This is a genomic window from Nostoc sp. NMS8, from assembly GCF_017115045.1.
GTDB lineage: Bacteria > Cyanobacteriota > Cyanobacteriia > Cyanobacteriales > Nostocaceae > Nostoc.
The window spans coordinates 57672-115342 of sequence record NZ_JABXKK010000066.1 but is presented as its reverse complement, the minus strand read 5'-3'; the positions used below and the strand labels follow the sequence as shown (position 1 = coordinate 115342).

Here is a 57671-nt window from a genome sequence, read left to right as displayed (position 1 = left end):
CTGTTAAATCTACAACGTTACCCAGAAGCAATTGAATCTTTTAATCAAGTAATTAAATCCAATCCCAGAAACTATCAAGCATGGTATAATTTGGGCTGGTCGCTGCATAAAAACCAACGTTATGAAGAAGCAATAAAATCTTACACTAAAGCAGCAACGATTAAGCAAAAGGACTATCAACTCTGGTATAATCTAGGAAATTCACAATACATTTTGCAGAAATACGAAGATGCGATCGCATCTTATAATAAGGCAGTTCGTTATAAACCAGATCATTCCGAAAGCTGGTATAGCAGAGGCAATGCTTTATTAAATTTGAAACGGTTTAAAGATGCGATCGCGTCTTACGATCAAGCAATAAAATACAAATCTAATTACCAACAAGCAATAGACGGCCGCAATCAAGCCCAAATTCAACTACAAGGCGAAATATCAAAGCCTAAGCCTGTAATTGTGCCAGTTCTGCCATTTCCTAATTCCACCAATCCACCGCAAGGGAATTAAAAATTAAAAATGAATATAGCGTAAGTGTTTTATTCATTTTAAATGGGTGGTCTATTTACGCTGTACTATAACAATCCTAAATCATTCGTGAACAACGAAATCCCCGACTTCTACGAGAAGTCGGGATCTGAGTCTTGTGATTTTCACAAATCAAATAGGATTGCTATAGCAGCTTAACAATTCGTAATTAGAAGCAATAATTGGAATTTTAGTTTATTTGAAAGCATCTTTTGATATAAAAACTTATAATCGTGCCATTACTATAAATTTCTTCTTTATTTTACCAAAAGCTGTGAGCATCGGTAATTTCTGGGGAAATATAAAGATAACCTAGAATTTTTTCTTACCGAACTATGTGGTTAAGGAGCTAACCTTTGATACAACAAAACTCCAGCCTATTGGCATCTGACAAAAAAAATCATCCATCGCGAAATTTACTGATTCGATTTATTCTTAGTGGTACTACTCTTATAGTCAGTATTTCTGCTTATTTCAGCTATCAAGCTGCTAGAAATCTGACGCTCAAAGATTTGAGACAGAGCGCTTTTTTAGAGGTACAGAGAGGAAGCGCTGAAATTGAAGAGTGGTTACATGTTCGCCAAGTAGAGGTAGAAACCTTGGCTAATACTTCAACTGTACGCTCCTTAAATTGGTCTGTGGCAGAACCCTATTTAAAAGCAGAAGCAAAGCGGATAAATGAATTTTTCTTGTTCCAAATAGCTACACCAGATGGTTCATATTCCAATACAAAAGTTGGTCGATCAAATAAAAATATTCAAGATCGAGATTACTTTCAAAAAGCAATTGCGGGAAAGAGCAACATTTCCGATCCCTTCATTAGCCGTTCTACAGGAATTTCTTTAATTGCCATTTCCACCCCGATTTGGTCAAATTCTGCTAGCAGTAGTTCACCAATAGGAACTTTCCACGGTAATGTGAGAGTCGATCACATTGCAGAGGTTGTCAACTCGCTGCAATACGGCACGAACAGCTATGCTTTTGCTCTCAATTCCCAAGGACAGGCGATTGTCCATCCAAACTCGGCGTTAATGTCAACCGTAGAAAAACCTGCACCCAGCCTGCTGAAAATAAGCGATCGCAATTTAAATGCGATCGCCCAGCAGATGGTAAACAAACAACAGGGAATTGAGTTGATGGAAATTGACGGCACTCAAAAGTATGTAGCTTATCTGCCGTTGACACAAGCTAATTGGTCTGTGGCTTTGGTGATTCCCCGCCAAAATATCGAATCTCGATTGCAATTCCTCGATTTAATCGCCTTAATTGTGGGTGGACTAACTGTCACAATGATTACCGTCTTGTGGCAGGTGCAAGCATTTGAACAAGGTGAACTGAAAAAGTCTAAAACTGCGGCTGATACAGCCAACCATGCTAAAAGCGAATTTTTGGCCAACATGAGTCATGAACTGCGAACGCCTTTGAATGGCATTCTCGGTTGTGCCCAAATTTTACTGCGTTCTTCAGCTTTACCTAAGCAAGAGCAATATCACGTCAATATTATTGAACAATGCGGCTCTCATTTGCTGACTTTAATTAATGACATTTTGGATCTCTCTAAAATTGAAGCAAAAAAATTAGAACTGCATCCTTATGATGTGCATTTCCCCTCCTTTCTTCAAGGAATTGTGGAAATATCCCACATTCGCGCCAAACAAAAGGGCATTTCCTTTGTTTATAAACCTGCGATCAACTTGCCTACAGGAATTCATGTCGATGTCAAAAGATTACGTCAGATACTATTGAATCTGTTGGGAAATGCCATCAAATTTACAGATCAAGGTCAGGTTACTTTCAGTATTGAAGTTATCGATCAACCTCCCAATGATGACCAGACAGTGAAACATCGCCTTTGCTGTACCGTAGAAGACACGGGAATTGGTATAACTCCCGCAGAATTGAGCAAAATTTTCTTGCCATTTGAACAAGTAGGTGAGAAAAAGCGCCAAGCTGAAGGCACTGGGCTGGGTTTAGCTATTACTCGGCAGTTGATACAGATGATGGGTAGCGATATCCATGTTCAGAGTCAGATCGGCCAGGGGAGTAAATTCTGGTTTGAGTTAGAGATTCCCGAAGCGACTGACTGGGTACAATCTGCGATGACTGCATCAGAGAAACAAATCATTGGCTTTGAGGGTAGCCCCTACACTATCTTGATGGTTGACGATCACTGGGAGAATCGCACAGTAATTACAAACTTACTGCAACCGCTGGGTTTTAACGTAGTTGAAGCCAGCAATGGTAAAGAAGGTTTAGAAATAGCGATCGCTCTCAAACCAGACTTAATCATCACAGATTTGCTGATGCCAGAAATGGATGGGTTTGAATTAATTAAAAATCTGCGTCATACTCCAGAAATTCAAAATGTTAAGATTATCGTCTCTTCTGCTAGTGTCTTTGAAGCAGACAAACATCGCAGTTTGCAAGCTGGAGGTAACGCCTTTTTAACTAAACCTATACAGGTAGATGAATTATTGCATCAACTAGAACAATATTTAAATTTGGTATGGATTTACAAGCAATCTCAGCCTGATAAAGAAAAATCTCAAGAAGCAATAACAACAAATAGCCAATCTGCTCAATTAACTTCTCCTTCACCCCAAATATTACAGGAACTAGTTATCTTAGCCAGTAAAGGGAACTTTAATGCCATTCTCAAGTGGGCCGATCAACTTGAGGAAACAGACACAACCTTTGCACCATTTGCTAATGAACTACGGCAACTAGCAAGGCAATTTGATGAAGATTTAATCATAAGTTTTTTGACTAAATATGCGGTGGAAACAGTATGAAAACTATTATTGAAAACCAAAATAATCCTATCAATTATTCTCCTTCCAGAGGAATTGTTTTAATCGTTGACGATAACCCTGCCAATTTACAAGTTTTATCCAGCTTTCTGGATCAGTCTAGCTTTGAAGTTTGGGCAGCACGGAGCGGTGAGAAAGCCCTTCAGCGATTAGAAAATAATGATTTACCTGATTTAATCTTGCTGGATGTAATGATGCCAGGTATAGATGGTTTTGAAACCTGTAAACAGCTAAAAAGCAATCCTCGTGTCCAAGATATTCCGGTTATTTTTATGACAGCACTATCAGAAACCGCTGATAAAGTTAAAGGTTTGCAATTGGGAGCCGTAGACTACATTACCAAACCTTTTCAGCATGAAGAAGTCTTAGTGCGGATCGAAAATCACCTGAAGCTGAGAAATTTGACGAAAACCTTAATTGCTAAAAACGCCGAATTGCAACAAACTCAAACTCAACTGATTCAAGCAGAAAAGGTAGCAGCTTTAGGACAACTGACAGCAGGAATTGCCCATGAAGTGAATAATCCGATGAATTTTATAGCTGGTAACTTAAATTTTGTGGAACAGTATGTACAAGAGGTAGTTAATTTACTACATCTCTATCAAAAATATCTGCCCGATCCACCAAAGGAAATTCAAACCGCAATCCAAAAAAGCGATCTTACCTTTTTGTTAGATGATTTATCTAAAATTATTCAATCTATGCGAGTTGGTACAAATCGCGTTACAGAAATTGTGTCATATCTAAATAACTTCTCGCGCCACAGAGAAGCTGGTAAGAAACTAGCTAATTTGCATGAAGGTTTAGAAAGTACATTACTTATTCTCGGACATCGCTTTAAACGAAATGCTCATCACCCAGCCATCCAATTAGTTAAACAATATGGAGATTTGCCACTTATTGAGTGTTTTCCTGGTGAAATAAATCAGGTTTTTATGAATTTAATTTGTAATGCGATCGATGCCATTGAAGAAAAAAATCAAAATAAAGACATTGATACAATTTATCAAAATCCTGGGATAATTAAAATTAAAACTGAGGCAATTGGAGAGGAAGTTATTTTAAGAGTTGCCGATAATGGTTCAGGTATAAACAATGCAGATTTCACAAAAATATTTGATGCTTTTTATACAACCAAACCTGTCGGTAAAGGAACCGGGCTTGGCCTATCTATTGCTTACCAAATTGTGGTTAATAATCATCATGGTAAACTCACATACGAGTCTAAACCAGGTGAAGGGATAGAGTTTATCATTGAGCTACCAATTCGATAAATTTAGAATTTTTAAACTCAATAAAACAAAACAGATGTATGTCACAAATCCATTTATCCAGAAATTGTTGTAACTAACGAATATTCACCTCTTGCAAGTAATTTACTCCCTGAAGATATTCAATTCTAGTAGATGAGTTTTTAGAGAAAGATGAATTTGTTCTTTTTGCAAAAGCTACCTTTTGATTGTCATCTGTCACCCGTTGTTTTTGAGTATACTCATTCAATTTGACTTGAGCTTGAGCATAAACTAGAGTATCTTGAGGAATCTTTTTGAGAAATTTTAGAGCCAGATCGAAATCACCAATAGATGCTTTTTTGTAAGCTTTCTGTAAAAAGTAAGCTGCTCTGATCTCCCGCTTTCGATCGTACTCAGCTAACTTTTCTTGAACTAAAGCGCCTGCATGACTTTCTTGAGGTATTTGACGCAGGTATTGTAATGCGCCAGAAAAATCTTTTATCTCGGCTTTTTCGTAAGCTTTTGCTAATAAATCTTGCGTCTGTACTTCAATATTGACAGCTGCTTTTTGAACTATTTTATCTGTTTTAGATTGCCAATATAAAATATTTGGAACTTTAGCCGCAGCATGAAGAGCATCTGACCATCTGCTCTCATGAAAGGCTATTTGTGCTATTTCATATTGCTGTGCAGCTACTTGCCATTGCTCTTGCCATTCTTCAATTGTGGCTTGCGCTTCTGGATAAACATTGCTATGGGAGGGAATTGATTTAGCGAGTGCGATCGCTTCTTCTAAATCCCCTGCTTGATATTCTTTTTTTGCTTTATATAAAGTATCTGTTTCTGAGTATGCAGGTGCAGTATTAACTAAAGAATATACACCAAATCCCATCAACAAAGAATTAGCTGCCAATCCTACTTTCATTCCTGTGAATAATAGTGATGACTTTACAGATGCAGGATTTTTTGCGGCTTCTAGAAGAAATTGAGAATCTGCTTCTAATATTTCTGATGGCTGAGTTTCGCATACTATTTGCTTAAGTACCCGCAGTACCTCACCCGCAGACTCAAAGCGGTCTTGGTAATTGTAGCGGATCATTTGGCTAAGAACAGCAGCTAGATAATCGTTAATTGGCGTGTTTGGAGAACGCCAAAAAATTTCATTAGTATAAGGATCAACTTTTAATTGTAGTGGTTCTAGCCCAGTTAAAGCCTGAATAGCAATCATACCCAAAGCATAAATATCACTGTTGGGCTGTGTTTGACCAATAAATTGCTCTGGTGGTATATATCCCAATGAAGTGACGGGAATTCGATAAATGGGCAATTCCGCACCGATACCAAAATCGATCGACTGGATTGAGCCAAAGTCAATCATAACTAACTTGCGTAGGGCTTTGCCCTCGCCGGAGGCATCGCTATTACGCCTGATCAAGTTTTCTGGTTTGATATCGCAATGAATCACGCCTTGAGAGTGAACAAATTCTAGAATACCTAAGGCATCTATCAAAAATTCTACAACTTCGCTTTCACTCCACAGACACCCAAAATATTGATCGACAGGCAATTCCGCAGTTAGCGCATGTCCTTCGATACACTCTTGCACTAAGTAAAATCGCTCGTTTTCTTCAAAGCAGGCGATGAATTCAGGAATTTGGTCATGGCTTCCCAGAAGCTTGAGGGTTTGGGTTTCAGTCAGAAACAGCAACCTCAGCATCTCCAAGTAGCCAGATTCCGAACTGTTAACTTTAATCTGTTTAACAACGCATTTGGGATTCTCTGGATAATCTACGTCTATAGCAATGTATGTTTCTCCAAACACCCCTGCACCCAGGTTTTGGACAATTTGGTAACGCCCTTGTAGTAATTTACCGATTATGTGGTGGGTCATGACCTGGTTACTCAGTAAGTTCTTTTATTTACTTTTTCTGACATTCCGTCCTATTTCCGGAATGCTTTAGAAATAAATAACCAGAGTTTTGATACCTTGAATACAAGTTTAATTTGCTAAGTATTCTTACGTAACAAAATATTATATTTTATTAAAATTCATATCTTTGATTTTATTTGAGAGCTACTATTTATTTAGTAATGAGAAAAATTAATTTTCATCGTGTTCAATTACTTCAGATTTATCTTGTAACGGCTTCACTACCCGCGCGATCGCTTCCTGAATAAAAGCTTTAATAAATTCATCTCTGCGATTAATTTGAAACTGTCGCTGTACAACTTCTGTCATTCCACCATCACCCCAATCTTGGTCATGACGAAAATATTCAATGAAACTTTTACCGGCGATTCGCGTTAAATAAGCTGCTGTGACGCCTTGAATTGCTCTACCAATAATAAAGGTGGCAACATTAAGTTGCAAAGCTGTAGATAATAATTGAATTGCTCCCTTAACAATGCCTAAACTAGCAATAGTTTTCGCTAAAGAAAGAGCTAACTCTCGTCCCCGTTCCATATTCAATTCACAGCCGTAGACTCTGCCAATTTCCACAACCATTTGAGCATTAACTGCGGCTGTCGCTAATAAATCTACAACTGGTATCGGCGTGACTGATACCACACCAGCGCCAATCCATTGAAACCGTTCTACGATTTTGTCCGCTTGACGGCGGCGCTGGCCATCGATGAGTTTTCGGGCCTCGTCTCCCAATCGCAGAGATTGTAAAAGAATATTATCCGCCACCAAATCTTCACCTTCGGCGCGTAAAACAGCAGCCGTGCGCCGTAGCAAAGGAACGATATCGGGTTCCGGCTCGAAGGTTTCGCCAGTTTCTAGTTGTGCAGGTTGGGGATTAGCAGCGATCGCTACTACATCATTAGTAGCAATAAATCCCCGTACCCGTTGACGTAATCTCGCGAGGATGGATTCTTTATCTTCATCTGTATATAAATCAGTTTTGTTGAGAACTAGGAGCGATCGCTTCCCAATTTCTGCCAACCCCCGTAGCGGCTCATATTCTGAGCGTCGTAAATCATTATCTACCACAAACAACAGTAAATCTGCTTCTGTTGCTAGTTCTCGTGCCATTTGTTCCCGTTCCGTTCCCGCCACACCCGCTTCTAAAATCCCCGGTGTATCTGTAATTAAAATCTTCCGTTCTAATCCTTTCAACCGCAGACAATAGGTTTCTCCAACCTGAGTTGTACCCATCGGTGCATCCACCTGGCCAACCATGCGTCCCATAATCGCATTAACTAGGGAAGTTTTGCCAGCACTCCCCGTACCAAATACCACTACTTGAATTTCACCCCGCGCTAGGTTGGCTTCAATCTCTCGCGATCGACTTAATAAAGCTTGGCGTGCTACTTCATCTTGAATTTGCCCTACCTGTTGCCGCACAGCCTGGAGAGTTGTAGAAGCAGCATCAGATTTAGCAGCCGGAATTTGTGCCGCAGTTACTCGCTTCGGGTTGCGCCGCGATCGCTTTTCTCCAGTTCTAATTACCAATACATAATAGACAAAAGCCGCAACCAAGGCTCCAATAAGGAGAATCAGCAGCAACAGCAGCAAATTGCCTAGCAACGGTGAATAGGATAATTGCCAATAGAGGCGTGATAGGGAATCAATTAGCCATAGGGCTAGCCCCAAAATGACGATTAGACCGACAATCAGCGTTACTATGCGTGACAGAGGCATGGCTGGGAAAGATTAGTAAGTATTCAGTAGGGAGATGCTCTAATCTTAATAGTTTCGGCATTTTTTACCAGAGTAGTAAGAAGCAGCTTTTGAGGTTCTGAAGGTAGAACTATTAAAAAATTGCAACAATGTCAGAATACAAGTATCCAGCAATATTTTAAAATGCAGACTATTACCAAAAAGTCAATAAATAATTCCTGGGCTGGGGCGATCGCAGAACCAGCAAAAGAATTTCCTCTTACCCAACTATCAATTATTTCTGGCAAAATCCCAGATGGCTTACGTGGCACACTTTACCGCAATGGCCCCGGACGGCTAGAACGTGGTGGCGAACGTGTGGGACACTGGTTTGATGGAGATGGGGCAATTCTCGGCGTTCATTTCACAGATGCAGGAGTCACCGGAATCTATCGCTATGTGCAAACAGCAGAATATCAGGCTGAAACTCAAGCGGATAGGTTTCTTTATGGTGTCTATGGGATGCATCCACCAGGCCCCATCTGGAAGCGCTGGGGTCAACATATCAAGAATGCAGCAAATACTTCAGTGTTGGCTTTACCTGATAAATTGTTAGCTTTATGGGAAGAAACCAATCCATACAGCCTTGATTTGCAAACCTTAGAAACCAAGGGATTGGATGATTTGGGTGCTTTGGATAACGGATTACCTTATTCTGCTCATTACAAGCGCGATTCCCAAACAGGCGAGATTTTGAACTTTGGAATCAGTATCGGTAGTTCTGTACAACTGAATCTCTACAAAAGTGATGCTACTGGCAAAATTATCCAAAAAACTGCTTTTAAGTTAGATCGCTACTCGATAATACATGATTTTGTTTTAACTCAAAGGTATCTGGTGTTTTTTATGCCACCGATGCGGATGAAAACACTGTCACTTCTCCTTGGTTTGACTACCTTCAGTGAATCTCTGTTGTGGGAACCTCAGTTAGGAACCCAGGTATTAATCTTCGACCGAGAAAACTTATCCTTAGTGAGTCGTAGTGAAACTGATCCTTGGTTTAATTGGCATTTTGGCAATGGCTATGAAAATGAAGACGGTTCTGTAATTCTGGATCTGGTGAGATATGCAGATTTTCACGAAACTAATGAATATCTCAGAGAATTTGCAACTGGTGAGACGCACACAGTAACTAAAGGAACATTATGGCAAGTGCGCCTCAATCCTCAAACTGCTAAAGTTACAACGATACAGGAAGTTGTCAACCGCAAGTGTGAATTTCCCGTAGTGCAGCGATCGCAAGTTGGACAACCTTGGCGCTATACTTATGTATCATTAATGCCCCAAAGAGGGAATACAGACAAAGAATCTTTTGGTGCGATCGCTCGCTTCGACTACAAAACCGAAACCCTCACCGAAGCAGACTTAGGAGAAAACCGCTATCCTTCAGAACCCATCCACGCCGAAGATGCCCACAACCCTGAGCAAGGTTGGGTGTTAACCGTTGTATACGATGGTAATACTCATAGTAGTGAAGTTTGGGTATTTGATAGCGATCGCCTAGATGCAGAACCCGTTTGCAAACTAGGATTACCTAGCGTTATTCCCCACAGCTTCCACGGCACTTGGAACCCAGGTTAAGAATTGGCTGGGGATTGGGGACTGTGAAATAATTTTTCTACTTTCCAATGCCTAATGCTCAATGCCCATAGTATCCTACATATTGGTATCTAAAGAGAAGTCCAAAATCATGAGGAGAAACCCCATAGTATTACTACTTAGCGGAGTGATTGTCAGTTTTGGACTATCATCATTGTTAGCTCAAGCACAACAAGTTTCTGATGCCCTAGTCGCAGCGATGGTAGAGGCGTTGCGACTTGCTGCACCGCAGACCGGCACCGCAAATGATGGACTTTATAGTGAGTGAATACGCAACTGGGGTTTCCATAGGAGTATGCAGCCGTGCAGCCGGACTTAATAGGCTTGGAAATTAGCAAGGGGGAACTGAGACGTTTAACTGGGTTCGATCCAGAAGACGTTTTTCGCCCCTCGGTTTTGCGAGATAGCAAAAAGCGATTAGGGTTTTTGATCAATGAAATGCTGGTGACGCTGGCGCTAACGCCAATAATTGTTGGGTTTATTTACGCGTTTATTATTCTGCCAACAATTGGTTCTTCAATTAAATTCGGAATTCTTTTACTAATTTTAGTGCCAATGCCGATATTAGTAGGGCGATGGCTGTGGCGACAATTAACCTGTTCTGAAGGACTGACAATACTTTTAGATGAAGTTGATAAATATCATGACTTAGTTGCTGCTATAGATATTAATGACCAATTGGCAGCATCAGGAAACGTAGAAAGCAGTATCCATGACCGAGATCAAGTCACCGCCGCCTTACAACTAATTAGAGAAGATTTAGTCCGCGCTTTGAAAACGGAACGAATTTTGCGAGATAATAAAAAATTGCTTGCTAATAATCAAGAATTATTTGTGAATAATTTAGCCAGTCTGCAAGCTTTGCAAGTTAGTAGTCAAGCAGGCGAATATGCTCAACTGCTAAATCAATCATTGCAAATTGCGATCGATGTGCAAGCAGAAATCAGAAAATTGCAGAAAGGCTAAGTAGAGATTACCTCTGTAGATGAATTTCCGAGAAAACAATCACCCGGTTGACTTAAATGAGCAACAAACCCAAAATCATTGTCCTGGATGATGACCCTACAGGTTCTCAAACAGTCCATAGCTGCTTGCTACTAATGCACTGGGATGTGGACACTTTACGTAGCGGGTTGCAGGATGATTCACCGATTTTCTTTGTGCTGACAAATACTAGATCGCTAACGCCAGAGTCAGCTGCATCTGTCACCAAAGAAGTTTGCCAGAACCTAAAAATCGCTTTGAATGCTGAAGGAATTGATGATTTTCTGATTGTCAGCCGTTCTGATTCTACTTTGCGGGGACATTATCCGATTGAAACTGATGCGATCGCACAAGAACTCGGCCCTTTTGATGCTCATTTTCTCGTCCCAGCATTTTTTGAGGGTGGACGCATCACCCGCGATAGCGTGCATTACTTGATTCTTGACGATGTAACCACCCCAGTCCATGAAACTGAATTTGCCCGTGATTCAGTCTTCAGCTACGATCACAGTTACTTACCCAAGTACGTCGAAGAAAAGACTCAAGGACGAATTAGTGCCGAAGCTGTAGAAAGGTTTCTCGTAGCTGATATTCGTGCTGGTAGTTTGGAACGATTGTTACAACTTCATGGTAATCAGTGCGCTGTTGTCGATGGTGAAACTCAAGCCGATCTCAACCGCTTTGCAGTAGATATATTAGCAGCCGCCAGTCAAGGTAAACGCTTTTTATTTCGTAGTGCAGCCAGTATTTTAACGGCTTTAGCTGCTTTACCACCCCAACCCATTACCGCCGAAAACATGGCTCAGTACGTGCGACAAGGCAAACCGGGTGCGGTGATTGTTGGTTCTCATGTGAATAAGACTACTCAGCAATTAGAGGTGCTGTTGCAAGTAGAAGGAACGGTGGGAATCGAAGTCAATGTAGCGCAATTACTTGATGATGCCAATCAATCTGCGGCATTGCTAACTGAAATTCAAGAAAGTACACGGGTAGCACACGAAGCTGGCAAAACACCAGTGGTTTATACTAGCCGTCAAGAACTGGATTTTAAAGATGTCAAGACACGATTGGAGTTTGGAGAAAAAGTTTCAGGTCTATTGATGGATATTGTGCGCGGTTTACCATCTAATATAGGATTCTTAATCAGCAAGGGTGGCATTACTTCAAACGATGTCTTGAGTACTGGACTAGCTTTAACTTCAGCCCGTTTACTCGGTCAAATTTTAGCTGGTTGTTCAATAGTGTTAACGTCATCCGATCATCCCCAATTTCCTGATTTACCTGTGGTGCTGTTTCCAGGTAATGTTGGTGATGCTGATGCGTTGGCGACAGTTTATCAGAGATTGACCTTGCCAATTTGAGATTTGAGATTTGAGATTAAATAATCTTTTGGTTCACACCAGACTAATATCTTGCTACGCAATACAAATCCAAAATCCAAGTTGCGCTGGAAGCGCACCAAAGGTGCGACCCAAAATTTAAAACCTGTGTATCCTTTGTCTTTTGGCTAGTACTCCATGACTTCTGATTCTGCGATTCCCAATCTCAAGTCAAATTCTGCACTTCCTAATGCAGAAGCAAACTCTATCCTTTCTGAGGCAGAGAGAAATCTTACCGTTTCTGACATAGAGTCAGATTCTATCCTCCCGGATGCTGAGTTAAAATCTGTCCTCCTTTATTTAAAATCAAATACTGTATCTGGGGATGTAGAGTCAAATCCTTCTCAACCAGATGTAGAGTCAAATCCTTCTCAACCAGATGTAGAGTCAAATCCTGATGCGGCATCAGATTTTATTCTTACTGATTTAAATCCCAATGAGTTAGCATTACCAGGGCATCGCGTAAATGATAATACTCAAGTCCAGTTAAAGAGTAAGGAGGGACGACTGTTATTAATTTTGCCCCCAGAATCTCAGGCATCTGCCTCAGAACTCACTTGGTCTGATATTTGGCAACAAATCAGGCAACGTCTCAGTGCAGGCGATCGCTTCCGTATATCTAATACACCTGTGCATTTAATGGCACAAGACCGTTTGGTAGATACCAGACAACTCCAAGAACTTGCCGAAGCTTTGAGTGAAGCCCAACTCCGACTCATATCTGTCTCGACGAGTCGGCGGCAAACTGCGATCGCTGCCGTGACATCTGGGTATTCTGTAGAACAATTACAGCCCGTAACTTCCCTGAGTTCAGAACCAGCAGCTACAGCCATCCCCCAAGAAGATGCCCTTTATCTAGAAATGACAGTCCGCTCTGGAGTAGAAATTCGTCATCCTGGGACAGTAATTATCTTGGGAGATTTAAACCCAGGTGGTATTGTAATTGCAGATGGAGATATTATTATCTGGGGTCGCCTACGTGGAATTGCTCATGCTGGGGCTGGAGGCAATCGTGAGTGTCTGATTATGGCCTTGCAAATGGAACCAACTCAACTGCGGATTGCAGATGCCGTAGCAAGGGCGCCAGAAAAACCACCAATGCAGTTTTCTCCAGAGGTGGCACATATTACGCCCCAAGGAATTCGCATCGCTAGGGCTACTGATTTTTCTAGAAACCAATTCACCAAAAGCAATCAAGATCCATAAATATTTACTTAAAGAATGAAGTATATAAGTAAGGATGAAATAAGACAAATATTCATGCCTCACCCTCATCAGGGAGAACAGATATTTCTTCATACTTGATACGATACTTCATACTTTATACTGCAATTTACTGTTTTATATTTCCTGAACCCTCATTGACCGCATTTCTATCATGACTCGCATTATTGTGATTACCTCCGGTAAAGGAGGAGTGGGTAAAACCACAGTTTCAGCAAATTTGGGCATGGCTTTAGCCAAAATGGGGCGTCAAGTTGCCTTGGTTGATGCAGATTTTGGTCTGAGAAATTTGGATTTGCTGCTAGGGCTGGAAAACCGCATTGTTTATACTGCGGTAGAAGTCTTAGCCAGAGAGTGCCGTCTCGAACAAGCCTTAGTGAAAGATAAGCGCCAACCCAATCTCGTACTCTTGCCGGCAGCCCAAAATCGCTCTAAAGATGCAGTCACACCCGAACAGATGAAGTTATTGGTGAATGCACTAGCACAAAAATATCAGTATGTGATTATTGATAGCCCTGCCGGTATTGAAAATGGATTTAAAAATGCGATCGGCCCGGCAAAAGAAGCGCTAGTTATCAGCACACCAGAAATTTCCTCAGTTCGTGATGCTGACCGGGTGGTGGGGTTACTAGAAGCACAAGGTATCAAACGTGTTCATTTAATAATTAACCGCATCAGACCCGCAATGGTGCAGGCAAATGATATGATGTCAGTGCAAGATGTTCAGGAACTTCTCGCCATTCCCCTGATCGGGGTAATCCCTGACGACGAGCGTGTTATTGTATCTACCAATCGCGGCGAACCCTTAGTGTTAGCGGAAAATCCATCTTTAGCTGCCACAGCCTTTGAGAACATTGCTCGTAGATTAGAAGGGGAAAGTGTCGAATTTCTGGAGATCGACTCGTCCCAAGACAGCATCTTCGCCCGTATACGAAGGTTGTTCAGGACAAAGATTGTTTAACTTACTTTTCCAATCTCCGCCCCAGACCTATTCGTAATGATTGAACTTCTAGAAAAACTTTTTTCTCGCGGCGCTGATAGCAGTCGAACTCAAGTTAAACGTCGCCTGCAATTGGTGATTGCTCACGATCGCGCTGACTTAGATCCTCAAACGTTGGAAAAAATGCGGAAAGAAATCCTAGATGTCGTCTGTCGCTATGTCGAAATTGAGACAGAGGGCTTGGAGTTCTCTTTAGAAAGCAACCAACGAACCACAGCTTTAATTGCCAATTTACCCATCCGTCGGGTGAAAGGTGCCGTACCTGAGTGGGAAAGAGGTGATAAATAAATCTTTATAGTTTTAATCGAGATTCGATAATTTTTATTGGAGTTTATAGTTAAGTTTCTGCAATATTATCTATTCAACAGCGTTCTCGTAGCGATCGTGGTGACAGAACGGCTTAGTCACCACGATTGCTCATTTGACCCTTTTATCCTGAAGTAGTTTTTGCAACAAAGTCATCCTTTCTACCCCTGAAATTTACTGAGTCTGATAGTGGGTAGGTCATAACGTGCGCGCTACACGATGGACAAGGCTTGAAGAAACATAGAGCAACATGAATCCAATCAGAGGATGGAGAATCTCTAGGTAAAGCGGACTCTTGAGATGAATGCTGGCAAATTGAAGTCCAAGCAGGACAGGTAAACTAACCGACAGAAATCGGATTTTGTCTGAGAATGGGGCGATGAACGACCCTCCCAGTAATAGAAACGATAGTCCACTGTACCCTCGCACCAGCCAAACATGAATAGTCCACCAGGCAGGATCGTTGAAGTAGGCAACCCCAACCGTTAATAACTGAGCAATTAAGCAGAGGTTAAAGACGATTGAAGTCGTATAAAAAGCGATTTGTATCCAACGAGTGGGAACACGCTCAATTTCCAAATTTGTGGTCATATTAGACTGCCTATACCTCTAAAGCAAATGTCGCCGCAGCATATGACATCGCTTTGTTGACTAATTCAGCCCCCGCTTTTTCGGGTGAACCGACATCGAATGGAGGGGCTGGATCGTACTCCATTAATAGTTGAGCGATCTTGGCGGCTTCCTGACCACAAAGCACTTCAGCAATTGTTAGACCAAAATCAATGCCTGCCGTAACCCCCCCACCAGTCATGCGATTTCGGTCAATCACGACTCGCTCCGTTCCGACCTCAACGCCCAACCTTGCGAGTTGTTCGCGTGCCATCCAGTGAGTAGCCGCTCGATAGCCTTGTAGCAGTCCTGCCTTCGCTAAAAACTCAGACCCCCCGCATACAGAGGTGATGAACTTTGCTATGCTCCCCTGTTTCTGGAAAAACTCAAGCACTTCTGGATCATCTACTACTGCACTCTGTCCTAAACCGCCACCGACACAGATCACGTCCAAGGACGGGCAATTCTCAAAGGTGGTATCAGGCAAAATGATCATTCCGTCATCGGTTTTGATCGGGTCTAACGCTTTCCAGATGCGGTGGATGTGGACACCAGGAAGTGAACTAAAAACTGTCTGGGGCCCCACAATATCAAGTGCGGTCATGCCAGGATAAAGTACCAAGCCAATAATGTGCTTTTGTAAGTTAGTCATGAATCAATCTCCTGATGACAGTTGCTACGAAATCTATCCTTATACTAGAAGTGGCAACCGACCTCGCCCAGTCCTCGAACGAGTACTCTTTTCGCCAGATGACGCTTTCCTTACAGCTTTTATTTGAAGGCATTAACCAGGTAAAACATGAACGCGAGTTGCGATCGCAACTCGTGCCAAAAATTGGTGAATATTTTGCAGCCAAGCGATCGGGGATTTTCTTCTTCGACCAACTGCCCTTAGCCAATCGCAATCTTCAGAAAATATTGAATGTTGCACTTTCGATCGAGCATAATCCAGTGGCGCGTTATGTAGCGGAGCGTCATACTCCGGTTCATGAAGGATTGGTAACATCACCAAAGGCTTGGGCAATCATTTGTCCTCGTCCCGATCATTGGCATGTGATGGCAGGGCCGATTATTGATCGTGGTCAATTAGTAGGTGTCGTGGGCTGTACTCGTGAAAAGTCGATGCCTGCCTTTAATACCCAAAATCTAGCTGATTTGAGCGCCATCTGCTTGCACTTATCAGTTTGGGCTACAACCATGCGATTAACGCAAAGCCCAACTCCAAAAGAAGCGGAGCAACCGTTTAAAATCAATCGTTTAACGTCTCGTGAGTTGCAAATTTCTGCGTTGGTTGCGTTGGGACGAACCAACGCAGAAATTGGGACTGAACTTTGGATTACTGAAAATTCTGTCAAGCAGGCTTTGAAGCGAATGTTCCGTAAGCTTGAAGTGTCATCTCGTGCAGCGATGGTGGCACAACTTTCTGCAACACATTATCATTTGCCAAGTCCAAAACTATCTTCATCTGACTTAGATGGGTATTGAGCCGAGATATGACCTAAAACCTGCAAAATGACCTGAAAAGGCTTGATTTTCCGTTGTAAATAACGGCTTTTTTGATTCTAATATAGCAATTTTTCCAATTCACACAGGATAGGGGTTAAGAGTCCATCTTGCCGGAAATTACATACATCTCGGCCAATGCCTACCCCACAAGAATCATCAATATTTTATGCAACGCCAAAAAATCCCGTTGTCAGCAGTGATAACAACGGGAGTATATAGGATTTTTTATAACCTATCGGTAGGCGACTTGTGGGCCTGCCCAAATTTCTGTCACCTTTTTACCAAAAGTAATCGGCTGATCGTTGTCTGTTGTTGTGACAGTCTTGCCATCATTAGTAACTTGCACTAATGGCCAGTTATCCTCACCCAACTCGCCTGCACGGAACAACACCTGATCTGGTTGACTTTTACTCCAGCCTAACAAGACAGCAACTTTATCATGCTGTTCTTCCTCATTGACAGGAGCAACTATATTAGCGTGATTTTTTTGCCGATCCCAAATCACTGCACTATCTGTAGAATCACCTGTGTTAAATATACCTTCAAACTTGCGTGCTAAGAAGCGATCGCCTTTTTCTGACCAGCTAACTGGAACTAATACCCCAATCTTACCGCTCGGATCAGTTTCTTCTAAAGATTCTGCCTTTACAGCTTTTACCCTTAATAAAGGATCGCTAACTGGAGTCGTTGAAGCCATCACCCACAATTTCTTAGTTTGCATATCTTGAACAAACAGAACACTGGTGACACGGCTGTTGTACATTTCTGGTTTTACCTCCAGTTGTACCCGGCTATAAACAGCATATTTACCATCTGGAGAAATCACAGGTACGCTGCGATAATGACGCACTCCAGAACCACCCTTAGAACCAATTGCCTCTTGAGTTGCTGTAATCCATTTCCAAGGAATCGGATGAGGACTACCGATAGGATCTATTTGTTCTGCTTGGGACTCATTAACTGGTTCTACTACAGGTATTTTTGTCGCTGTGGTTGATTGTGATTCTCTAATAGTTGGTGCTACTTGAGTTGCTGTCAAAGACTTTGTTCTAGAGGGAGAATTTTCTTGTCCTCTCAAAGACCTGACATTAACAGCTTTGAGTTTTCGTACTAAATTAAGTTGACTAACTGGAACATCTGTTGATGGTGCGAGTTCAACGGCTGCTAAAGAATTGGGAATAGTTACATCGCTGCTTGACACAGCACTATCTAATTGATCCAAAGACTCAATTTTATCTGCTAGTAATACTTGCGATTCGTGAACAGCAGTACTTTCTGTTGGTGCAGAGTCAAAGTCTTCTTCTATTAATGAGTCGATTTGATCTGTTTTTAATAATGTTTCAGCTATCTCAGATTCCCCAACTACAGCTATTTCCTTTAATACAGAGTCCGACTCTCCAGTTATCGAAGTTAGTTTAGCTACTTCGGATCTTACTGGGTTCGAGTGAGTCGATGCCCCTAGCAAGGGTGCAATCAATATTACAACGACAACGTAATTGAGAAATGGTTGGGCGCGGAACCATCCTGACAGCAAAAGGGGTTTAAGCATTTGTAGACTCTCTAGAGGGGGTGGTTGCTATGTGAGAAGCAATACCTATGCAGTAATGGGGCAGGCGGTAGTTATATGTATAACAAGAAACTAAAAACTTTGACTAGATAATTGCTTCAAAGTTTGTATAGTTTTACAAAAATTAAGTATCATTGTCTACACCTTTTCTTCCTAAGGTACTGAATGTTTTTTTGCCAAAATATGCGAGTATAGTATATATGCTGATTACTCAGTAATTACTACACGATATATAAGGTTGCTATACCCAACCACACCAAAAATAGGTATGGTTAAGGAACATTTCGGGTAGAGTTTGGAGAATGACGCTTGCAACTAAGAGTGAGATAACTTAGCATCTGGGGATCGTACTAGCGACCGCTAGTACACAGCAAATAAGCAAGTTACCCACTAAATATAACAGCGCAAACCCTCAAGATGGTAAACGTGAGGCGTTAATTAAAAACCTGGGAAAGAAGACGCATAATACATCATACTCAGAAGATATTGCTATCAGCAACCCAAAGTTATAAATTGCTATCTAAACTACAAAAATAGCTAGAAGACGCAATATTTTTTTGGAAACGCAACTGTATTTCAAGCCAATTTGGGGAAGACGACGGGGAACACAACAAAAGTTACACGGTAGATACTCTAGCGATTCGCAACGAAAAACCACTAAGTGATTAGATTCACTAGAGGCACATGCAGTTGATACTAGCTTTTACACTTGCAAACTTAACTTAATAGTTAAGTTTGCAGGCTTTTGTTTCATGAATACGAAAGTATTGTACCACCAAACAGCCAATATTATTTACAGAGAATTAACTGTGTTTTGCAACTGCTTTCCATAATACATTAGCCTGTTAGATGCTAGCTGAGTTATTTCTGTTTCAAAATACAACTTAAATGTTGTCAGTTGTGAGGGGCGCACTTACGATTAACTAATGACTAACAACTAATGTATTAATGAAAATTGTATTTTTTGGTACACCTCAGTTTGCTGTACCCACATTGGAAAAGTTATTGAATCATTCAGAATTTGAGGTGCTGGCAGTTGTTACCCAACCAGATAAACGTCGGGAACGCGGAAATAAACTGACGCCAACACCAGTGAAAGCGATCGCAACTGCTCACAATTTATCAGTATGGCAACCCCAACGAGTCAAAAAAGACACTGAAACTTTAACCAAACTCAAAGAATTAGATGCAGATGTGTTTGTTGTTGTCGCTTATGGACAGATTTTATCGGCAAAAATCTTGAAGATGCCAAAATTGGCCTGCATTAATGTGCATGGCTCAATTTTACCCAAATATCGTGGTGCAGCGCCGATTCAGTGGTGTTTGTATAACGGTGAGAGTGAAACGGGGATCACGACGATGTTAATGGATGTGGGGATGGATACTGGCGCAATGCTACAAATCGCCACTACACCCATTGGATTACTAGATAATGCCCAAGATTTAGCCGAAAGACTAGCGGCGATTGGTGGAGATTTATTGGTGGAAACTCTGTTGAAGTTGGAACGTCAAGAAATTCAACCAATTCCCCAAGATAATTTAGCTGCTACTTATGCGCCTCTGATTCAAAAACCAGACTATGCTTTAGATTGGTCAAAAAGTGCGATGCAATTACACAATCAAATTAGAGGCTTTTACCCTAACTGCACGGCTACCTTTCGTAACAACCTGTTGAAAATCACCGCTTCTGCTCCCCTTGCTTCTGTAGGCGATGTCTGGCGACAAGCCGCTCCGCGTCTACGCGATCTACCACCAGAACTACAAGAATTACTCCATAAATTGCCTGATTTGTCAAACACATTAGACAAACCAGGAGTTGTAGTAAGCATTGTCAAAGGAATTGGTGCGATCGTCCAAACTGGGGAAGGATTGTTGCTGTTGCGAGAAGTTCAGCTAGCCGGTAAACGTCCCCAGTCGGGATGGGATTTTGTTAATGGTACCCGCTTAACTGTGGGAGAAGTTTTTAGTGCCGGAAGCTGACGGGGATGGAAGAGATGAGGGAGAATAACTTTTAACTCTTAACTCCTAACTCCTAACTTCTAACTTTTCATAAAAGCGGCAAGATTCGCAAGGGCCATCTGGGTTGACTGCACAGCGAATGAGTTCTGAATGAGCATTGTAGCAGCAGGTGGCATCACCGATTACCCAACGTCCTGCTACCAAACTTTTCTCAGATGGTCGTTTAGCAGATTGGACATAAATGGCAATATTATGCAGGCGGTAGCGCCCAGCTTGAAGTTGGTATCGATGGCGGCGTTCTAAAACCGCGTAGGTTTTACCTTGAAAATCGAGATAGTTTCCGGGTTGGGGTGTCCAATCAAGTTGCACCTTACCGAGGGACTCACGCGGGTGAGTCAGAATTACCTCGGTTGGTAAAGAGTCTGGCTCCATAAGCTGATGTGATTTGATTTACATTATAAGGATAGTATCGCGATCGCTTTCTTTAGCTTACCGAATTTAGATTGCAATTGATGATTAACTAGATTTGCGAGAAATATACATACACCAGGGATGCAAATTACGGTAGCCAAAAGTCAGGTAGGATAGATTTGCCCAAGTCACGCAAAGTTTGGTTGAGCGATCGCGCCACTTGGATATGCGCTTCATCCTCTTCTACAGCTAAAATCTCAGATGGCTGACCTTCTCCCAAATAAGACACCACCAAATTGGCCGCCTCCAAACCAGTAACATAAGCCTTTTCCTGCGACCAGGAACCATGACGGTTCACAATCCAATCCCCACTCATAAACACATTCTCAAAACTGGTCTTAGCGGGCAACATATAACGATAGCTACCAGGTGCAAAGTGAGTCACCGCTTGAGGTAGCCGAATTACACTACTATCAATTATCTTTGCCTCTCGAAATGCGGGTACACAAGTTGCTAAATAACCCTGAACTATTGCTAAAATCTCCTCATCACTCAAACCTAGAAACTGATTAGCGTGATAGAAATCAGCTTCAATCACCGTTCCCGGTTCATCCCGATATTCATCATGTAGAGCATTCAAATCAAAAAACGTCCAACCTGTACTTGCGTCGAATCCAAAACAAGCATTAGAAGGACGAGGAATATTAATTTTGCGGTCAAACCATAGTCGCGTGGCTAAAACATCTATTGCCCCTAAATTGCTCAAATTACGGAATTCTTCACGGCTTTGTAAACTAGGACTAGTTGAGACAATTTTCTTCATCCCCGTGATTCCAACTGCGAAAATCACGGCATCTGCTTCAATTACTTCATCACCGCAAACTACAGCCTTAACCTGATTACTATCAACAATTAAATCTGTAACTCTACGCTTGGGTAACACTCGCGCACCAGCCTTTTCGATTCGTTCCACCCAAGGACGAAATATCTTTTCTCCGACAGTTCCCCGACACCAAACCACATCAAAATCGGCTTGATGAGCCAGAATAAAAAAGTAAAGCATCCCTAAAGTTGCGGCGGCTGAACACTGTTCACCAGGGGCAAACAAGCCGACTAATAACATCGGTTCAAAAGCCTCGCGGTAAAGTCGGAAAGAAACGTTAAAGTCTTTGAACAATTCACGGGCAGTTACAAAATCATAGCGCCGCCAAGCTGCATCAGAATTGTCAAAATCAACGACAGCATAAAGTAAAGGCAAGGCACTGAGACGGTCAATTAGTGGCAGCCGCTTAAACTGAGTGTAGAGAAAAGTTCCCAGTGGCGAGGGAAGTCGCGGTAAGTCTTGAAAAATTGGTGATTCAACTTCCAAACCTGCTGGCGAATATTGCGAAGAACGAGTCCAAGTAGTAAAAGGATTAATTTCTAATTCATTAATTAAAGAAAAAATATTTCTGTAAGGATACCAGAAGCCATGAATGCCAGCTTCAACAGATTTTCCGGCTGCCGTTTGCCAACCTGCCACCAATCCACCAGGATAGGGGCCTGCTTCGAGAAGTGTCACATCATAACCTTGTTTTGCCAAATGGTAGGTTGCTCCTAAACCAGCCCAACCAGCACCTACAACTACCACCCGTTTTGGTTGTAACCCTTCTACCATCGCAGCCTCCGATTGTTGCAGTCCATCAACTAATGTATACGAGCTTGTATTCTAATCAGGCGACCGGTTGTTATTATAGCGGTTTTCACTTGGATGCAATAGGCGCTTTAGTAGTACATTCCATCGAATTTAAAATAGTTATAGACTTTAAAAAAAGGTTTAGGGTAAGCAGTTCAGTAAAAATCCCTTGCGGTTAATGCTGAGTTGAGAGTATAACAGAAAACAGACTTAACTATTCATGAGGAATAATCATAATGAGTCAATTAGCAGATGTAAAATTTAGTCTGGATGACTTTGAATTACGAGATGGCATTTATTTTCCCAGCGACTATGAACAATTAAATAATACTCAACATAAAAAAACATGGGACGCAATTGGTAAAACATATTATGGTTCCCAAAAAATTGAAAAAATTACAGATGCCTCGCCAATTAAACAAGATTACACTCTGCTAACTGGTACGCCTGGAGGTACTTGGAACAAATTTCCGTTGAATAAATCTGTTGGTTCCATTCTGGAAATTGGTTCTGGCTATGGTCGCGCACCTTTACATCTCTCGAAAGCGAAAAATCTCAAATGTGAGAAATATTACGGCATTGATATTTCTGAACCTTTATTGCGGCGGTTAATCAAGGTTAAACAAGAATACAATTTTTTCCCAGAAGCGGAATTTAACTTGATTTGCACTTCTGCGGAAATATTGCCTTTAGAAGATAATTCTATAGATTTGGTGATTTCTAACTGCGTCTTTATGCATATACCAGATGCACAATTAAGAAAATTATTAGCTGATATCTCTCGTGTGCTAAAACCTGGTGGAATTTTTGTTTTTAATCATTCTTTTCACAACAAGTCTTGTCCTTCTCACATTATTCATAATTTTATCAGAAGGCTGAATCCATTTGTGAGAAATCCAGTTTATCTTAAGCAATATTCATCTGTTGAAATCAATGAAATGTTAGCGGCTTCTGGCATACAGACTAAGTGTCCACAATACATAGTTGAACCAACAGAAGAATACGCAATTTTGCCAGAAACCATTAAAGGAATTCCAGTACCGTTTGCTAATGCTATTAACAGAAGCCTTAAACCATCAGATGCTTTAAAAGAAACTTTGGCTTATGGTTTTAGTGCCTACAGCAGTCAACTAGATTAATTACAGCAAACCGCAGATCCCCGACTTCGGAAAATTTATCGGGGATCTTATTTCTCACGAAAGATTCAAGATTGCCATAGCATTTTTAAAATTAACTGAATACAAATAATTTCTAAAAGCACAACATTATAGAGGTTTTCAATTACTTGGAATACAAACAATTTTTATGGGCATCCATAGAAATTGTTTTTAAATAAATGCTCAAGAACCGCAATACTGCTCGGTTAACGCTAAAAAATAAAAATCTGTAGGTTGAGGAGCCACTGCGCCCTTGCGGTTTCCCGACTTGTCCCTTGCGCGTCTCCCCTTGGGAGAAGCAAGTGGCGTTTGAAGAACGAAACCCAACATTTCCAGGGCTTTGTTGGGTAACACTAAAGTTCAACCCAACCTACATATCTTCAAAACCTACGCAGTATTGTCAAGAACCGTATTTACAAAGCCAGATGAAAAATACGTTAATTAGGCAATAAAGTCTAAAACTGTAGATACGTTTGTAGTATCTTGCACAACAGCAATTAAGTCACTATTTCTGAAGATGAGGGTATCCAAGGCTGCGGTACCGCTAAAATTAGAGGTTTTTTGAAGAGTGTAACTATTGATACTACCACCAATCTTAATCTTGTCACCTTCCGATCGCTTGAAGTCTGTGATGATGGCATATCCACTGCCCAAATAATCAATGTTGGTAAAAGATTGGTTGTAACCAAGCCCGAATGTATCCGCCCCAGCACCGCCAGTATACCTGTCGATTTCGCCGCTACTACCGCCATAGCCACTGAAGAAATCATTACCTGCACCACCAACTAGTGTGTCATTTCCACGTCCCCCGTAGAGCAAATCGTTACCATCTTCACCACTCAAGTAGTCATTACCTACGGGAGTACCGCTACCAATTGTGATTTCGTCGCCGAAGAGGACATCACCACCAGTTCCGCCGTAAAGTAAATCATTACCAGCCCCACCAATGAGGTTGTCAATGCCATCACCACCGTAGATATAATCCTTCCCGCCTTTGCCTTCAAGGTAATCGTTTCCTCCCAAACCATTCAGATAGTTTGAGTAATCATTTCCTGTAATCTTATTGTTGAGGCTGTTACCGATGCCATAGTAAGCAGTATTCGCGTACAATAATGTCAAATTCTCCAGGTTTGCCCCTAGAGTGTAGCTTGCGTAGGATAAAATCGTATCAGTGCCCTGATTACTATATTCAGTAATGGTGTCAGCCGTATCCCCCGTTTGTGCAGAAATGAGGTAGGTATCATTGCCTGTTCCACCAAGTAAAATATCGGTGCCTGCTCCACCCCAGATAAAGTCATCGCCTGCTTCACCATAAATAACATCATTACCGTTATCTCCGTAGAGGTAATCTTTGCCTGCACGACCGAGGATAGTATCACCACCCTCACCACCGGAAACGTAGTCGTCTCCCTCTCCAGCATCAATTATGTCATTTCCGCCTTTGCCATTAATGTTATCGTTGCCTGCATAACCAAAAATGGAGATATCGGCGAATTCAGTACCGTTTAGATTGTCATTGCCAGAAGTGCCGTAGATAGTAGGCATAAATAATCTCCTCTTGCTATTTTTCTTAGGACTTACGCAAATATCATATTTTCTTGTCTAGGTTGTCCAGAGCGGAGTTTTTACTTTTGCTCTAAATTCCATAACAGAAATACATCTGCTAGCTGTGTGAGCGATAACATACTCTTTCTACAATAGGAATATTCTGTTTTTCAAATTTTCTTTATTGTTTGTAATCTAATTGACCAATTTTTACCAACTTTTTAAGATTAAAGTTGGTAAATTAGGGATTAGTTGAGCTAATTCTTCCCTACGCAACTATGCCATTGGATTTATCGCCTCTTTGGATATCACTTAAAACTTCATTACTTGCCACCTTTATCACCTTCTTCTTCGGTCTCGCTGCTGCTTACTGGATGCTGGGATATCGTGGCAAAGGTAAATCTTTGATTGAGGGTATCTTTATTGCGCCCTTAATTTTACCGCCTACGGTTGTTGGGTTCTTGTTGCTGCTATTTTTTGGCAAAAATGGCCCTGTAGGGAAATTCATGGCGGCTTTTGACTTCACCATCGTTTTTACTTGGTATGGTGCTGCGATCGCAGCCACGGTAGTTTCTTTCCCTTTAATGTATAAAACTGCACTGGGAGCCTTTGAACAAATAGATGGTAATCTGCTGCGAGTTGCTAGAACCCTTGGTGCAACTGAAACTACAATCTTTTGGCGGATTAGTTTACCCCTAGCACTACCCGGTATTGTCGCCGCTACAATGCTCGCTTTTGCCCGTGCTTTGGGAGAATTCGGCGCAACGTTGATGCTGGCTGGTAACATTCCAGGACAAACGCAGACAATCCCAATGGCGATTTATTTTGCTGTGGAAGCGGGAGCAATGAATGAGGCTTGGTTTTGGGCGATCGCAATTATGGTGATTTCTCTCTCTGGAATTATTGCAGTTAATTTCTGGCAAGAATTGAGGGAAAAGAGGAGGGGAGCGGGGAGCGGGGAGCAGGGGGCAGGGGGAGAAAATCTTTATACGTTGGACTCTAGTTTTGAATCTGGCAGATTGTTTGTCAACATTGAAAAACTCCTTCCTAGCTTTAATTTAAAAGTTGCTTTCACTACTGATGAGCAACCCTTGGGATTGTTAGGAGGTTCTGGAGCAGGTAAGAGCATGATTTTGCGCTGCCTGGCGGGGATAGAAACGCCCACAAACGGGCGCATAGTTTTAAATGACAGAGTTCTATTTGACTCAGAACAAGGAATTAATTTACCCAGCCGCGATCGCCGCATCGGTTTTTTAGTGCAGAATTATGCCCTCTTTCCGCACATGAGTGTGGCGCAAAATATCGCTTTCGGCTTGCCCAAAAAACTATCTGCTGGGAGTATTCGGGTGCAGGTTGAGGAGCAACTAATTGCGATGCAGTTGCAGGGATTAGGCGATCGCTATCCGCACCAACTTTCTGGGGGACAACAACAACGGGTAGCCTTGGCAAGAGCATTGGCAAGTCAACCGGAAGCATTACTTTTAGATGAGCCGTTTTCCGCACTTGATACCCATCTGCGTAGTCAATTAGAGCAGCAAATGACAGACACTCTAGCTATTTACCAAGGTGTGACTCTATTTGTCACCCATAATATGGAAGAAGCTTATCGGATTTGTCCGAATCTGTTGGTATTGGAGCATGGTAGAGCCGTTCATTATGGTAGCAAACATGATATTTTCCAGCATCCTGCTACTGTGAGTGTCGCCCAACTTACCGGATGTAAAAACTTCTCCCGCATTGTTCTCCAGTCATCACAACAGGTAGAGGCGACTGATTGGGGTTCTACTCTTCAAGTAATTGAACCAGTCACGAGCGAATTATCCCACGTCGGCATTCGTGCCCATCAGTTCATTTTTACCAACGACTCATCACAGGAAAATACCTTTCCCTGCTGGCTAGTGGGAACCAGTGAAACGCCCCATCGGATGACGTTGTTTCTCAAATTACATTCGGCTGGCAAGAATTCTCAAGATTACCATCTGCAAGCTGAAGTTTTTAAAGAAAAATGGGCGACGATGAAAGACCAACCTTTTCCTTGGTATGTACGTTTAGATCCTCTGCGGTTGATTTTGATGGCATAAACGCAGAGATGCACCGTACATAAAATGTCTGATAAAGAGATTTTGGTGATTTCATAGCCTGAAAGAATCTGTCCCTGAGAGCAGAAATAGTGTATTAATATGATGTTACTTTCAAATTCTTATACAACAAAGGAGTTTGTAATGAGTGTACTATTTCAGCAAAAAATGTCTCACTTAGTACGTGGATTCATAATTGTAGTGGCTCTGGTTGCTGTGCTTGTTATTGGAATCAGCACACCATCATACGCAGCTAATATAAGCGTAAACACACGATTCGCAGATATATCTATATCCGCAGATGGTGTAAAACCAAAAGGTCGAGTAAAAGGTCAAGTAAAGTGGTTTAATGAATCGAAAGGGTTTGGTTTCATAACGCCAGCAGATGGAAGTAAAGACGTTTTCGTACATTTTTCTGCCATACAAGGCAATGGCTTTAAGACCCTTGCCGAAGGTCAATCTGTCGAGTTCGAGATTCAAGACGGACAAAAAGGCCCAGCCGCCGTTAATGTTCAAGCAATCGAACCTTAATAAAAAGCAAGTCTTTACTTCAAGCGCCCAGACCGCAAAGAGTCTGAGCGCTTGAATATTAGGTTGCAGAGAAACTTCTGCTAGTTAGTGGAATTATGCGGGCATCATGTGCATACTTCTGCAAGACTCTGCACACTTACGGCAAGCGGCAGCACATTCCATCATTTTCGCGTCATCGCTCATCATCTCACACGCCATTGCAGTGCGATCGCACATTTCAGCACAAAGCATACAAGTGCGTTCCATGAATTCAGAACCGCTCATCATCATATTCATACACATCATGCACATTTCAGAGCAATCGCGCATCATACTCATCATGCTCATCATGTTCTTGTCCATGTGCTGACCACCTTTGCTCATGCAATGAGTCATGGTTTCCATACACATTTTATGACAGTCCATACAAACATCCATGCAAGCCTGCATTTCTGGAGTCATGGTTTCAGTCATCATCATCATCATCGGAAATACCTCCTGATATTTTTGATGTATAGATAGTGTCCTTTTAAGGACTACTCATCACATTAGTCCTATCCTTTTAAAGAGTCAATGGGGCTTTTAATCCAGAATTTTTAAGGCTACTATCCCGATATAATTACCGGAAATTCCAACGAATTCTACACTAGCTTGGTGTTGTTTTTATGGAGACTACTATACATTAAGGCTTGGAAACCCCCGTTGCAGAGTGGGGTTTAATTTGGTAAGTCAACTTTAAATTGGGTAGCGAAAGTTAGAGTTAAATCTAACTCGAAAATAATGTTATTTTTTTTAACAAATGAATGTCTAAATAAAGCATTTATTAACTTATATTAGCCATGCTTTATTAACTTATATTAACTTGAAGATGTATGTCCTGAAAAAACCGTAATTAACCTAAAAAAAGATTACTTTAAAAAAAGCCATTTTCACAACTCAATATAAGATATGAAAAGAAATATATTATAATATTGGCTGTAGATTTGATTGCAATTTTAGTAAGCGATCACTCGCTGTTTGTAACGTCTCAGGTCTTTTGCTGAAGCAAAATCTGATTAACGAATGTCCTTTTTCTGGTTGGCTGAAAAAGCTGGAACCAGGAACTACAGCAACACCAATATTTTTAATCAGATGGTAAGTGAATTCAACATCTGTTTTATAGCCAAATTTGGAAATATCTGCAAGCACATAATAGGCTCCTTTGGGAACAAAATAGGGAATTCCAACTTGGTCTAGAATTTGTAAAATGCTGTCTCGCTTCTGGTGATAAAGTTTGGCTAGTTCTTCATAATAGGATGGTGGCAGTTGCATAGCAGCAACACCGGCTCGTTGCAATGGTGCTGGTGCGCCAACGGTGAGAAAATCATGGACTTTGCGAATCGCCCCTGTCAATTCGGGGTTTGCCAAAATGTAGCCGACTCGCCATCCAGTCACACTATAAGTTTTAGATAGACCGTTAATAGTAACGGTGCGTTCTTCCATACCGGGAAGGGTCGCGAGGGCAATATGTTGAGTGCCGTCATAGAGAATATGTTCGTAGATTTCATCCGTGAACGCTAAGACATCCCACTTTTGACAAAGTTCAGCAATTAGGGTGAGTTCTTCACGAGTGAAGACTTTACCTGTGGGATTGTGGGGTGTGTTGATAATAATCGCTTTAGTATTGGCATTGAAAGCTTGACGCAACTCTGCTTCATCAAATGTCCAATGAGGGGGATGGAGTGTCACGTAACGGGGTATAGCACCAGCTAAAATCGCATCAGGGCCATAGTTTTCGTAATATGGCTCAAATACAATTACTTCGTCACCGGGATCAACTGTTGCTAGCATCACAGATGCCATTGCTTCTGTAGAACCACAGGTAACAGTGATTTGGGTTTCAGGATTGATATCTAAGCCGAGATACCAACGAACTTTGTTAGCGATCGCATGACGAAATGGGCGATCGCCCCAAGTAATGGCATACTGGTTCACATCCGCCTCTATTGCCTGATATGCTGCCTGTTTCAACTCCAAGGGACAAGAAAAATCAGGGAACCCCTGCGCCAGATTGACTGCATCGTGTTGCAGTGCAACCCTGGTCATTTCTCGAATCACCGACTCTCTAAACTGTTCTGCCTTCGCTGATATTTTTTGGCGCTTAATTTCACTCACCCCTATACCTCCGTTGATCTTTGTTGCGATTATGCGCGAATTTCTCTAAACCAGACAAAAATCATAATATTGATAGATTTATCGTAGTATACTCAAATTCCAGATCCAGGGGAGAAATCAATTCAAAATTCCAAATCAAAGAACTGTGCTGAGTAATAACCCCAGTCCCCAGTCCCTAGTCCCCAATGCCCTTATTTCTATATACTAAATTATTGAGATTAATAGTCAATTATTGAAGTACTGATCCAGAATCATCATGAAATCTTTGCACCGTCCCGATCTGTATAGCTGGTCTAGTTTCAATCCGGCAAGAAATATTGATTTCAATGGGATTGCCTGGATTCGGCCAGATGGCAACATCTTGATTGACCCAGTAGCCCTATCGAACCATGATTGGAATCATCTGAGATCCCTCGGCGGTGTGGTTTGGATTGTGCTGACGAATTCTGAGCATATCAGGGCAAGTAAAGAAATAGCCGATCAAACTTATGCTAAGATAGCTGGCCCCATAGCAGAAAAAGATACTTTTCCCCTACCTTGCGATCGCTGGCTATCTGATGGTGAAGAATTTGTCCCAGGACTAGAAGTGATTGAACTCAATGGTTCTAAAACTCCTGGTGAATTGGCTCTATTACTAGAGGAGACAACTTTAATTACAGGGGATTTAGTACGGGCACGTAAAGCCGGTAGCTTAACGATATTACCAGATGACAAGCTGCTGAATCGAGAAGAGGCTGTTGCTTCTGTTCGCCGGTTGGCTCAACTGAGTCGGGTAGAAGCAGTACTAGTGGGCGATGGTTGGCCAGTCTTTCGGGATGGACGCGATCGCTTGCAGGATCTTGTAGCGACGTTGTAAATAATTAGGGTAGCACAGTTGACTGTGTTACCCTAAAGGCGATTGTGCTTCAAATAGATCAAAAAGGTTGTCAAAAGAAAATCGAACAACACAGTATCATGGTAGTTAGTAGCATTTATATCTGATACTTTCTTTTTTGTTTTAAGAGAATATCAGATAAGCCACCTCCTGATTCCCTGATGGCAGAATGTTGAAGCTTTCACTGATTAACCTAATTGGAGAACACTGATGTCGAAAGAAAGAAAAAGTAACAAAGAAGTTAAAAAACCTAAAAAAGATCCCAAAGACAAAAAGCAAAAACAAGAACCAAGCAAATAGGATGATTTAGGTTAGTAAGTCCCATATCTAGGACAGTCTACGCCTAAGCAACTTATCAAGCAGGGGCAAACTTCAGCGAAACTCCGTTCATGCAGTAGCGCTTGCCAGTGGGTGCAGGGCCATCATCAAAAACATGACCTAGATGACCACCACAGCGACTACAGTGTACTTCAGTTCTGGTCATAAACAACGACCTATCTACAGTTACAGCGATCGCACCTTCAATCGGATTGAAAAAGCTAGGCCAGCCAGTACCACTGTTAAATTTGGTATCAGATGTAAACAGTGGTAGTTCACAAGCGGCGCAATAATAAGTGCCTTTGTCGTATTCCTTATCCAGTGAGCTGGTGTAAGGGCGTTCAGTTCCATGTTTACGCAATACATTAAACTGTTCTGGCGTTAAAATTGTGCGCCATTCTGATTCTGGTTTAGTAACTTCAAATCCACTCTGAGAAGTTGTCATCGCTTGTGACCCCCAATTGATATACCTTGATAAAAATGCTGTGCCGACTATGACTGCGCCAGCCTGTAAAAAATATCGTTTGTCCATATATCTATTATTTTCTATTTTCCGGTTCACTGGACAATGAACTCCAGTACGGAATTCCCTACATGAATAACTATAATTAGCGATGTCTGACGACAAGCCGCTTTGCGTCTACGCTCGGAATTAGCCCTGATAAACTGATTAAAATTAGCTAAGAAACAGCAAATAATTTTTCAAAGAAATACTAGGGCGTATCATCAGTAGAGTTTTCTATTGGAGCATAATGATAGTCAATCATCATCCTCATCAGAGGTGGTTGCTAGATCCTGAGTACTCCCCTGTTTACCCTGACTTGCCAGAAATGCAAATGCGCGATTAAGGCGTTTTACCCCACTTAGGGTAATTAGAGTCAGTAAGCCTCCCAATAATCCCATTTGCCACAAACCACAACCAATTGCAGCCCCCAACCCGGCCGCAGTCCAAACACAGGCGGCTGTAGTTAAGCCTTTTACTTTTGGCGTCGCAGATTTTCTCGGAGACTCTTGTAAAATCAATCCGGCTCCAAGAAATCCGATCCCAGTAGCGACACCTTGAATTGTACGGCTCAGTGCATTGGTAGCAGCATAGGGACTCTCGCCCTCAACCTGCAAAGGAATCATCACAAATAGTGCTGCTCCCATACTCACGAGCATAAATGTTCTCATTCCTGCCGGTCTACCCCCTTGCTGACGGTTAAATCCAATCAAGCAACCAACCAGGAGCGCCAAAGACAATCTAAACGCTATATGTGGCCAATCATTGGCAGCAATAAACATCGACCCCATTGCCTTATTTCTCCTAGAGACAGAACGGAATTTTACGCCTATTGCCTGTGGGCTGGATGGCTACCCATGTTCATGGCTGAAAACCTAACCACAGTAAATTAATAACCTTGACGTACATTAAGGTAAATTTAACAGAGGGTTATGGATAAGTAAACTAATATACACAAACCTGCAATTGATGTATTCTTCCCAGAGACAGAAGCAAGGGGAGAAATCAATTCAAGATTCAAAATCAAAGAACTTCTGCCTTCTCTTTCCCAATCCCCAATTTTTTTGAGCGCTAGCTTCTTGAACACCGCCTCATATACATTGGTCTGATAGGAATACCGGAGTTTTTTTAAAACTTCTTGCTTACTTAAGTAGAATATGTGATACTCTAAAGCTAGAAATAAAGCACGGTATTTCTATAGGTTTACCGTAGTTTATAAGGACAAGATTCATGCAGCTACTATGGTTCATCCCAACCCACGGTGACGGACGTTACCTTGGAACGGCTACAGGTGGGCGGGCAGTAAGCTTTCCCTATCTGCGGCAGATAGCCCAAGCGGTGGATGACCTTGGTTATACAGGGGCATTGCTGCCCACTGGTCGTTCTTGCGAAGATGCTTGGATTATTGCGTCAACGTTGGTATCACTAACGCGACGGATGCGTTTTTTGGTGGCGATTCGTCCTGGCTTGGTATCGCCTGGAGTGGCAGCGCGGATGGCGGCGACTTTCGATCGCGTTTCTGAAGGACGCTTGCTGATAAATGTCGTGACAGGCGGCGATCCCGTGGAATTAGCGGGAGATGGCTTGCATTTAGATCACGATCAGCGCTATGAATTAACAGATGAATTTTTGACAGTATGGCGAGCGATCGCTAGTGGTGAACAAGCTAATTTCCAAGGCGATTACTTTAACATTCAGGATGGAAAACTATTGTTTCCAGCTGTTCAGAAGCCGCATCCGCCCTTGTGGTTTGGCGGTTCCTCTCCTGTTGCTCAAAAAATTGCTGCTAAACATGTAGATGTTTATCTAACCTGGGGCGAACCACCAGCGCAAGTAGCCGAGAAGATTGCATCAGTTCGCAGACTTGCAGAAGCAGAAGGCCGGACTTTGCGGTTTGGGATTCGGCTACATGTGATTGTGCGCGAAACCACAAGTGAAGCTTGGGATGCAGCGAATCAATTGATTAAATATGTCGATGACGAAGCGATCGCTAAAGCTCAAAAAGCTTATGCGCGGATGGATTCAGTTGGACAACAGCGAATGACTCAACTCCACCACGGTAATCGTGAGGCATTAGAAATCAGCCCGAACCTATGGGCGGGAGTCGGTTTAGTACGGGGTGGTGCGGGAACAGCCTTAGTCGGCGATCCCCAAACTGTAGCAGCCAGAATATTGGAATATGCTGCTTTGGGCGTTGAATCCTTTATCTTCTCTGGCTATCCCCATCTAGAAGAAGCTTATCGAGTTGCAGAACTGCTATTTCCCCACCTGCCATTAGAGAATCTGCCGACAGTGGAGAAACAACATGTCTTGAGTCCATTTGGCGAAATTGTGGCAAATGAAGATTTCCCTAAGCAAAAGCCTCAAGCAAGAGCAACGTCCATATCCTAGTAAATAAGAACTAGGAGATTACCAACCATGCTGCACCAACAAATTGACCAAAAAATTTCAGAAAAAGAAGCTTGGGTATTGCGTCGTCAATTGGGAATACCTAACAACAAACGCTTGTGGGTGCTAGCGTGCATGGACGAACGTTTACCTGTGGAGAAAGCATTAGGAATTGGTGAAGGAGATGCTCATATTTTCCGTAATGCTGGGGGGGTAGTTACAGATGATGCGATTCGGTCAGCGATGTTAACTACGCAGTTTTTTGGCACAAAAGAGATCATCGTCATTAATCATACCGAATGTGGCATGATGACAGCATCAGGAGACTTTCTCAGTGAGGTATTGCGAAATCAAGGTATTGACGTGGATCAAGTTACTATCGATCCTGCTTTACCAGAATTGAAGCTACCAAAAGGTGTTTTTTCCAAATGGATCAAAACGTTTACCGATGTAGATGAAATCTGCACACAGCAGGTGGAATTACTGCGTAATTCTCCTTTAATTCCCCAGGATGTAGTTATTCATGGCTACATTTGGGAAGTTGAAAGTATGAGTTTGCGCCGTCCCTACAAACGTCTGAGTGAGAAGGTCAACACAGCATCAGCTATGCAGACCAAAAACACAAAACATACTCAACCCGTTTTAGAAATTGGGAGTTTAATTGAATGACTAATATTCTTGCGATCGCAGGTAGTCCAACACATCCATCTAGAACCTATGGCGTTGTCGAATACGCTGCCAAGCTTTTACAACAAGAAGGCCTGCATGTAGACATTATTTCAGTTCGGGATTTGCCTGCTGAAGATTTAGTTTTTGGACGTTACGACAGCCCTGCTTTGGAACAGCCAAAAGCTTTATTAGCAAAAGCAGATGGTGTGATTATTGCCACCCCAATTTATAAAGCTGCTTATACAGGAGTGCTAAAAACATTTCTAGATTTGCTGCCACAAAAATCATTAACAGGTAAACCCGTGTTACCAATTGCTTTAGGTGGAACCATCGCTCATTTATTGGCAATTGAATACGCCCTAAAACCTGTATTATCTGAATTAGGAGCGCGGCATATCCTAGCTACAGTTTATGCAGTAGACAAACAAATTCAACGACAAGCTGATAATAGTGTCTTGTTAGATGAGGACATTGATCAAAGACTCAAAGATGTCCTCAAGGAATTTGTGAAAGCCGCAGCTTATGATGCCGCAGCGCCTCAAGAATTGGTTCATGCCAATTAAATAATCAAGTTTATACCTCCGTTTGCTTGTAGCAGAGGGGTAATTTTTACCCATCTGTTACTTTTTTTTAAAAGTTAATCAGAGAAACGTAAAACAATATAAATTTATCTCTCAATAACTACACTTAAATAGCGATATTTATCGCTGAAATTTATTAATTTTTCCCATAAAATATTGTGAATATCCCAGATGTCTCCTAACTCTACCTGTAGTAGATGAGTAAATTTTACTTATCTACTACTTTTTTCCTAAAATTTGAAAGCTTTCAAATATAGCAATACTATTTTGTAAAAATCGAGAGACTAAGATCCCCGACTTCTCAAAGAAGTCGGGGATCTTATTGTTCACGAATGATTTAGGATTGCTGTATTCATCGCCTTTTGGGCAGCGATCGCCTGAAGAAAAACTCTTCCTTTATTTGGCGCTAATTACAAGCTAGCTTACGCCGTAGGCATCGCTTTTTATATTGAAGCCACCGTATATTAATGGCAATGTGCTTTTTTGGTCAGGTTAGCCAGTAAATTAGATGTAGGGCGTAAAAAAATAAACTCAATGAAAGCAATGTCTAACGACAGGCCGCAAGCCGTCTGCGCTACTGATTTTGCATCTATCGTCGGCGAAGAAAATGCTGTTTGTCTTTGGGAAAATATCGAACTCAGTCAGCAAAAACGTATCCAACAGGCGATCGCTTCTGAGAAGTTTCCCAGTTGTATTGTCTATCCTCGGACTCAAAAGCAGCTAGCCGCAGTCATTGCCAAAGCTCACACAAATAACTGGCGCGTCCTCCCCTGTGGTAGTGGTAGTAAACTCAACTGGGGTAGTTTAGCTAAAGGTATTGATGTTGTAGTCAGTGCAGAACGCATCAACCAACTGATAGAACACGCTGTTGGCGATTTGACTGTCACAGTAGAAGCTGGGATGAAGTTCTCCGATTTGCAAGCACTTTTAGCAAAGTCGCGGCAATTTCTCGCCCTTGATCCCACAGCACCAGAGTCGGCAACCATTGGCGGTATTGTTGCGACAGGTGATACAGGTTCTCTGCGACAACGCTATGGTAGTGTGCGCGACCAGTTACTAGGTATTACCTTTGTGCGTGCTGATGGAGAAATTGCTAAAGCTGGGGGAAGAGTAGTTAAAAATGTCGCCGGCTATGACTTGATGAAGTTGCTTACGGGGTCTTACGGCACATTAGGCTTTATCAGTCAACTAACTTTTCGTCTGTACCCGCTAGCAGAAGCATCGGGGACGGTGGTACTAACTGGGAAAGCTGAGGCTGTATCTCAAGCGGCTAATATCCTTCGGGGTTCGGCGTTAACACCAATCCAAGCTGATTTGCTATCAAATAAATTGGTATCTAGTTTAGGATTGGGTGAAGGACTAGGATTAATTGCCCGCTTTCAAAGTATTAGTGAGAGTGTTAAAGAACAGTCAAACCGAGTTTTGGAAGTTGGGCAAAAGCTGGGTTTAGATGGAGTAATTTTTGCCGATGGTGAGGAAGCTAATCTATGGCAGAGATTACAAGAACGAATACATACTTCTGTTACAGAATCGGTAATTACCTGCAAAATAGGAGTGTTACCTACTGCTGCTGTAGAGATTTTGACTGAGGTGGAGTTAGGTTTGATTCATATTAGTAGTGGTTTAGGCTTGTTACAATTAGAAAGTAAAAATCAAGTTTTGAAAATCCGTGAGCAACTACATTCTAGTGGAAGCAATCGCACTCAAGCTAATATAGGTTTTTTAACAATTTTGTCAGCACCAGTTGCGGTTAAAGAACAAATAGACGTTTGGGGTTATACGGGAAATGCTTTGCCGTTGATGCGCCGTATTAAGGAACAGTTTGATAGTAAGAATATTTTAAGTCCTGGTCGGTTTGTGGGTGGGATTTAATTTTAAGAAAACGTAGACTCGCAGAGGCTTGCCGCAGGCTACCGCAAAGGACGCAAAGGAAGAGGGGAAAGATAGAAATATGCAAGTTTCAGAAAATTCTGTTAATAATACCGCTAGTTTAAAGAATTTGAAGGGGTTTGATGGGAGTCATCCGCCTGACCCGAAGTTAATTGATAGTTGTGTCCATTGTGGATTTTGTCTCTCGACTTGTCCCAGTTATCGGGTGCTTGGTAAGGAGATGGATTCTCCTAGAGGACGCATCTATTTAATGGATGCAATTAATGAGGGTGAAATTGCTCTTAATACCGCAACTGTAGAACATTTTGATTCTTGTTTGGGGTGTCTTGCTTGTGTGAGTACTTGTCCTTCTGGTGTGCAATACGACAAGTTAATTTCTGCAACTCGTCATCAAGTTGAACGGAATTATCCCCGCAGTTTATCAGACCAATTTTTTCGGAAATTGATCTTTTCTCTGTTTCCCTATCCCAATCTTTTACGAGTTTTACTAATTCCGTTATTAGTTTATCAAAAATTGGGGTTTGCCAAATTATTTCGGACTACGGGCTTACTCAATAAAATATCGCCTCGTTTGGCAGCAATGGAATCAATTCTGCCAGAAATTACTCTCAAATCTTTTGAAGATAATTTTCCTACTATGATTCCTGCTAAAGGTGAAAAGCGCTACCGCGTTGGAGTAATTTTGGGTTGCGTCCAAAGACTGTTTTTTTCTTCCGTAAACGAAGCAACAGTGCGGGTTTTAACGGCGAATGGTTGTGAAGTTGTGATTCCGAAATCTCAAGGTTGTTGTGCAGCGCTTCCCGAACACCAAGGACAAACAGAACAGGCGAAAGCTTTAGCAAGGCAGATGATTGATAGTTTTGCCAAAACGGATGTAGATTTTGTAATTATCAATGCTGCTGGTTGCGGTCATACTTTGAAAGAATACGGGCATATTTTAGAAGATGACCCAGAATATCGGGAAAAAGCAAAGGATTTTGCCGCTAAAGTTAAAGATGCTCAAGAATTTTTGGCAACTGTTGGCTTTACAGCAAAACTATCGCCGTTAACCGATAAGCCTTTGAATTTAGTTTATCAAGATGCTTGTCATTTATTGCATGGACAAAAGATTAGCGTCCAACCGCGTCAGATATTGCGGCAAATTCCAGGGGTGAAGTTGAGAGAACCAATAGATGCAGCTTTGTGTTGTGGTAGTGCTGGGGTTTATAATATGCTGCAACCAGAAGTTTCTGAAGAATTGGGTCGGCAAAAAGTAGAGAATTTGTTGAATACTGGTGCTGAGTTAATTGCTTCTGCTAATCCTGGGTGTACTTTGCAGATTACAAAGCATTTGCAGTCGCAAGGTAAGAAGATTTCAGTTATTCACCCAATGGAGTTGTTAGATTATTCGATTCGCGGTGAAAAGCTGAAATTGTAGATATTTCTTGTGGGATAGGTGTCTCACCCCACAAGAAAAGTTAGATATTTTAATCAGTCAACCTAAGAGGTTGTTTGAAAAGTGTTTCGCTGTGACTTTAGGCACTTTAGATCCCCCCTAACCCCCCTTTTTAAGGGGGGAACCGGAATCAAAGTCCCCCAATTGATCGGGGGATTTAGGGGGATCTAAAATCTTTGATACCGACAAGAGGACTTTTCAAACATCCTCTAAGCTTTTTCCGAAATAGCCGCTTTATCGTCTGTATAATCACTGAAATGGGCAAAAGCATCAGGCTGATTTCGGGTGATTTGTGATGAAACTAGATTTAGTTAGATTTTTTCAAGCTTGCAACCCCAGCAAAACTCTGGTTGTAAGCAAACCGGAAGATAGACAATATTATATTGATTTCTCTAAAGTGCGTGGTGCCAAGATTATTGAAGAATTAGGACGAACTATCACCCGCCTTTCCCCTGAAGAACCTACTTGTCAATTATTTACCGGACATATTGGCTGTGGCAAATCTACTGAGTTACTGCGGCTAAAAGCAGAGTTAGAACAGCAGGGATTTCATGTGGTTTATTTTGAGTCTAGCCAAAGCCTGGATATGGCTGATATTGATGTTACAGATATTTTATTAGCAGTAGCTCGTGAGGTGAGTCAAAGTCTAGAAGCAATCAAAATTAACCTCAAACCAGGATACTTTAAAAATCTGTTTACGGAAATTTCTGAGTTTTTGCAAACGCCGCTAGATATTGGGGTTGAGGCTCAATTATCTGTAGGTATTGCCAAAATTACTGCTAAAACTAAAGACAGTCCTAAACTTCGCAGTCAGTTACGGCAATATTTAGAACCGCGCACCAATGGCATTTTAGAATCAATTAACAAAGAATTGCTCAAGCCTGCTAGAGAAAAACTCAAGCAGCAAGGTAAAAAAGGACTGGTGGTAATTATAGATAATCTCGACAGAGTGGATAATTCTCAGAAACCTTCCGGTTATTACCAGCCAGAGTATCTCTTTGTGGAACGGGGAGAACAGTTAAACCAGCTAAATTGTCATGTTGTTTATACTATTCCCCTAGTGTTGATTTTTTCCAACGCTTTAGGAAGGTTAACAAATCGCTTTGGAGTAGACCCCAAAGTTTTGCCAATGGTTCCGGTGCAAATACAGAATGGTTCGCAATTCTCACAGGGAATCACGCTGCTGCAACAGATGGTCATGGCGAGGGCTTTTCCTGGTGTCGATTGGGAACAAAGCCAGCATTTAATTACCGAAGTTTTTGATAGTCCTGATACTTTAAAAAGGCTGTGCTTAGTTAGCGGTGGTCATTTGCGTAACTTGTTGATGCTGTTGTTTCACCCACCTTTGTCGCGGGAGTGTGTAGATAGAGTGATTAAACAACGCCGCAATGAGCTAACTTTAGCAATTACGCCCGATGAATGGGAATTACTGCGTGAGGTAGCGCAAGAAAAAAGCTTGAGAGGTCATGAAAGATACGACCTTTTGCTCCGCAGTATGTTTGTATTTGAATATCGTGATGAAGATGGTTCTTGGTTTGATATTAATCCGATTTTGGCAGAAGCTAAGGAATTTAGGTTATAAATCGGCTGTAGAGGCTTAGAGTTGTACGCTTTTAGTTAACGTGAGTTCGATGAACCTCTCCCTCTTAGCCTCCCTTTCCAAAACGGAAAGGGAGGAGCAACGAAAAATTCAGCTTTTTGCTCCCCTCTCCGACACGGAGAGGGGTTGGGGGAGAGGTTAAATAAGACTTGTCGAATTCACGTTTAGTTAGCTATCAGGTATTTTGTAAAATGCACAACGTTAGCGGTGTCAACAAGTGCGGGAGCTAGATCAATAAGTGCGGGAGTTAGATCAATAAGTGCGGGAGTTAGATCAATAAGTACGGGAGTTAGATCAATAAGTGCGGGAGCTAGATCAATAAGTGCGGGAACCATATCAACAAGTGCGGGAGCCATATCAACAAGTGCGGGAGCCATATCAGCAAGTGCGGGAGCCATATCAACAAGTGCGGGAGCGATGTCAGTTGTCATCTTGATAAACTACAGCTTTTTACAACTAGCAAAAATTGTCTGTTGTTCTTCCGTTACACACATTCTTTTCCTATTCCTCGTTTGGTGTTCCTTATCTCTACCAATAAATCTAATTTTGCTTAACTACTTATTTATGTTATGAGTAATCAGCGAGAGCCAGAAAATTTAGCTTTTGACAATGAACGTTCATTGCAAACTCTGGTGCGAACAATTACCCTTTCTCAGGGAGAATTTTCGCTGATTTTACTGCGCTGTAGCTATGCTGATTTACGTCAGCGCATGGTAGAACGCCTGCGCCAATTATCTCCTGTACACATTCGTGAAATTACTTTACCTGCATCAGTCAAAACGCTTTACACAAATATACGCGAACAACTGGGAGATGAGCAGCCATCTGCATTGATGATTTTTGGTTTAGAGTCGGTTAAGGATATTGATACAGTTCTGACTTCAGCTAACCAAGTACGGGAGGAGTTTAGAAAGAACTTTCAGTTTCCGATATTGTTGTGGATTAATGATTCAGTTCTGCAAAAATTGATTCGATTAGCAACTGATTTAGAAAGTTGGGCAACTATCATTGATTTTGAAAATCCTACTGATGAGTTAGTCAACTTTCTCCAGCAAAAAAGTGATGAAATCTTTGCAAGTGACATAACGCCCAATCCCCAAATGTGCCGGGAACTAGAAACCGCCCGTGAAGATTTGCAAAATCGAGGAGAAGTATTAGAAGCAGCACTTCAAGCAAGTTTAGAGTTTTTGCTTGGTTTAAATGATTATCTACATGACAAGATAGATTCTGCTTTAGGACATTATCAACAAAGCTTGGGGTTCTGGCGACAAAGTAATTATTTAGAGCGGCAAGGTATATTACTCGTTAATATTGCTTCAGCTTATAACCGCCAATCGGAAAAAAATCAGACAGAAAATCAACGTTATTGGCAAGAGTCTAAAAATTACTTTCAGCAAGCTATTGAGATTTTTGAACAAGCACAACGTTCAGATTTAGTTGCAAAGCATATTACTAAACTGGGTGAAGTGCTACGACGTTTAGAAGCATGGTCAGAGTTGCAAAGCCTTGTGGAAAAATCTCTGCCGCTACATCAAAATTATGGCACGTCGTTGCAGTTGGCTCAAGATTATGGTTTTTTGGCAGAAGTAGCCTTAGAACAGTCACGCTGGAATGAAGCTAATCAACTTGCAGGGCAAGCATTACAAATATTAGCTGAGATACCTAATTTACAATCAAATGAATTTGGATTGTATCGGTTTATTTTAGCAAAATCTCAACAGGGTTTAGGTCAATTTGAAGCAGCAATTAGTAGTTTAAAAGCTGCTAAAGCTGAAAGTAATCATCAGTATAACCCGCAATTATATATATCTATATTAGAAAGGTTACGCTCACTTTACTTTGAACAAGGTGAATATCTTAAAGCTTTTAATATTAAGCAAGAGCAATTACAAATTGAACAACAGTATGGTTTCCGCGCTTTTGTTGGGGCATCTTATCTTAACCCGCAGCGACAGGTAATTAATTCTGCACAGTTGCAAGTTGAAAATCCTGAAACAATTGCTCAAGAAATTGCTGCTTCTGGTCGGGGACAAGATGTTAAGCGGTTACGAGAAAGAATTGGCGGGACTGAGCATAAATTGACTGTAATTCATGGTCAGTCAGGAGTGGGTAAAAGCTCGATTTTGCAGGGTGGATTAATCCCAGCATTGCAACAGCAAGCAATTGGTGAGCGAGATGCTTTACCTGTTTTGTTGCGAGTTTATACAGATTGGGTGGGAATGTTGGGGCAGAGTTTGGCTAAGGCTTTTGAGGAAGTCAGAGGGAATCAATTATTTGCTAATCTTGATTCTTCAGCAGCTATTTTAGAACAATTACGGAAAAATGCTGACCGAAATTTGTTGACGATTTTAATGTTTGACCAGTTTGAAGAGTTTTTCTTTGTTTATCCAGACCAAGGTCAACGACGAGCATTTTATGAGTTTTTGCGAGTTTGTCTCAATATTCCTTTTGTAAAAGTAATTCTGTCTTTGCGGGAAGATTATTTACATTATTTATTAGAGTTAGAACGTCTGTTTAATTTGACTACAATTAATAATAATATTCTCGATAAAAATATTCGCTATTACTTGGGGAACTTTTCGCCAGACGATGCTAAAGCAGTTGTGCAGAGTTTAGCAGAACGCTCTCACTTTTTGGAACCTGCACTGATTGACCAATTAGTGCGGGATTTAGCAGGGGAATTGGGGGAGGTTCGCCCCATTGAGTTACAAATTGTGGGGACGCAATTACAAACTGAGAAGATTACAACTTTAGATAAGTATCGTCAATTTGGTACGAAAGAAAAACTGGTTGAGCGATTTTTAGAAGAAGTCATTCATGATTGTGGGGCAGAGAATGAACAGGTTGCACGACTGGTTTTATATTTACTCACAGATGAAAATGGGACTCGTCCCCTGAAGACTCGTGCTGAGTTAGCAGCAGATTTGGTAGCAGAAGTTGATAAATTAGATTTGGTGTTAGAGATTTTTGTGGCATCAAGGTTAGTGTTGCTGTTACCAGAATCTCCGGCTGACCGTTATCAACTGGTGCATGATTACCTTGTGTCGTTCATTCGTCAGCAACAGGGTAATGAAATATTAGCAGAACTTGCTAGAGAGCGAGAACAACGCTTGCAAGCAGAAGAGAAGCTGAAGCTTGAACAAGATGCAAAGCAGATATTAGTTGATGCCAAACGGGAAGCTGACAAGCAAATTCGCCAAGGGCGGATGCAGTTGAGAGTGAGTTCTGGTTTAGCGGTATGTCTATTATTATTTGCAGGTATATCATCTTTATATGCTTTGAATCAAATTCAATTTGCTAAGGATGCTGATGGTAAAAAGCAAGAGGCAGAAAATAAAGTTAAAACGGCTGAAGCTAAATACAAGTTAGTAAATCAAAACTTGGAAGATACCCAAAAGCAACAGGCAGCAATACAGAAGAAAGCGCAGGAATTAGAAACTAAAAAGAAAGATGCAGAGAAAAAGTTTCAAGCAGCGCAGAAAAATCAGCAAGCCGCAGAACGAGAATCAAAATTAGCAAAACAAAAAACTCAACAAGCAAACCAAAGCTTGCTGGCTGCTAAAGCAGATTTACAAAAGGTAAACCAGAAAGCCGTAGAATTACAAAATAAAAATGCCCAAGCAGAGGAAAGCATTAAAACAGCAAGCGAAAAAATAAAAACTGCTGAAGTAAAATTACAACAAGCAGCGACAAAAGAACAGCAAGCAGAATCTCAAGCTAAACAAGCCCAAACTACCCTCAGCCAAGCGCAAGTAAAACTTGCACAAGCAAATAAAGCAACAGAAGCAGCAGAAGCAGCACGTAAAGAAGCACAACAAGGAACAAACCTAGAACGGGCGGGAGTTAATGCTTTAAGACAGTTTGAATATACCGAGTTACAATCGCTGGTGTCGGCAATGCAGACTGGTAAAGAGTTAAAAACTTTGGTAAAAGATGGTCGCCCTTTAGAAAAATATCCAGCTATCAGCCCTATTTTTGCTTTGGATAGTATTCTCAATAAAATTAAAGAACGTAATCAATTTCAAGGGCATCAAGATTGGGTAAGGAGTGTGAGTTTCAGCCCGGACGGCAAAACCATCGCCACGGCATCATCTGACAAGACAGCGCGGTTGTGGAACCTGCAAGGGCAACTGCTGCAAGAATTCAAAGGGCATCAAAGCGCAGTCAACAGTGTGAGTTTCAGCCCGGACGGCAAAACCATCGCCACGGCATCATCTGACAAGACAGCGCGGTTGTGGAACCTGCAAGGGCAACTGCTGCAAGAATTCAAAGGGCATCAAAGCGCAGTCAACAGTGTGAGTTTCAGCCCGGACGGCAAAACCATCGCCACGGCATCAGATGACAAGACAGCGCGGTTGTGGAATCTGCAAGGGCAACTGCTGCAAGAATTCAAAGGGCATCAAGGCATAGTCTTAAGTGTGAGTTTCAGCCCGGACGGCAAAACCATCGCCACGGCATCAGATGACAAGACAGCGCGGTTGTGGCCTGTGGAGAATTTAGACCAATTGCTGGTGCGTGGTTGCAATTGGCTGCATGATTATTTGCAGAATAACCCGAATGTGAGTGAGAGCGACAAGCGTCTCTGCGATGATATCAAATGAGACAAAAAGCCCTGGCGACTAGAAGTCGCGGCTACACAGACAAAACCCACCTTCGTGGGTTAAAAACCCTTCATTTTGGATTGCGTCTACGCACCTTCTAGAATTATCTCAGGCGATCGCCATTTCTTCTCTAACCCTCTTCTCTTCTGTTAGGACGATGAACTAAACTATTTGCCATGCCATCATCGAGCTATGAAACAAAACGTCAGGCGAGGTTTTTCATGGCATTAGAAGGGGTGATTTTAGATATTGATGGCACACTGGTTTTAAGTAATGATGCTCATGCAAATTCCTGGGTGGAGGCATTTGCAGCTTATGACTTAGAAGTGCTATTTGAAACAGTTAGACCACTGATGGGCATGGGTGGAGATCAACTGATTCCCAAAGTAGCGCCAGAATTAAATGATGAAGAAGGAACTGGCAAAGCGATCGCTAAACTACGCAAAGAACTATATATCTAACAAATATATACCGCAAATCACTGCTGCCAATGGGAGCAGAAACTTAATATTAAAGATACAAAAATCGGGATTGCATCTGGTTGTCGCTAGTTCAGCAAGTTCTGAAGAACTCGATACCATGCTCAAAATTGCCCAAGTAGATGATTTGCTAACGGAAGTAACTACATCCGATGATGCCGAAGCATCTAAACCTGCTCCTGACATTGTAGAAGCAGCCTTGAAGAAAGGGCAAATGACATCTGAAAAAGTCGTGATGCTAGGAGATTCGCCTTACGATATTGAGTCTGCCGGCAAAGCAGGGGTAGCTGTGATTGGTTTGCGCTGCGGTGGCTTTAGCGATGAACAACTGTCGGGAGCGATCGCAATTTACAACGATCCAGAAGATTTGTTACAGCACTATGACTCTTCTATTCTGGGCGCAAATGCTTGAATACTAAAAGAGTAAGCGATCGCACTTCTACTACAACTATCCAAACTTGAGATATTTACAATACAATCGCCATGCCAGACAACGCGGAAAATTAGGCATCGCCAGATTAACATTACCTTGTGCAGATCAGACAATCGAACTAATTGATTGAGTGATAGACAAAGGTGATTATTTAGAGAAGATGGTATGCGATCGCAGCCGATTGATTAATGAAGCTGTGTAATATCATACATTACTCAGAAAGACTTAATCAATTTCAGAGAACAGTTAAAAAAGGAACCATCTAACAGGCGGAACGCAATTTAGAGTTGGTGAAGTTTTGAGGCGATGTTTGAAGACAAGTGGAAGAAGCTTATACGCTTGCCACATTTCTAAAAGACGCGATTAATCGCGTCACTACTTCCCTTGCTCAGACCTTAGTGTAATTATTGATTACCTTAGCTAAATCTGTCACTGCTTCTTCTACGTGCTTTTTGGCGGAACCGCGAAGTTTTTCATAGGTTCCTCGCACGATTGGGCGCTTTGCGCTCTTGACCCTCGCATCGGTGACACCCAATAGCGCGTCTGCCGTATCAGAGCGATTCGCACTCAGATACTCAATTGGATCGCCTTTCTCTATGCCTTTACTCCAGATAGGATCAAGTGCTGTGAAGCATTGCGGCAATATCTGCTCAACTACATAGGGGATGTACCCTGGTTTAATCCCCTTCAAAGCAGCAAAGGCAGTTTTCAAAGCGATGCCGCTCATACCTGACTTGGATGCAAGCTGTCCTTCAATCATGTTGCAACAGTCCTCTATGACCATAGCCTTTTTGGTCGGATTCAAAAGTCCGTCGCTAAGTCCCATTTCACTCTTCCTTATCTAAGTACTTAATTCTATTCGACTAATTCTTTTAGCAAGCAGGAAATTACAGAAAATGGTATCAGAGCTAGAAGCTCTTATGGATACAAGCGAGGGGGTAGAGAGCAGGGGGCAGGGGGCAGGGAGCAGGGAGGCAAGGAGCAGGGAGCAGGGAGCAGGGAGCAGGGGACAAGAGTTATTTCTCCTTACATCTCCATAACTCACCACTCATTACTCCTTACTCATTACTCATTACTCACTACTCAAAGTTAGGTTATCCCATCTTGCTGAGACCTAAGTTGTGCCTCTGGTTGACTTGAGCTTGCGGGTAGAGCTTCATGTCTCGATCCCGAAGCTCCATTTGGAGAATCTGGAGGGTTTGAGCCTCCCGATCGCTTCCGAGAAAATATAGCCTGAGCCAAACTCTTAACCAAAATATACAGAATTGGCACTAAGAACAAACTCAAGAACGTCGAAAGCAGCAGCCCGCCAAACAGCGCTGTTCCTAAAGACCAACGGCTGCTGGCTCCAGCCCCTTGAGAGATTACCAAGGGTAAAAATCCTAACAGCGCGGCAAAAGAAGTCATTAAAATCGGTCGCAGACGTTCTTGCCCTGCTTTTATCGCCGCCCGCGTATAGCTCATACCCTGCTCATGCAGTTGATTGGCAAATTCTACGACTAAAATCGCATTCTTGGCGGCTAGACCAATCAAAGTCACCAGACCTACCTGGCAATAAATATCATCTACTACTTTCGGGAAGAGGCTACCTGCCATGAAAATATTGGAACGCAGCCAAATCGCCGTCATCGCTCCCAAAACTGCGAGGGGAACTGTCAGCAAAATAATGATTGGGTCAACATAGCTTTCATATTGAGCTGACAGCACCAGAAAGACAATGACGATCGCTAAGGCAAAAATCAAGCCTGTAGATCCCCCAGATGTCTTTTCCTGGAGATAAGTCCCTGTCCATTCATAACCAAACCCTTGAGGTAACACCTCTGCTGCGATTTTTTCCATCGCTTTAATCGCCTCTCCAGAACTAGCACCAGGAGCAGGAGCGCCCTGCACTTTAATTGACCTATACAAGTTGTAATGGGAGATGGTTTTTGGCCCCACAAAGGGAGTAACTTTCACCAGATTGCTCAATGGAATCATCGCCCCACTTCCAGAGCGAACATACAACTTGCCAATATCATCTGGATTAGAGCGGAAAACGCCATCTGCTTGGACATATACTCGATACTGTCGCTGTCCCTGCACAAAGTCATTCACATATTGCGACCCCAAGTAACTTTGCAATGTCCCAAAGATGTCGTTGAGTTCGACGTTGAGAGCTTTGGCTTGGTTGCGGTTCACCTGAATGTCAAATTGAGGAGTGTCGGCGGTGAACTGAGTGAAGACTCGTTGGAGAGCAGGATTTTTATTAGCCGCCCCAATGAATTTTTGAGCAGTATCAAGCAGGGTTTGAATCGGCGCACTTCCGGTTTTATCTTGAATGATAAACTCAAAACCACCCGTACTACTTAACCCTCTAACTGGAGGAGCATTGACTGCGATCGCTCTGGCATCTGTAATTGTGGAGAGCTTTTTGTTTACCCTCTGAAGTATTCCATAGACAGACTCAGATTCTTTAGCTCGCTCTTTCCAGGGTTTCAGGTTAGCAAAGGCAATGCCTAAATTAGAAGCATTGCCATCGAAACCAAAGCCACTGATCATAAAACTCGCTTGAACTTCGGGAACCGATGTTACTTCTTTGACAACCCGATCCATAACAGATTCGGTGTATTTCAAAGAAACCCCATCAGGCCCCTGGACAATTACAAAGAAGTAACCCTGATCTTCCTCTGGGATAAATCCAGTAGGCACTGCTCTGTACATCAAAACCGTTGCGACTAAACCAGTGATAAAAACCCCAATTACAATCGGCTTGACATGGGTAAGATAGCTAACAAATCCGACATAACGACGCGTGAACCAGGAAAATCCCCGATTAAACTGCGTAAAAAACCACCCCAAAGGGCCCCGTGGAGTTTGAGCCGGGCGCATGAGGATGGCAGCCATACTCGGAGAGAAAGTTAAGGCATTGAAAGTGGATATGGCAATGGAGCAAGCAACCGTTAATGCAAATTGTTTGTAGACAATCCCAGTAGTACCCGGAATGAATGCAACTGGAATGAATACCGCCATGAGTACCAGTGAAGTGGCAATGATTGCTCCAGTTAACTCCTTCATGGCTTCAACCGCAGCTTCAAAGGGCCTCATGCCCTGTTCTAGTTTGACTGCAACTGCTTCCACCACAATAATGGCGTCATCAACGACGATCCCGATCGCCAGAACGAAACCAAACAAAGTTAGTGTATTAATCTGAAATCCTAAAACTAATAGAGCCGCACACGTCCCAATCAGGGAAACGGGAATCGCTACAGTGGGAATAATCGTGGTACGCCAGTCTTGTAAAAAGACAAAAATTACCAAGACCACTAGGATAATTGCTTCAACCAGAGTGTGCAGAACTTCTTCTAAAGAAATCTCTACAAACGGAGTGGTATCAAATGCCAACTGTGCTTTTAGTCCAGGTGGAAAACTCTTCTCTAGTGTTTTAATCTGGTTTTCAACAGCATGGGCAACGTTTAGAGCATTACTACCCGGAAGTTGATATATACCCAAACCCACGGCTGCCTTGGGAGCATTACCTGGGATGGTGAATTTAGCATCAGCGAGATAACTCTCTGCTCCCAGTTCAACTCGACCGATATCTCTAAGTTTAACTAAAGTGCTACTAGTGGTGCTATTAGTGCCACCTTGACTCACCTTCAGCACCATATCTTCAAATTCAGCCGCATCTTTAAATCGACTGGTTGCCCGTAAAGCAAATTCAAAGCTTTGATTATCTGGTGCTGGTTCCTTACCAATCGCTCCTGCACCCACCTGAATATTTTGTTCTTGCAGGGCGGCTGTCACATCTTGAGGAGTTAGTTTATGTTGGGCAAGCTTGTTGGGATCGAGCCAGAGACGCATGGCATATTTGCGCTCCCCAAAAATCCTGGCACTTCCTACACCAGGAAGCCGTTTGATCTGATCGAAAATATACAGATCGACGTAGTTACTGATAAAAATGTTGTCATACTCATTATTTTCTGAGTAAAAACCATAGACCAGAAGCAGACTGCTTGATGCCGTTTCAACGGTAACACCTGTTCGTTGAACTGTATCTGGCAGTTGAGGTTCAGAAAGTGATTGTTTATTTTGAACGTTTACTTGAGCAATATCGCTATTGACGTTAGTCGGGAAGGAGACAGTTATATTGCTAGAACCATCATTACCCGTGTTAGAAGATATATAGGATACATCTTTAACACCATTAATTTGTCGCTCAATGATGTTAGTAACAGTATTTTCTGTTGTTTGAGCATCCGCACCAGTATTGTTAGAGCTAACGGTGATTTGCACCGGAGCGAGGTCTGGTAGCTGAGAAATGGGAAGAATCGGAATACAGATGCTTCCCAGCAGCAAAATGATGAACGTGCAGACCGTCGTCAGTACTGGACGTCTGATGAAGGTATTGACAAACATAAATCAAGGAATAAAGGAAAAGTTTAAGATTGGTTAGTAAGGTAGTAGCTTTTTATTAATATAAGAATTTATTAAGGTTTAGTGTAAGCGATCGCACAAAATAGGTAAGTGTAGTATTTTATCATACACAGAACCCCAAGAAGTTAAAGCTATTCTTTAACTCTTTGGGGTTCTTTAGGAATGAAAGATAATTTACCGAAGATGAGATCAGGAGTCACACATGGTTGCTTGAGATTAACTCTGCCAAGATGGTTTCAAGTGCTGAGTAATGAGTAATGAGTAATGAGTAGTGAGTTATGGAGATGAAAGAGATATAACTCCTGCCCCCTGCTCCCTGCTCCCTGCTCCCTTCCCTTCAGCGTTTTTGCTTGGAATTGGCAGCGAAGGGTATTCCTAAAGATTTATGAAAATCTTGCTGAACTTTGCGAGTTAAACGACGGGAGACTTGACGGACGATTTGATTCAGTAAGCGATCGCCTGTAGATTGAACTATAGACTTGGGTAATCGCTGGATAAACCGGGGAAAGTGAAGATAAACTATTAAATCTAATTCCCATTCAACCCTTGTAACCTCACCAATACTAGTAGAAACATCGGTTTTGACTAACTGTAGAGATGCCCGATAGTCTACGTCATAACCAGGCGGTTGGTAGTCAGGAATAGGGATTGTACGGATGCGGTAAATACCCTCCTCTGGAGGCAGCAATTCCAAACCAATTTTCGGTTCTACTTCATAACCAAAAGAACCAAAACGACCAATCATTAAGGCATAGCCATTTTCCCCAAGTGATTGTACCTTCATGGGTTCAGCGCAGCGCGAAAACCATGAAGAGTGAGCGTTGAGATACTCAGCAACTTTCTCGACTGGGGCAGCCATTTCCATACAATCTTGATAACGACCGTAAAATTTTGTGAGCGTCGCTACATTTGTTTCTGTTAAGGTGTCCTTGGTTTCTTCTGGGGTGGACACTACAGGTAAAACTGCTTCTGTTATTTCCCAGGATTTATATTCGCCTTTTCTTGAAAGCATAAATGCATTACTGTATATTTTGGCGTTGATCTATATTAATAATTCCCCACACTCCTGGGTCATTTCGCATTCAGATCCCATTTTGACCGAAACCTCATTAATCTACCATCAACTCCATAGAATTACTAAAATAAAGAACTGAACAAGCACACAATAGTTTCCCAGGATAGCATTTCTTATGAAAGCATTTGTAGCAGGGGCAACAGGTGAAACAGGTCGCCGGATTGTGCAAGAATTGATCGCCCGGAACATTCCCGTCATCGCTCTAGTGCGGGATATAGAAAAAGCTAGGGGTATTCTGTCTCCTGAAGCCGAATTGGTAGTAGGTGACGTGTTACAACCAGAAAGTTTAACTGCTGCGTTGGGAGATAGCACAGTTCTGTTGGTTGCTACTGGGGCAAAACCGAGCTTTGACCCCACTGGCCCCTATAAAGTGGATTTTGAAGGGACTAAAAATTTAGTAGATGCTGCAAAAACAAAGGGAATTGAGCATTTTGTCTTGGTTTCTTCTTTGTGTACTTCCCAGCTTTTCCATCCACTAAACTTGTTTTGGCTGATTTTGTTGTGGAAAAAACAAGCTGAAGAGTATATCCAAAAAAGTGGTCTTACTTATACAATTGTGCGGCCTGGTGGGTTGAAGAATGAAGATAACTATGACCAGATCGTAATGCAGAGTGCAGATACACTGTTTGACGGTAGTATCCCCAGACAGAAAGTCGCCCAAGTTGCTATTGAGGCACTGTTTGAAGCAGATGCACGTAATAAAATTGTCGAAATTGTTGCCAAACCGGAAGCAGCCTCAAAAAGCTTTAAGGAGCTATTTCAACAGTGTTGATATTCCACGGGATTCTATTCCCATCCCCAAAATGAGCGGCTCACATCTTCTCAGAAAAGCGATTGTCAATTAGCTGATCTAAATTGACCATCCATTGATTCCACTCCCTAAAGCGATCGCTCTTTCTTTTACAACTTACGGTGTACACACAAGGCCTGCAAGGGTTCCAACCCTTCCAGCCCCATAAATACCCAAATTTTGGGTAACTAGAAACTCCATTTATCCCGCTAATTTTAAGACTAGTAGTCTGCTAAGGGAATTTTGCGTGGTGGCAAGCAGAGGGGCAGAGGTGCGGAGGTGCAGGGGGGAAAGAACTTGTACAAATCTCTCCTCTGCTCCCCTGCTCCTCTGCCGACCTCCACCCAGCAATTTTGGGTTGGCGAACTACTAGGACAACGAAACCAAGTTTTAGGTGGGATTTCAAGACTTGTGTGTACACCGTAGCCTTTACAACAGAGAAGCGATGAGCAAATCGGGAATAATAACTAACAATCAGGTGTGAACTTTGTCAGAATGAGTTCGTCGATGATTTTTGTTAGCAAAGAGAGCGAATTTGAAGGAGTTACACTCTGAAAGGCTTTGAATTCAAAGGTGTTGAAAAACTTATTGGCCCAATAGCCGCGCTTCTTGGCTTTGTATATTTGTTGCAATGGTATATTGGAGACTTGCGATCGCCTTCCGATCCCATCTTTGAAAATAAACAGCCGCCTTTGGTCATGAAACAGGGCGACCCCTATATCCGCGCCTTAATGCGAACCATCTCGGCGAGTGAGGCTAGTGGGAACCGTCCCTATTCGCTGTTATACGGTGGACAGCAAGTCAACGACCTCAGCCGACATCCTGAGATATGCATCACAATTGTCACAGGCCCCAACACAGGTAATTGTTCTACTGCTGCTGGCAGATATCAAATTATCAACATTACTTGGTATCGTTTAGCCCCCCGTTATCACCCAAAACCAATGCAGATGATGTTTTGGACTGCTTATAGTTTTGAAGCGGAATATCAAGATGTAGTAGTTTACCGTTGGTTAAGTGATTCTAAAGTTTGGGGAGTTGATATTTCTCAACTGTTGCGCCAGGGAAAGTTAAATGATGTTTTGCGGCGACTCTCTCCCACTTGGACAAGTCTGGGATATGGCTTAGAAACTAATTCTGTTAGTAGTTCTTTGCCTAAGGTTTATCAGAAAATGTTACAAGAAGAATTAACAGCAGCAAAGCAACCAACTCGCCCAAATTTGACACCATCTCCAACTCCTTCTAGCAAAGCAGTAAAGAAGCAGTGAAGTTATCCTAATTTTTAACTTGCTGGGGACAGAAAAATTTTGATATTTTCCACAAATGCCAAGGTATTTTCAAAGTGGATATTATGTCCAGCATTACTAATTATTTTTATCTGAGCAAATTCACATATTTTAGTCATTTCTGTATTAATAGATAAAAATTTTTGATCGCATTCACCCACTAGTAAAAGCATGGGAATTGTATTGAATTGTAGCTTTTCCCATAAAGAAGGCTGACATCCAGTACCCATAAAGCGTAGTGATTTAGCTAATTCCTGTGGATTGTTCTGCAACCGACTTTTTACCATGCGATCGTATTCTGGATGATTTTTTATATAACCAAAAATCGGCTGATTGTACCAATGTGATAGAAAAGCTGCAAGATCGCTTTTTTCAAGACTTATTGTTAATTTTTTCGCTATTTGCTGATCAAGCTTAATGCGTTCTAATTGTTCTGCTTCTGTTGGTAAACCTGGGGAAGCTGACTCTAAGACAACTTTATAAAAACGTTCGGAAAAATGCAAGGCAAGGTATAAAGCCAATCTTCCACCCATTGAATAACCAACTAAAAAGCATTTGGCAATTTTTAACTCATCTAATAAGTTAATTAAAGCATCAGCAGTGTTAGCCATTGTATAGTAATCTTCCTCACCCAAAACTTGAGTTTTACCGTGTCCTGGGAGGTCAATTGTTAAATAATCAAAATCGTCAGATAGTAATTTTATGGGTTCATCAAATTCATCTATGTTACCCATGAACCCGTGCAGAAAAAGAATTAGTGGTTTGTTGAATTTGCCAATTAAAGAATAATGAAAATGATATTTTTTTAGGATCATAGTCTACTTAGTCACGATCGCTACTGTATATCATTATTTTTCTAATTTTTAAGGTAAAAACCGATCTAAAGCAGCTTTTAACTGTTTAATTTCAACGTCAATATTGCCCTCTTGTGCGGCTCTAGCAATACACTCAGTTAAATGTTCATCCAAAACAATTCGCGCTACCCGATCTAGTGCGCCGCGTACTGCGGCAATTTGCAGTAGAACATCAGGGCAAGGGGTACTTTGCTGCACCATTGCCTTAATACCACGAACATGTCCTTCTATACGCGATAATCGATTGACAATCCGCCGTAAAGACTCTTCGCTATGGATGTGAGGATGAGCCGATTCTCCAGTTCCATGAGTATGCTCTGTATGCTCGTCATCTGTATCGTGATGGTAAGAATGTTCTACTTGCTGGGATGTTGGCAAGGATTCCTTACCTAATCGGTTTGCTCCATTCATGGTTTATCAAAGGACTTGTAGTAATAAGATCCTAGCCTAGTACTCGACCAAAATTTATAAGTGGGGAGTATGAGGGAGAGTTGGAATTTTGTTCATCCTCTCAAAGAATCGTTCATCTAACTCAAACATGGTAGCTCTTGTGGGGTGTGCGACACGAGAGCCTAGTCTATAAGGCGGGAAGCTGCCCACTCCACAATATTGGATAACTTATTCCTTGGAGTTCCCTAACTTGACTACCGACGATTAGCTCTTTCTTGGGGAATAATCTCCGTTACTACCCTACCGCCAGAACTGCCGCCTCTGACAACAATATTTTCTGTTTGCAGATTACCAACAGCTGTTTCACCTGCAAAATTTAACGGTGGATCAACTTGTCGATAAGTTACATTTCCTTGAGCTTCAACTAACTTATTGTCTAAAAACCAAGTTAATGAATTGGATCTCAAAGACTGGCGACGTTGACCAACGGCGTTGACGTTACCTGTTAAATAAACGATTTTTCGCGGTATGATCATTTCACCTTGATTGGATGTCACTGTGACATTTTCGGCACGCTGGAACATTCGCGTAGGCGAGTTTGTGGTTACGGTTTCTGTGTTCATGTTCCAGATCATAGAGTTACTAGCTATTTGCAGTGGTGGGTCTAGTAAATCTAGTTGAGCATTTTTCTGGACAGTGGCAATCTTTGTTTTTAAGTTAACTTCGGCATAATTTCCCTTGCCGCGATCGCTAATTTTATTATTTTTATAGCGGTCAATTTGAATAGGGCGATCGCCAATCAGTTTTTCTTCTTTAATATTCCAAATTAAATGTTCGGTTCTAACCTGCATTTGGGGATCGGTGGAATTAGCTATTACCCCTCCAGAAAATTCCATGCGCTGTTCGCGGGTTTTAACTCGTGCTTCCTGTGCTACTGCTTGTAGTTGTTTATGAGTACCATTAATCTGGTTGCGGACAATTAACAAATCTTCTTGAGGACGCCATTCTAATTCGTTGCCTTGCAACACAATCCCATTACTGGGATCTGTGGCAAATATCTTACCCTTAAGAAACAACTGCTTGCCATCTTGTTGAATATCTGCTACATCTGCCTTGATTTTGTAAACTACTTTGCCATCTTGGTATAGTTCACCATAAGGACTTTCCGCCTGACCAATTTCTTTTTCTTTGGTATATTTTGCCCGTGTAGCCCTGACTTTCCAAATCGGTCTTCCGACTTCATCTGCTTGTTCTAGGGTGACACCAAAGAAAGTTAAATTACTATCTGAATTAGATGAAGCCTCAGTATTTTGTTGAGAAGCTGGGGGAGATTTGCCCCCACAAGCAACTAAACCAAATACCAAGAAAAAAGTTAAAGGTAAAATAAGAAAGGAGGGAGCGGAGGAGAAATTTTGATTTTTTCTCTCTTCCTTTCTCCCTCTTTTATGAAACTTATACGCCATTATTCTTGGATTTCTAAATGTCCATCACTACTTCTAGGATCTTCCAAAAAGCCGATCCCCGATAAGGGACGGTATGGATAGCTTTGGCGAGGGGTTTTTTGAATATCCTCTTTGATGGCTTCTAAATCAATGTAGCGATCGCTAACATTAATTAAGCTATCGCTGGTCATGGAACGCAAGCTGACGACTTCTACCCGCACGCCACGATAGCTGACTGAATTTACCGCATAAGCTAAATCCCCATCACCGCTAACTAAAACTGCGGTATCATAAGAATCTACTAGTGCCATCATATCTACTGCTATTTCTACATCCAGGTTAGCTTTTTTAGAGCCATCTGGTAGCTGTACCAAATCCTTCGCAATGACTCGATAGCCATTGCGACGCATCCACAGCAGAAACCCCTGTTGCTTCTCGTTTGTCCGGTCTACACCTGTGTAGAAAAAAGAGCGCAGTAGTCTAGAACCTCCGGTTAATCGACATAATAGCTTGGTGTAGTCGATTTCAATCCCTAGTTGCAGTGCAGCGTAAAATAGATTTGAGCCATCTATAAATATGGCAACTCTACCCCGATTCTCCAAAACCTGTTCTGGCGTAAAGATTGAATCGTTTTCCAAATTATGCAACATCGTTGTGATACCTCAATTTTTATCCCTGTTATTTTTGATACAAATTACCAACTTTTAGATGCTAGTCACAGCGGCTTATGATAATGTTCCGCAGCTGATTTAAATTCAGCCACGATAAATTTTGTGAGAAAATAAGAAATTGAACAAAATCAGAGTTTGATAAGGACTAATCGTTTTTCGGGGTTTCTATTCGCTGAAAAACCGGTTGGGATCTACCCAAAGGTTGTTTACTAGATAGTATTCCCCATGTCGCATGAATGGCAAAAGGAGCGGTAACTGAACTTTGTTTTTGATCGTTAAAGTTTATTCCGAAGCCCAGTTGCAGATAAATATCGCTACTGATGTTAGGAATAATTGGGGATAGCAGATAAGCTGCTAGTCTAACTGATTCTAGAACTGCGTAGAGAACCTTTTCCACTGATTCCTGCTGTCCCTGTTTATATAATGACCAAGGAGCTTGCTCATCAATAAATTTATTACTGGCTTGCGCCAGGGAAAGGATAGCCTCACAAGCTTGGCTAAAAGCTAGCTCTTGGTATGCTTGTTTCACCTGTTTGCCCAGACGTAAACCAATTGCTTTCAAAGGATTTTCGTCAGGAATCGCTTCATTGCCAATTGATGGGACATTATTCTCAGCACAGTATTTCTTCACCATGCTCAAGGTGCGGTTGAGCAAATTACCTAAATCATTTGCCAAATCTGCATTCAGAACATTAACGAACCTAACTTCATTAAAATCTCCATCCTTGCCAAATTCGATTTCCTTAAGGAAGTAATAACGAACGGCATCACTACCATAGCGTTTAACTAACGCAACAGGATCAAGGGTGTTACCCAGACTTTTGCCCATCTTCTGCCCGTCTTTGGTCAAAAAGCCATGCCCAAATACTCGTCCTGGCAAGGGTAAGTCAGCCGACAACAGCATTGCTGGCCAATAAACTGCATGGAAGCGGAGAATATCTTTACCAATTAGGTGCAAATTAATCGGCCACCATGTTTTTAAAGCATTTTCTAAAGTCGGTTCTGCGTCTGGTTCTAATAATGCTGTGACATAACCTAGCAGCGCGTCAAACCAGACATAAAGGGTGTGCTTGGGATCAACTGGTACGG

At 41.9% G+C, this 57671-nt stretch carries 48 protein-coding genes (2 of these 48 cut by a window edge); 27 read left to right on the top strand and 21 right to left on the bottom strand.

What is annotated here, in order from left to right:
- The 3 genes from HWQ39_RS12485 to HWQ39_RS12475 form a co-directional block, all read left to right on the top strand.
- Nucleotides 1–504, top strand: the final stretch of a protein-coding gene (locus tag HWQ39_RS12485; protein ID WP_292844856.1) for a serine/threonine-protein kinase. The gene continues 1629 nt to the left of window position 1, outside the view; only the last 504 of its 2133 coding nucleotides appear in the window; the start codon falls outside the window, past its left edge; the stop codon is at nucleotides 502–504.
- A gap of 374 nt (nucleotides 505–878) precedes the next feature.
- Nucleotides 879–3314: a hybrid sensor histidine kinase/response regulator gene (locus HWQ39_RS12480; protein WP_292844853.1), complete on the top strand. Its 2436-nt coding sequence runs from the start codon at nucleotides 879–881 to the stop codon at nucleotides 3312–3314.
- Nucleotides 3311–4606, top strand: a complete 1296-nt coding sequence (locus HWQ39_RS12475; protein WP_292844851.1) for a hybrid sensor histidine kinase/response regulator — start codon at nucleotides 3311–3313, stop codon at nucleotides 4604–4606. Before HWQ39_RS12480 ends, HWQ39_RS12475 begins: the two co-directional genes overlap by 4 nt.
- A gap of 73 nt (nucleotides 4607–4679) precedes the next feature.
- On the opposite strand, the gene HWQ39_RS12470 is transcribed toward HWQ39_RS12475, so the two are convergent.
- Both HWQ39_RS12470 and HWQ39_RS12465 read right to left on the bottom strand, forming a co-directional pair.
- Nucleotides 4680–6455, bottom strand: coding sequence for a serine/threonine-protein kinase (locus HWQ39_RS12470; protein WP_292844849.1), 1776 nt, complete (start codon nucleotides 6453–6455; stop codon nucleotides 4680–4682).
- 210 nt (nucleotides 6456–6665) lie between these two features.
- Nucleotides 6666–8210: a YcjF family protein gene (locus HWQ39_RS12465; RefSeq protein ID WP_292844847.1), complete on the bottom strand. Its 1545-nt coding sequence runs from the start codon at nucleotides 8208–8210 to the stop codon at nucleotides 6666–6668.
- Between the two features lie 162 nt (nucleotides 8211–8372).
- Between HWQ39_RS12465 and HWQ39_RS12460 the strand changes: the two genes are divergently transcribed.
- From HWQ39_RS12460 to minE, 7 genes are all read left to right on the top strand, one after another.
- Nucleotides 8373–9809, top strand: a complete 1437-nt coding sequence (locus HWQ39_RS12460; RefSeq protein ID WP_292844845.1) for a carotenoid oxygenase family protein — start codon at nucleotides 8373–8375, stop codon at nucleotides 9807–9809.
- Between the two features lie 109 nt (nucleotides 9810–9918).
- Nucleotides 9919–10095 (top strand): hypothetical protein, encoded by a 177-nt coding sequence (locus HWQ39_RS12455; protein ID WP_292845001.1) that lies wholly within the window; start codon nucleotides 9919–9921, stop codon nucleotides 10093–10095.
- Nucleotides 10096–10130: 35 nt separating this feature from the next.
- Nucleotides 10131–10793: a hypothetical protein gene (locus HWQ39_RS12450; protein WP_292844844.1), complete on the top strand. Its 663-nt coding sequence runs from the start codon at nucleotides 10131–10133 to the stop codon at nucleotides 10791–10793.
- 56 nt (nucleotides 10794–10849) lie between these two features.
- A complete protein-coding gene (locus HWQ39_RS12445) occupies nucleotides 10850–12172 on the top strand; it encodes a four-carbon acid sugar kinase family protein (RefSeq protein WP_292844842.1) in 1323 nt (440 codons plus the stop codon).
- A gap of 156 nt (nucleotides 12173–12328) precedes the next feature.
- The gene (gene minC, locus HWQ39_RS12440; RefSeq protein ID WP_292844840.1) at nucleotides 12329–13396 is read left to right on the top strand and encodes a septum site-determining protein MinC; all 1068 of its coding nucleotides are present in this window, start codon (nucleotides 12329–12331) and stop codon (nucleotides 13394–13396) included.
- Between the two features lie 172 nt (nucleotides 13397–13568).
- Complete coding sequence (minD, locus tag HWQ39_RS12435; protein WP_100900385.1) at nucleotides 13569–14375, top strand: septum site-determining protein MinD; 807 nt, start codon at nucleotides 13569–13571, stop codon at nucleotides 14373–14375.
- A gap of 36 nt (nucleotides 14376–14411) precedes the next feature.
- Nucleotides 14412–14702, top strand: coding sequence for a cell division topological specificity factor MinE (minE, locus tag HWQ39_RS12430; RefSeq protein WP_292844838.1), 291 nt, complete (start codon nucleotides 14412–14414; stop codon nucleotides 14700–14702).
- A gap of 216 nt (nucleotides 14703–14918) precedes the next feature.
- Here the strand turns inward: minE and HWQ39_RS12425 are convergent, their stop codons facing one another.
- Together HWQ39_RS12425 and HWQ39_RS12420 are read right to left on the bottom strand one after the other, a co-directional pair.
- Nucleotides 14919–15311 (bottom strand): DUF6220 domain-containing protein, encoded by a 393-nt coding sequence (locus HWQ39_RS12425; protein WP_292844836.1) that lies wholly within the window; start codon nucleotides 15309–15311, stop codon nucleotides 14919–14921.
- A 10-nt stretch (nucleotides 15312–15321) separates the two neighbouring features.
- On the bottom strand, nucleotides 15322–15981 hold the full coding sequence (locus tag HWQ39_RS12420; protein WP_292844834.1) for a DJ-1/PfpI family protein: 660 nt from the start codon (nucleotides 15979–15981) through the stop codon (nucleotides 15322–15324).
- Nucleotides 15982–16079: 98 nt separating this feature from the next.
- Here HWQ39_RS12420 and HWQ39_RS12415 point away from each other — a divergent pair, with 98 nt between their 5' ends.
- Nucleotides 16080–16814 (top strand): LuxR C-terminal-related transcriptional regulator, encoded by a 735-nt coding sequence (locus HWQ39_RS12415; RefSeq protein WP_292844990.1) that lies wholly within the window; start codon nucleotides 16080–16082, stop codon nucleotides 16812–16814.
- Between the two features lie 253 nt (nucleotides 16815–17067).
- Here the strand turns inward: HWQ39_RS12415 and HWQ39_RS12410 are convergent, their stop codons facing one another.
- Nucleotides 17068–18384, bottom strand: coding sequence for a hypothetical protein (locus HWQ39_RS12410; RefSeq protein WP_292844832.1), 1317 nt, complete (start codon nucleotides 18382–18384; stop codon nucleotides 17068–17070).
- 966 nt (nucleotides 18385–19350) lie between these two features.
- Between HWQ39_RS12410 and fmt the strand changes: the two genes are divergently transcribed.
- A complete protein-coding gene (gene fmt, locus HWQ39_RS12405; RefSeq protein ID WP_292844830.1) occupies nucleotides 19351–20382 on the top strand; it encodes a methionyl-tRNA formyltransferase in 1032 nt (343 codons plus the stop codon).
- A 45-nt stretch (nucleotides 20383–20427) separates the two neighbouring features.
- Here fmt and HWQ39_RS12400 read toward each other — a convergent pair whose 3' ends face one another.
- Nucleotides 20428–20793 carry a DUF6464 family protein gene (locus tag HWQ39_RS12400; protein ID WP_292844828.1) on the bottom strand — a complete coding sequence of 122 codons (366 nt, stop codon included), beginning with the start codon at nucleotides 20791–20793 and terminating at the stop codon, nucleotides 20428–20430.
- Between the two features lie 127 nt (nucleotides 20794–20920).
- A complete protein-coding gene (locus HWQ39_RS12395) occupies nucleotides 20921–22429 on the bottom strand; it encodes an FAD-dependent oxidoreductase (RefSeq protein WP_292844826.1) in 1509 nt (502 codons plus the stop codon).
- Between the two features lie 254 nt (nucleotides 22430–22683).
- On the opposite strand from HWQ39_RS12395, the gene HWQ39_RS12390 reads away from it, so the two are divergent.
- Complete coding sequence (locus tag HWQ39_RS12390) at nucleotides 22684–23586, top strand: class I SAM-dependent methyltransferase (RefSeq protein WP_292844824.1); 903 nt, start codon at nucleotides 22684–22686, stop codon at nucleotides 23584–23586.
- A 459-nt stretch (nucleotides 23587–24045) separates the two neighbouring features.
- Here HWQ39_RS12390 and HWQ39_RS12385 read toward each other — a convergent pair whose 3' ends face one another.
- Entirely contained in the window at nucleotides 24046–25149 is a 1104-nt protein-coding gene (locus tag HWQ39_RS12385) for a calcium-binding protein (RefSeq protein ID WP_292844822.1), read from the bottom strand.
- Nucleotides 25150–25427: 278 nt separating this feature from the next.
- Between HWQ39_RS12385 and modB the strand changes: the two genes are divergently transcribed.
- Together modB and cspE are read left to right on the top strand one after the other, a co-directional pair.
- Entirely contained in the window at nucleotides 25428–27230 is a 1803-nt protein-coding gene (modB, locus tag HWQ39_RS12380; protein ID WP_292844820.1) for a molybdate ABC transporter permease subunit, read from the top strand.
- A 288-nt stretch (nucleotides 27231–27518) separates the two neighbouring features.
- Nucleotides 27519–27758: a transcription antiterminator/RNA stability regulator CspE gene (cspE, locus tag HWQ39_RS12375; RefSeq protein ID WP_292844987.1), complete on the top strand. Its 240-nt coding sequence runs from the start codon at nucleotides 27519–27521 to the stop codon at nucleotides 27756–27758.
- Between the two features lie 93 nt (nucleotides 27759–27851).
- Here the strand turns inward: cspE and HWQ39_RS12370 are convergent, their stop codons facing one another.
- On the bottom strand, nucleotides 27852–28223 hold the full coding sequence (locus tag HWQ39_RS12370; RefSeq protein ID WP_292844818.1) for a four-helix bundle copper-binding protein: 372 nt from the start codon (nucleotides 28221–28223) through the stop codon (nucleotides 27852–27854).
- A 477-nt stretch (nucleotides 28224–28700) separates the two neighbouring features.
- The gene (locus tag HWQ39_RS12365) at nucleotides 28701–29891 is read right to left on the bottom strand and encodes an aminotransferase class I/II-fold pyridoxal phosphate-dependent enzyme (protein ID WP_292844816.1); all 1191 of its coding nucleotides are present in this window, start codon (nucleotides 29889–29891) and stop codon (nucleotides 28701–28703) included.
- A 256-nt stretch (nucleotides 29892–30147) separates the two neighbouring features.
- Between HWQ39_RS12365 and HWQ39_RS12360 the strand changes: the two genes are divergently transcribed.
- The gene (locus HWQ39_RS12360) at nucleotides 30148–30747 is read left to right on the top strand and encodes an MBL fold metallo-hydrolase (protein ID WP_292844814.1); all 600 of its coding nucleotides are present in this window, start codon (nucleotides 30148–30150) and stop codon (nucleotides 30745–30747) included.
- A 373-nt stretch (nucleotides 30748–31120) separates the two neighbouring features.
- Here HWQ39_RS12360 and msrB read toward each other — a convergent pair whose 3' ends face one another.
- Together msrB and HWQ39_RS12350 are read right to left on the bottom strand one after the other, a co-directional pair.
- A complete protein-coding gene (msrB, locus tag HWQ39_RS12355) occupies nucleotides 31121–31615 on the bottom strand; it encodes a peptide-methionine (R)-S-oxide reductase MsrB (protein ID WP_292844812.1) in 495 nt (164 codons plus the stop codon).
- A 227-nt stretch (nucleotides 31616–31842) separates the two neighbouring features.
- The gene (locus tag HWQ39_RS12350; RefSeq protein ID WP_292844810.1) at nucleotides 31843–32376 is read right to left on the bottom strand and encodes an MgtC/SapB family protein; all 534 of its coding nucleotides are present in this window, start codon (nucleotides 32374–32376) and stop codon (nucleotides 31843–31845) included.
- Between the two features lie 439 nt (nucleotides 32377–32815).
- Between HWQ39_RS12350 and ssuD the strand changes: the two genes are divergently transcribed.
- From ssuD to HWQ39_RS12320, 6 genes are all read left to right on the top strand, one after another.
- Nucleotides 32816–33976, top strand: a complete 1161-nt coding sequence (gene ssuD / locus HWQ39_RS12345) for an FMNH2-dependent alkanesulfonate monooxygenase (protein ID WP_292844808.1) — start codon at nucleotides 32816–32818, stop codon at nucleotides 33974–33976.
- A gap of 27 nt (nucleotides 33977–34003) precedes the next feature.
- A complete protein-coding gene (locus HWQ39_RS12340; protein WP_292844806.1) occupies nucleotides 34004–34642 on the top strand; it encodes a carbonic anhydrase in 639 nt (212 codons plus the stop codon).
- Nucleotides 34639–35205 carry an NADPH-dependent FMN reductase gene (ssuE, locus tag HWQ39_RS12335; RefSeq protein ID WP_292844804.1) on the top strand — a complete coding sequence of 189 codons (567 nt, stop codon included), beginning with the start codon at nucleotides 34639–34641 and terminating at the stop codon, nucleotides 35203–35205. Before HWQ39_RS12340 ends, ssuE begins: the two co-directional genes overlap by 4 nt.
- Before the next feature lie 552 nt (nucleotides 35206–35757).
- Nucleotides 35758–37095, top strand: coding sequence for an FAD-binding oxidoreductase (locus tag HWQ39_RS12330; RefSeq protein WP_292844803.1), 1338 nt, complete (start codon nucleotides 35758–35760; stop codon nucleotides 37093–37095).
- A gap of 79 nt (nucleotides 37096–37174) precedes the next feature.
- Nucleotides 37175–38530 carry a heterodisulfide reductase-related iron-sulfur binding cluster gene (locus HWQ39_RS12325; protein WP_292844802.1) on the top strand — a complete coding sequence of 452 codons (1356 nt, stop codon included), beginning with the start codon at nucleotides 37175–37177 and terminating at the stop codon, nucleotides 38528–38530.
- 313 nt (nucleotides 38531–38843) lie between these two features.
- A complete protein-coding gene (locus HWQ39_RS12320; RefSeq protein WP_292844801.1) occupies nucleotides 38844–40130 on the top strand; it encodes a P-loop NTPase fold protein in 1287 nt (428 codons plus the stop codon).
- Nucleotides 40131–40312: 182 nt separating this feature from the next.
- Here HWQ39_RS12320 and HWQ39_RS12315 read toward each other — a convergent pair whose 3' ends face one another.
- Nucleotides 40313–40579, bottom strand: a complete 267-nt coding sequence (locus HWQ39_RS12315; protein WP_292844799.1) for a hypothetical protein — start codon at nucleotides 40577–40579, stop codon at nucleotides 40313–40315.
- A 138-nt stretch (nucleotides 40580–40717) separates the two neighbouring features.
- On the opposite strand from HWQ39_RS12315, the gene HWQ39_RS12310 reads away from it, so the two are divergent.
- The 3 genes from HWQ39_RS12310 (at nucleotide 40718) to HWQ39_RS12305 (ending at nucleotide 45640) form a co-directional block, all read left to right on the top strand.
- The gene (locus tag HWQ39_RS12310; RefSeq protein WP_292844797.1) at nucleotides 40718–44749 is read left to right on the top strand and encodes a hypothetical protein; all 4032 of its coding nucleotides are present in this window, start codon (nucleotides 40718–40720) and stop codon (nucleotides 44747–44749) included.
- A 176-nt stretch (nucleotides 44750–44925) separates the two neighbouring features.
- The gene (locus HWQ39_RS34390; RefSeq protein WP_366932266.1) at nucleotides 44926–45210 is read left to right on the top strand and encodes an HAD hydrolase-like protein; all 285 of its coding nucleotides are present in this window, start codon (nucleotides 44926–44928) and stop codon (nucleotides 45208–45210) included.
- The gene (locus tag HWQ39_RS12305; protein ID WP_366932265.1) at nucleotides 45152–45640 is read left to right on the top strand and encodes an HAD family hydrolase; all 489 of its coding nucleotides are present in this window, start codon (nucleotides 45152–45154) and stop codon (nucleotides 45638–45640) included. Before HWQ39_RS34390 ends, HWQ39_RS12305 begins: the two co-directional genes overlap by 59 nt.
- A gap of 409 nt (nucleotides 45641–46049) precedes the next feature.
- On the opposite strand, the gene HWQ39_RS12300 is transcribed toward HWQ39_RS12305, so the two are convergent.
- From HWQ39_RS12300 to HWQ39_RS12290, 3 genes are all read right to left on the bottom strand, one after another.
- Nucleotides 46050–46487, bottom strand: coding sequence for a hypothetical protein (locus HWQ39_RS12300; RefSeq protein WP_292844794.1), 438 nt, complete (start codon nucleotides 46485–46487; stop codon nucleotides 46050–46052).
- 263 nt (nucleotides 46488–46750) lie between these two features.
- Complete coding sequence (locus HWQ39_RS12295) at nucleotides 46751–50056, bottom strand: efflux RND transporter permease subunit (RefSeq protein WP_292844792.1); 3306 nt, start codon at nucleotides 50054–50056, stop codon at nucleotides 46751–46753.
- A 355-nt stretch (nucleotides 50057–50411) separates the two neighbouring features.
- Entirely contained in the window at nucleotides 50412–51086 is a 675-nt protein-coding gene (locus HWQ39_RS12290; protein ID WP_292844789.1) for a DUF1997 domain-containing protein, read from the bottom strand.
- Nucleotides 51087–51264: 178 nt separating this feature from the next.
- Here HWQ39_RS12290 and HWQ39_RS12285 point away from each other — a divergent pair, with 178 nt between their 5' ends.
- On the top strand, nucleotides 51265–51921 hold the full coding sequence (locus tag HWQ39_RS12285; protein ID WP_292844786.1) for an NAD(P)H-binding protein: 657 nt from the start codon (nucleotides 51265–51267) through the stop codon (nucleotides 51919–51921).
- Nucleotides 51922–52562: 641 nt separating this feature from the next.
- Nucleotides 52563–53207, top strand: a complete 645-nt coding sequence (locus HWQ39_RS12280) for a glycoside hydrolase family protein (protein ID WP_292844783.1) — start codon at nucleotides 52563–52565, stop codon at nucleotides 53205–53207.
- A gap of 14 nt (nucleotides 53208–53221) precedes the next feature.
- Here HWQ39_RS12280 and menH read toward each other — a convergent pair whose 3' ends face one another.
- From menH to metG, 5 genes are all read right to left on the bottom strand, one after another.
- On the bottom strand, nucleotides 53222–54040 hold the full coding sequence (gene menH, locus HWQ39_RS12275) for a 2-succinyl-6-hydroxy-2,4-cyclohexadiene-1-carboxylate synthase (RefSeq protein WP_292844780.1): 819 nt from the start codon (nucleotides 54038–54040) through the stop codon (nucleotides 53222–53224).
- Between the two features lie 48 nt (nucleotides 54041–54088).
- The gene (locus HWQ39_RS12270; protein WP_292844777.1) at nucleotides 54089–54490 is read right to left on the bottom strand and encodes a metal-sensitive transcriptional regulator; all 402 of its coding nucleotides are present in this window, start codon (nucleotides 54488–54490) and stop codon (nucleotides 54089–54091) included.
- Nucleotides 54491–54723: 233 nt separating this feature from the next.
- Complete coding sequence (lptC, locus tag HWQ39_RS12265) at nucleotides 54724–55932, bottom strand: LPS export ABC transporter periplasmic protein LptC (RefSeq protein WP_292844774.1); 1209 nt, start codon at nucleotides 55930–55932, stop codon at nucleotides 54724–54726.
- Nucleotides 55932–56561, bottom strand: coding sequence for an NYN domain-containing protein (locus tag HWQ39_RS12260; protein ID WP_292844771.1), 630 nt, complete (start codon nucleotides 56559–56561; stop codon nucleotides 55932–55934). The genes lptC and HWQ39_RS12260 overlap by 1 nt, the downstream gene beginning before the upstream one ends.
- A gap of 166 nt (nucleotides 56562–56727) precedes the next feature.
- Nucleotides 56728–57671 carry the 3' portion of a methionine--tRNA ligase gene (gene metG / locus HWQ39_RS12255; protein ID WP_292844769.1) on the bottom strand. The gene runs 661 nt beyond the window's last position, so 944 of the gene's 1605 nt are visible here — the last part of the coding sequence; its start codon lies beyond the right edge, outside the window — the gene reads right to left on this strand; its stop codon occupies nucleotides 56728–56730.

Bases quoted from the DNA above. Each gene is read 5' to 3' on its own strand.
- HWQ39_RS12475 (WP_292844851.1), top strand. From the start codon at position 3,311: ATGAAAACTATTATTGAAAACCAAAATAATCCTATCAATTATTCTCCT.
- HWQ39_RS12470 (WP_292844849.1), bottom strand. From the start codon at position 6,455: ATGACCCACCACATAATCGGTAAATTACTACAAGGGCGTTACCAAATT.
- HWQ39_RS12465 (WP_292844847.1), bottom strand. From the start codon at position 8,210: ATGCCTCTGTCACGCATAGTAACGCTGATTGTCGGTCTAATCGTCATT.
- HWQ39_RS12460 (WP_292844845.1), top strand. From the start codon at position 8,373: ATGCAGACTATTACCAAAAAGTCAATAAATAATTCCTGGGCTGGGGCG.
- HWQ39_RS12455 (WP_292845001.1), top strand. From the start codon at position 9,919: ATGAGGAGAAACCCCATAGTATTACTACTTAGCGGAGTGATTGTCAGT.
- HWQ39_RS12445 (WP_292844842.1), top strand. From the start codon at position 10,850: ATGAGCAACAAACCCAAAATCATTGTCCTGGATGATGACCCTACAGGT.
- minC (WP_292844840.1), top strand. From the start codon at position 12,329: ATGACTTCTGATTCTGCGATTCCCAATCTCAAGTCAAATTCTGCACTT.
- minD (WP_100900385.1), top strand. From the start codon at position 13,569: ATGACTCGCATTATTGTGATTACCTCCGGTAAAGGAGGAGTGGGTAAA.
- minE (WP_292844838.1), top strand. From the start codon at position 14,412: ATGATTGAACTTCTAGAAAAACTTTTTTCTCGCGGCGCTGATAGCAGT.
- HWQ39_RS12425 (WP_292844836.1), bottom strand. From the start codon at position 15,311: ATGACCACAAATTTGGAAATTGAGCGTGTTCCCACTCGTTGGATACAA.
- HWQ39_RS12420 (WP_292844834.1), bottom strand. From the start codon at position 15,981: ATGACTAACTTACAAAAGCACATTATTGGCTTGGTACTTTATCCTGGC.
- HWQ39_RS12415 (WP_292844990.1), top strand. From the start codon at position 16,080: ATGACGCTTTCCTTACAGCTTTTATTTGAAGGCATTAACCAGGTAAAA.
- HWQ39_RS12410 (WP_292844832.1), bottom strand. From the start codon at position 18,384: ATGCTTAAACCCCTTTTGCTGTCAGGATGGTTCCGCGCCCAACCATTT.
- fmt (WP_292844830.1), top strand. From the start codon at position 19,351: ATGAAAATTGTATTTTTTGGTACACCTCAGTTTGCTGTACCCACATTG.
- HWQ39_RS12400 (WP_292844828.1), bottom strand. From the start codon at position 20,793: ATGGAGCCAGACTCTTTACCAACCGAGGTAATTCTGACTCACCCGCGT.
- HWQ39_RS12395 (WP_292844826.1), bottom strand. From the start codon at position 22,429: ATGGTAGAAGGGTTACAACCAAAACGGGTGGTAGTTGTAGGTGCTGGT.
- HWQ39_RS12390 (WP_292844824.1), top strand. From the start codon at position 22,684: ATGAGTCAATTAGCAGATGTAAAATTTAGTCTGGATGACTTTGAATTA.
- HWQ39_RS12385 (WP_292844822.1), bottom strand. From the start codon at position 25,149: ATGCCTACTATCTACGGCACTTCTGGCAATGACAATCTAAACGGTACT.
- modB (WP_292844820.1), top strand. From the start codon at position 25,428: ATGCCATTGGATTTATCGCCTCTTTGGATATCACTTAAAACTTCATTA.
- HWQ39_RS12370 (WP_292844818.1), bottom strand. From the start codon at position 28,223: ATGATGATGATGATGACTGAAACCATGACTCCAGAAATGCAGGCTTGC.
- HWQ39_RS12360 (WP_292844814.1), top strand. From the start codon at position 30,148: ATGAAATCTTTGCACCGTCCCGATCTGTATAGCTGGTCTAGTTTCAAT.
- msrB (WP_292844812.1), bottom strand. From the start codon at position 31,615: ATGGACAAACGATATTTTTTACAGGCTGGCGCAGTCATAGTCGGCACA.
- HWQ39_RS12350 (WP_292844810.1), bottom strand. From the start codon at position 32,376: ATGGGGTCGATGTTTATTGCTGCCAATGATTGGCCACATATAGCGTTT.
- ssuD (WP_292844808.1), top strand. From the start codon at position 32,816: ATGCAGCTACTATGGTTCATCCCAACCCACGGTGACGGACGTTACCTT.
- HWQ39_RS12340 (WP_292844806.1), top strand. From the start codon at position 34,004: ATGCTGCACCAACAAATTGACCAAAAAATTTCAGAAAAAGAAGCTTGG.
- ssuE (WP_292844804.1), top strand. From the start codon at position 34,639: ATGACTAATATTCTTGCGATCGCAGGTAGTCCAACACATCCATCTAGA.
- HWQ39_RS12330 (WP_292844803.1), top strand. From the start codon at position 35,758: ATGAAAGCAATGTCTAACGACAGGCCGCAAGCCGTCTGCGCTACTGAT.
- HWQ39_RS12325 (WP_292844802.1), top strand. From the start codon at position 37,175: ATGCAAGTTTCAGAAAATTCTGTTAATAATACCGCTAGTTTAAAGAAT.
- HWQ39_RS12320 (WP_292844801.1), top strand. From the start codon at position 38,844: ATGAAACTAGATTTAGTTAGATTTTTTCAAGCTTGCAACCCCAGCAAA.
- HWQ39_RS12315 (WP_292844799.1), bottom strand. From the start codon at position 40,579: ATGACAACTGACATCGCTCCCGCACTTGTTGATATGGCTCCCGCACTT.
- HWQ39_RS12310 (WP_292844797.1), top strand. From the start codon at position 40,718: ATGAGTAATCAGCGAGAGCCAGAAAATTTAGCTTTTGACAATGAACGT.
- HWQ39_RS34390 (WP_366932266.1), top strand. From the start codon at position 44,926: ATGCCATCATCGAGCTATGAAACAAAACGTCAGGCGAGGTTTTTCATG.
- HWQ39_RS12305 (WP_366932265.1), top strand. From the start codon at position 45,152: ATGATGAAGAAGGAACTGGCAAAGCGATCGCTAAACTACGCAAAGAAC.
- HWQ39_RS12300 (WP_292844794.1), bottom strand. From the start codon at position 46,487: ATGGGACTTAGCGACGGACTTTTGAATCCGACCAAAAAGGCTATGGTC.
- HWQ39_RS12295 (WP_292844792.1), bottom strand. From the start codon at position 50,056: ATGTTTGTCAATACCTTCATCAGACGTCCAGTACTGACGACGGTCTGC.
- HWQ39_RS12290 (WP_292844789.1), bottom strand. From the start codon at position 51,086: ATGCTTTCAAGAAAAGGCGAATATAAATCCTGGGAAATAACAGAAGCA.
- HWQ39_RS12285 (WP_292844786.1), top strand. From the start codon at position 51,265: ATGAAAGCATTTGTAGCAGGGGCAACAGGTGAAACAGGTCGCCGGATT.
- menH (WP_292844780.1), bottom strand. From the start codon at position 54,040: ATGATCCTAAAAAAATATCATTTTCATTATTCTTTAATTGGCAAATTC.
- HWQ39_RS12270 (WP_292844777.1), bottom strand. From the start codon at position 54,490: ATGAATGGAGCAAACCGATTAGGTAAGGAATCCTTGCCAACATCCCAG.
- lptC (WP_292844774.1), bottom strand. From the start codon at position 55,932: ATGGCGTATAAGTTTCATAAAAGAGGGAGAAAGGAAGAGAGAAAAAAT.
- HWQ39_RS12260 (WP_292844771.1), bottom strand. From the start codon at position 56,561: ATGTTGCATAATTTGGAAAACGATTCAATCTTTACGCCAGAACAGGTT.